Origin of the sequence: Streptomyces sp. NRRL S-31 (assembly GCF_000718775.1) — a bacterium.
Lineage (GTDB): Bacteria > Actinomycetota > Actinomycetes > Streptomycetales > Streptomycetaceae > Streptomyces.
In genome coordinates, this window is sequence record NZ_JOCB01000058.1 from 1 (window position 1) to 53,925 (window position 53,925).

A 53,925-nucleotide genomic window follows, 5' to 3' on the forward strand; every position below is an offset into this window, starting at 1 on the left:
GGGCGGGCGTCTCCCGGGCCGGCCGCGGTGCGGCCGGCGCCCCCGGTGCCGGGACGTCCCCCGACGTTCCCGGCACCGGGGTTTCCCCCGCCCCCGTGTCACCGTGGTCATCGCCGCCGCGCGGGACCGGCCCGTGGAGCCAGCCGCGCAGCGGGCCGTTCTTGCTGGTCAGGGTCACCGGGTGGAAGTCGGCGGCCGGGACGCCGTGGTGGTCGTGGCGCACGATGCCGGTGTGCACGCCCTCCGAGACGCACAGCGCGAAGCCGTTGTCCCGCTCCCGCAGGGCGGCGCGCAGGAGCGGGGCGTCGAGCAGCCGGCAGGCGTGGTTGAGGTCGGACCCGACCCAGCCGCCGTGCTCGTCGACGGCCACGTACCCGGCGGCGACCACGCCGCGCAGCCGGATCTGGGCGGAGCTGGAGGCGAGCCGGTTGTACCCGTGCAGCTGGGCGGGCACCTCGGTGAGCAGGGCGCGCAGGAGGGCGGGGACGGACGCGGCGGCGTCGATCAGCTCCATGACGGAGTCGCCGCGGTCCGCCCGGCGCCGCTGCGTCCCGTCGATGCCGGCGCGGGCCAGGGCGCGGTCGGCGATGTCGTAGAGGACGCGCCGCAGGTACGCCTGCTCCACGTCGTCCCGGTCGCTGTACTTCTCGATGTCGAGCAGGAGCATCGTCCGGCTCACAGGGTCTTTCATGCTCGCCTCTCGGTGGTCACCGTGGGGTCCGTCCGCTGTCAGCAGGGTGGCGCGGGGGGCCTCGGGGGCGTGAGGACGGATGACGCACTCGGACTGTGACCGTGTGCACAGAGGGCGCGCGGGCCCGGCGCGGGCGCCGCGTGCGGGTCTTTCACTCCGTCGTCTCCGCCCGCGCGATCCGGCGCAGCACGTCCGGCCGCACGATCACCAGCTCCCGGCGGCCGGTGCGCACCACGTCGCGTTCGCGCAGGTCCTTCAGGAGTCGCTGCACCGCCTCGCGGGAGGCGCCCACCGAGCCGGCCAGTTCCTGCTTGCTCAGCGGCACGGAGAGTTCGACGCCCTCGCCGGTGGCGCGGCCGTGGGTGCGGGCGAGGTCGAGCAGCAGGGTGGCGAACCGCTCCCGGACGGTCATGGAGGCGAACTCCAGCCGGCGCCGGTCGGCGGCGCGGGTGCGGTCCGAGGTGAGCCCGAGCAGGGCGAAGGAGACGGCGGGGGAGTCGGTCAGGAACGCGGTGAACCGCTCACGGTGGACCGCCACGGCCCGTACGTCCTCCAGCGCGGTCACGGTGGCGGAGCGGGTCCGGCCGGTCAGCGCCGCCGACTCGCCGATGACGTCGCCCGGCCCGCGCAGGGCCAGCAGCGCCTCGTAGCCGTTGGCGGCCGCCGCCGTGACCTTCGTCCAGCCGCGCAGGACGAACAGCACGTGCGAGGAGGGCTCCCGCTGGCGCAGGAGCACCGCGCGGGGCGCGAAGTCCAGCTCGGAGCCGAGCGCGAGCAGCGCGGCCCGGTCCGGCTTCTCCAGCCGGGCCAGGAACGGCACCCGGTCGCCCAGCCCGTCGTCCCCCGGTGTCTCGTCCGGCGTCTGCCGCGGTGACGTGCGCGGTGCGTCCCCCGTCATCCCATCCTCGCCCCCCAAGCGGTACTGCGACCGCTCAACGTACCGACGTGACGGGCCGGATGCGGAGCGTCGGGCGGGATCCGCGCGAAATGGCCACGGACCCGGATCGGGGAACCGGGACAAGTCCGGCGTGTCGGTGCCCGCTCCATTTGTTTTGACCGAAGTCCGTGAGGTAGGTACGCTCAGACCTTGTGCCTGGGGTGTGCCCTGGCTCCTGTGCGTGCCTGTGAACCGCACGGCGAGCCGCGACCGGCCACCGTAATCTGCGCCCTTCCCGCCTCGCGGCGAAGGTTCGCGGGATTCGACACACCCGACCGCGTGGGTCGGAGATGTTCCAGGTTAGCTGTACCTATTCGGCACACAGAAACCGGAGAAGTAGTGCCTACGATCCAGCAGCTGGTCCGCAAGGGCCGGCAGGACAAGGTCGAGAAGAACAAGACGCCCGCACTCGAGGGTTCGCCCCAGCGTCGCGGCGTCTGCACGCGCGTGTTCACGACCACCCCGAAGAAGCCGAACTCGGCCCTGCGTAAGGTCGCGCGTGTGCGTCTGACCAGTGGGATCGAGGTCACCGCTTACATTCCGGGTGAGGGACACAACCTGCAGGAGCACTCCATCGTGCTCGTGCGCGGCGGCCGTGTGAAGGACCTGCCGGGTGTTCGCTACAAGATCATCCGCGGTTCGCTCGACACCCAGGGTGTCAAGAACCGCAAGCAGGCCCGCAGCCGCTACGGCGCCAAGAAGGAGAAGTAAGAATGCCTCGTAAGGGCCCCGCCCCGAAGCGCCCGGTCATCATCGACCCGGTCTACGGTTCTCCTCTGGTGACCTCCCTCATCAACAAGGTGCTGCTGAACGGCAAGCGTTCCACCGCCGAGCGCATCGTCTACGGCGCCATGGAGGGTCTGCGTGAGAAGACGGGCAACGACCCGATCATCACGCTGAAGCGCGCGCTGGAGAACATCAAGCCGACCCTCGAGGTCAAGTCCCGCCGTGTCGGTGGTGCGACGTACCAGGTTCCGATCGAGGTCAAGCCCGGTCGTGCCAACACGCTCGCGCTGCGCTGGCTGGTCGGTTACTCCCGTGCCCGTCGCGAGAAGACCATGACCGAGCGTCTGCTCAACGAGCTCCTCGACGCCTCCAACGGCCTGGGTGCCGCTGTGAAGAAGCGCGAGGACACGCACAAGATGGCCGAGTCCAACAAGGCCTTCGCGCACTACCGCTGGTAGTCGCAGTCCACATCGAGACCGAGAGAAGACTGAAGCCTTATGGCTACCACTTCGCTTGACCTGGCCCGGGTGCGCAACATCGGCATCATGGCCCACATCGACGCGGGCAAGACGACCACCACCGAGCGGATCCTGTTCTACACCGGTGTGTCTTACAAGATCGGTGAGGTCCACGACGGCGCTGCCACCATGGACTGGATGGAGCAGGAGCAGGAGCGTGGCATCACGATCACCTCTGCTGCCACCACCTGTCACTGGTCGCTGGAGGACGTCGACCACACCATCAACATCATCGACACGCCGGGTCACGTCGACTTCACCGTCGAGGTGGAGCGTTCCCTGCGCGTGCTCGACGGTGCCGTGACGGTGTTCGACGGTGTCGCCGGCGTTGAGCCCCAGTCCGAGACCGTGTGGCGTCAGGCGGACCGCTACGGCGTTCCGCGTATCTGCTTCGTCAACAAGCTCGACCGCACCGGTGCCGAGTTCCACCGCTGTGTCGACATGATCGTCGACCGCCTGGGCGCGCAGCCGATCGTCATGCAGCTGCCGATCGGTGCCGAGGCGGACTTCAAGGGCGTCGTCGACCTGGTGACGATGAAGGCCTTCGTGTGGTCCGCCGAGGCCACCAAGGGCGAGATGTACGACATCGTCGACATCCCGGACACCCACACCGAGGCTGCCGAGGAGTACCGCGGCAAGCTGATCGAGGCCGTGGCCGAGAACGACGAAGAGATCATGGAGCTGTACCTGGAGGGCGAGGAGCCTTCCGTGGAGCAGCTGTACGCCGCGATCCGTCGTATCACCATCGCCTCCGGCAAGGGCGACGGCGTCACCGTCACCCCCGTGTTCTGCGGTACCGCGTTCAAGAACAAGGGTGTCCAGCCCCTGCTCGACGCGGTCGTGCGCTACCTGCCCTCCCCGGTCGACATCGAGGCCATCGAAGGCCACGCGGTCAACAACCCGGAGGAGGTCGTCAAGCGCAAGCCGTCCGACGACGAGCCGCTTTCGGCGCTGGCGTTCAAGATCATGAGCGACCCGCACCTGGGCAAGCTCACCTTCGTCCGCGTGTACTCCGGCCGCCTGGAGTCCGGCACCGCCGTGCTGAACTCCGTCAAGGGCCGCAAGGAGCGCATCGGCAAGATCTACCGCATGCACGCCAACAAGCGTGAGGAGATCGAGTCGGTGGGCGCCGGCGACATCGTCGCCGTCATGGGCCTGAAGCAGACCACCACCGGTGAGACGCTCAGCGACGAGAAGAACCCGGTGATCCTGGAGTCCATGGACTTCCCGGCGCCGGTCATCGAGGTCGCGATCGAGCCCAAGTCCAAGGGTGACCAGGAGAAGCTGGGTGTCGCCATCCAGCGTCTCGCGGAGGAGGACCCCTCCTTCCAGGTGCACACCAACGAGGAGACCGGCCAGACCGTCATCGGCGGTATGGGCGAGCTTCACCTCGAGGTGCTGGTCGACCGGATGCGGCGCGAGTTCAAGGTCGAGGCCAACGTCGGCAAGCCGCAGGTGGCCTACCGCGAGACGATCCGCAAGGCCGTCGAGCGCGTCGACTACACGCACAAGAAGCAGACCGGTGGTACCGGTCAGTTCGCGAAGGTGCAGATCGGCATCGAGCCGATCGAGAGTGGCGACACCTCGTACGAGTTCGTGAACAAGGTGACCGGTGGTCGCATCCCGAAGGAGTACATCCCTTCGGTCGACGCCGGTGCGCAGGAGGCCATGCAGTTCGGCATCCTCGCCGGTTACGAGATGACCGGTGTCCGCGTGATCCTGCACGACGGTGCCTACCACGAGGTCGACTCCTCCGAGCTCGCCTTCAAGATCGCCGGTTCGCAGGCCTTCAAGGAGGCCGCGCGCAAGGCTTCGCCCGTACTCCTTGAGCCGATGATGGCCGTCGAGGTCACCACGCCCGAGGACTACATGGGTGAGGTCATCGGCGACATCAACTCCCGCCGTGGCCAGATCCAGGCCATGGAGGAGCGGGCTGGTGCCCGCGTCGTGAAGGGCCTCGTGCCCCTGTCGGAGATGTTCGGCTACGTCGGCGACCTCCGCAGCAAGACGTCGGGTCGCGCAAGCTACTCGATGCAGTTCGACTCCTACGCCGAGGTTCCGCGGAACGTCGCCGAGGAGATCATCGCGAAGGCCAAGGGCGAGTAACGCACCGCGTTCCCACGCTTTAGGCTTGACTCCGGAGCCTCCAGGGGCAAACAGCCGCAAATCCGTCGGATGTCTGCCCCGCCGGTTCCGGGCTTTAACAGCAAAGATCACCTGGCGCCGATGAAGTAAGGCGTACAGAACCACTCCACAGGAGGACCCCAGTGGCGAAGGCGAAGTTCGAGCGGACTAAGCCGCACGTCAACATCGGCACCATCGGTCACATCGACCACGGTAAGACGACCCTCACGGCCGCCATTACCAAGGTGCTGCACGACGCGTACCCGGACCTGAACGAGGCCACCCCGTTCGACAACATCGACAAGGCGCCCGAGGAGCGTCAGCGCGGTATCACCATCTCCATCGCGCACGTCGAGTACCAGACCGAGGCGCGTCACTACGCCCACGTCGACTGCCCGGGTCACGCGGACTACATCAAGAACATGATCACCGGTGCCGCGCAGATGGACGGCGCGATCCTCGTGGTCGCCGCCACCGACGGCCCGATGCCGCAGACCAAGGAGCACGTGCTCCTGGCCCGCCAGGTCGGCGTTCCGTACATCGTCGTCGCCCTGAACAAGGCCGACATGGTGGACGACGAGGAGATCCTGGAGCTCGTCGAGCTCGAGGTCCGTGAGCTCCTCTCCGAGTACGAGTTCCCGGGCGACGACGTCCCGGTCGTCAAGGTTTCCGCTCTGAAGGCCCTCGAGGGCGAGCAGGAGTGGGTGGACTCCGTCCTCAACCTGATGAAGGCCGTCGACGAGTCGATCCCGCAGCCGGAGCGCGACGTCGACAAGCCGTTCCTCATGCCGATCGAGGACGTCTTCACGATCACCGGTCGCGGTACGGTCGTCACCGGCCGTATCGAGCGTGGTGTCCTGAAGGTCAACGAGACCGTCGACATCATCGGCATCAAGACCGAGAAGACCACCACCACGGTCACCGGCATCGAGATGTTCCGCAAGCTGCTCGACGAGGGCCAGGCCGGTGAGAACGTCGGTCTGCTCCTCCGTGGCATCAAGCGCGAGGACGTCGAGCGCGGCCAGGTCATCATCAAGCCGGGCTCGGTCACCCCGCACACCGAGTTCGAGGCCCAGGCCTACATCCTGTCCAAGGACGAGGGTGGCCGCCACACGCCGTTCTTCAACAACTACCGCCCGCAGTTCTACTTCCGTACGACGGACGTGACCGGCGTGGTGACCCTCCCCGAGGGCACCGAGATGGTCATGCCGGGTGACAACACCGAGATGTCGGTGTCGCTCATCCAGCCCGTCGCCATGGAGGAGGGCCTGAAGTTCGCCATCCGTGAGGGTGGCCGCACCGTGGGCGCCGGCCAGGTCACCAAGATCACGAAGTAAGTTCCGCTTGCTTCGAGGTCCTCTGACCTAGGAGAGGCCCGTACGACTCCGGTCGTGCGGGCCTCTTCGGCGTTCCCGGGCCGGGCGCCGGCGACGGCGCGCGACACGGCCGGGACCCGCTGAAGAACGACCCGGACCCGCCGGAAGGCCCGCCGAAAGGGCGGGCGCGGTCACTCTGTCGGGTGGTTTCGGTGGTCCGTCCGGCAGTCGCGGCAGCGGCCCGGCTCCGGCGCGCGGAAGGCGCGCTCGCAGCCCTCACAGGTCCGCAGCGGGTGCCGGACGGCCGGGGGCGCCTCGGGCGCGCGGAAGGGCGGCAGGGGCGGGATCCTGGCCGCCAGGCGGTGGGCCAGCAGGGCGGCCGGCCGGACCAGGGGCTCCGGCGGCAGGTCGCCGGTGAGCGCGTGGCGTATGGCGCCGGGGGTGACCTCCCGCTCCAGCCAGGCCGCGACGCCGGGTGCGAGGTGCTCGGTGTCGGTGGCGGACAGGAGCAGGCGCGGGTCCGTGCGGCGGAGGCCGGCGAGGAGGTCGCCGGCCGCCTGGAGCAGGGCGGGAGCGGGGTACGCGGGCTTCGGCACGGCGGGGAGGGTCGCGCGGCGCGCGGGCCGCGGCTGCGGCGCGGTGGCCGTACGGCGGGCCGGGGGCCCGGACGGCGCCGCTTCGGACGCGCCGGCGCGGCGGCCCGGCTGGTTGCAGGAGATCGTCCGGGTGACGATCCGGCCGTCGGGGATCCGCTGCCGCTCCCGGCGCAGATAGCCGTGGTCCTCCAGCTCGCGCAGGGCGCCCGCGATCCGGGCGGCGCCCTCGGTGAAGCGGGCGGCGAGGGACTTGATGTCGATGCGGGCGCCGGGCGGCAGCGACTGGATGTGGCAGCCCAGGCCGATCGCGAGGAGCGAGAGGTCCGGGTGCTGGGTGAGGTGGTTGCCGATCACCGTGAAGCGGTCGTTGTGGCGGGTGTGCTCGTGGATGAGCCCGCCGGTGTGACGGCCCCGGTTCGGGTGCGTGTTGCCCGTAAAGCGGGACCGGGCGCGCGGGGGCACGCTAGGGTGCTGGGTATCCATCGGGAAGAGTTGCCTTCCTCGGTGGTCAGGCCCTCGCACTGGGATCGCTAGTCCCGGCGAGGGCCGTCGCATGTCTGCCGTGGTGTCGCGCCGAGCGTAGAGCAGGCGACCGGCCCGGAATCCAGTCGCGCCGGTGATGTTCACCCGGGCGAGTGAGCGGGGCGCCACGGGCGGGAGGGGTGGGGCTTGGCGGGGTCCTTTCACCCTTGTTTCCCCCTGGGGGAAGACGGCCCGGGACACCGGAGCACGGTGCGCCGGGTCCCGGTGGGGGAGGGGCCGGGCGGCCGGTGCCGGCGGCGCCCGGGGGTTCCGGAGGCCGGCGTCCGGGTCTTCGGCGGCGCGGGCGGCGAAGGCGGTCCGGGGGCGAGGCGACCCGGGGGCCGCGGCGTCTCCACCGGCCGCGGCTCCGGGTTTGACCTACGTCACTCCCGGGGTAATCTCTTCGGCTCGATTGGCATCGGGCCTGCCCCATATGGCAGACTGTCCGAGTTGCTCGGTCGAGTGTTGATGCTGCGCGCCTCCCGCCGGGAGGACCGGAAGCGAGTCCCACAGTACTCGTCGTCCTAACTGCCTTCGGGCAGCGCTGGGACGGACGTACGGGAATCTTCCGGGAAGCGTGGGCGCGGCACCGGCCAGGCGCCCGGTGGGCCCGAGGTCCCCGGTCCGCGGTTTCCGGAAGGGCCGTGCGTGATCCCGCAGGGATGTTCGGACAAGGGGCATCCGTGTCAGCGGGAGAGCGACACACCCGACCGCGTGGGTCGGAGAGGGAAGGTCCGGGACATCGGGTTCCGGAGCGTTAGAAGAGACAGGACTACTGAGTAGCCATGGCGGGACAGAAGATCCGCATCCGGCTCAAGGCCTACGACCACGAGGTCATCGACTCCTCGGCGAAGAAGATCGTCGAGACGGTGACCCGCACTGGTGCGTCGGTCGCGGGCCCGGTGCCGCTGCCCACTGAGAAGAACGTGTACTGCGTCATCAAGTCGCCGCACAAGTACAAGGACTCGCGCGAGCACTTCGAGATGCGCACGCACAAGCGCCTGATCGACATCCTCGACCCGACCCCCAAGACCGTTGACTCTCTGATGCGACTCGACCTCCCGGCCGGTGTCGACATCGAGATCAAGCTCTGAGGCTGGTGGGCTGAGAATGGCTAAGCAGATCAAGGGCATCCTGGGCGAGAAGCTCGGCATGACGCAGGTGTGGGACGAGAACAACCGTGTTGTTCCGGTCACCGTCGTCAAGGCCGGCCCCAACGTCGTCACCCAGGTCCGTACCAACGACGTCGACGGCTACGAGTCGGTCCAGATCGCCTTCGGCGAGATCGACCCGCGCAAGGTGAACAAGCCCCTCAAGGGCCACTTCGCCAAGGCCGACGTCACCCCGCGCCGTCACCTCGTCGAGATCCGTACCGCTGACGCCAGCGAGTACACCCTCGGCCAGGAGATCACCGCCGAGGTGTTCGAGGCCGGCGTGAAGGTCGACGTCACCGGCAAGAGCAAGGGCAAGGGCTTCGCCGGTGTCATGAAGCGCCACAACTTCCGTGGCCTCGGCGCCGGACACGGCACCCAGCGCAAGCACCGCTCGCCCGGTTCCATCGGTGGCTGCGCCACCCCGGGCCGCGTGTTCAAGGGCCTCCGCATGGCGGGTCGCATGGGCAACGAGCGGGTCACCACCCAGAACCTGACCGTCCACGCCGTTGACGCGGAGAAGGGTCTGCTGCTCATCAAGGGCGCGGTTCCCGGTCCGAACGGCGGCCTCGTCCTGGTCCGCACCGCGGCCAAGGGGGCCTGAGGTAACCGATGAGCACTGTTGACATCCTTTCGCCGGCGGGCGAGAAGGCCGGTTCCGTCGAGCTCCCCGCGGAGATCTTCGACGCCAAGGTCAGCGTTCCGCTGATCCACCAGGTCGTCGTCGCGCAGCTGGCCGCGGCCCGTCAGGGCACGCACAAGACCAAGACCCGCGGTGAAGTCCGTGGTGGTGGCAAGAAGCCGTACCGCCAGAAGGGCACCGGTCGCGCCCGTCAGGGTTCGACCCGCGCGCCGCAGTTCGCCGGTGGTGGCGTCGTGCACGGTCCCGTGCCGCGTGACTACTCGCAGCGCACCCCGAAGAAGATGAAGGCCGCCGCCCTGCGCGGTGCCCTCACCGACCGGGCGCGTCACAACCGCATCCACGTCGTCTCCGGCGTGGTCGAGGGTGCGGTCTCCACGAAGGCCGCGAAGAGCCTGTTCGGCAAGATCAGCGAGCGGAAGAACCTGCTCCTGGTCGTCGAGCGCGCCGACGAGGCCGCGTGGCTGTCCGCCCGCAACCTGCCCCAGGTCCACATCCTGGAGCCGGGCCAGCTGAACACGTACGACGTTCTCGTCTCGGACGACGTGGTCTTCACCCAGTCCGCGTTCGAGTCCTTCGTGTCCGGCCCGAAGGCCAATGACACCGAAGGGAGCGAGGCCTGATGGCTATCCGTCACCCCGCTATCGCCTCGAAGGCCGCCAAGGCCGCCAAGGCCGCGCGCGTCGCCAAGGCGCGTCGCCACGCCACCGAGGGCAAGAACACCGTCGCGACCCCGCTGAGCAAGTCGTACACGGACCCCCGTGACGTCCTGCTGAAGCCGGTCGTCTCGGAGAAGAGCTACGCGCTCATCGACGAGAACAAGTACACGTTCATCGTCGACCCGAACGCCAACAAGACCCAGATCAAGCAGGCCGTCCAGGCGGTCTTCGACGTCAAGGTCACCGGGGTCAACACGATCAACCGCCAGGGCAAGCGCAAGCGCACGAAGACCGGCTTCGGTCAGCGTGCCGGCAGCAAGCGCGCGATCGTGACCCTCGCCGAGGGCGACCGTATCGACATCTTCGGCGGTCCGACCGCGTAAGCGGGTCGGATCGTCCGATATCGGACGAGGACTGAGAAATGGGAATCCGCAAGTACAAGCCGACTACGCCGGGCCGTCGTGGCGCCAGCGTCGCCGACTTCGTCGAGGTCACGCGGTCCACGCCGGAGAAGTCGCTGGTCCGTCCCCTGCACAGCAAGGGCGGCCGTAACAACGCCGGTCGTGTGACCGTTCGCCACCAGGGTGGCGGACACAAGCGCGCCTACCGTGTGATCGACTTCCGTCGTCACGACAAGGACGGCGTGCCGGCGAAGGTCGCGCACATCGAGTACGACCCCAACCGCACCGCGCGCATCGCGCTGCTGCACTACGCCGACGGCGAGAAGCGCTACATCCTCGCCCCGCGCAACCTCCAGCAGGGCGACCGCGTCGAGAACGGTCCCGGGGCCGACATCAAGCCGGGCAACAACCTGGCCCTCCGCAACATCCCGGTCGGTACCACGGTCCACGCGATCGAGCTCCGTCCCGGTGGCGGTGCCAAGTTCGCCCGTTCCGCGGGTGCCTCGGTGCAGCTGCTCGCCCGTGAGGGCGCCATGGCGACCCTCCGTATGCCGTCCGGCGAGATCCGCATGGTGGACGCGCGCTGCCGCGCCACCATCGGCGAGGTCGGCAACGCCGAGCAGAGCAACATCAACTGGGGCAAGGCCGGCCGCAAGCGGTGGCTGGGCGTCCGCCCGACCGTCCGTGGTGTCGTGATGAACCCGGTCGACCACCCGCACGGTGGTGGTGAGGGCCGGACCTCCGGTGGTCGCCACCCTGTGTCCCCGTGGGGCAAGAAGGAAGGCCGTACTCGTTCGCCCAAGAAGGCGTCGAACAAGTACATCGTCCGCCGCCGCAAGACGAACAAGAAGCGCTAAGGACGGGTTGAGATGCCGCGTAGCCTGAAGAAGGGGCCCTTCGTCGACGACCACCTGATCAAGAAGGTGGATGTCCAGAACGAAGCCGGCACCAAGAACGTCATCAAGACCTGGTCCCGTCGCTCGATGATCGTCCCGGCCATGCTGGGCCACACGATCGCGGTGCACAACGGCAAGACCCACATCCCGGTGTTCGTCACCGAGTCGATGGTCGGCCACAAGCTCGGCGAGTTCTCGCCGACCCGCACCTTCCGCGGCCACGTCAAGGACGACCGGAAGTCGAAGCGCCGCTAGTAGCGGATCGCATTCAGACACGTAAGTAACTGAGAGGGACAACCATGGAAGCCAGGGCCCAGGCGCGGTACATCCGCGTCACGCCCATGAAGGCCCGCCGCGTGGTGGACCTTATCCGTGGCATGGACGCCACGGAGGCTCAGGCTGTTCTGCGATTCGCTCCGCAGGCAGCCTCCGTGCCGGTCGGCAAGGTGCTCGACAGCGCCATCGCCAACGCCGCGCACAACTACGACCACACCGACGCCGACAGCCTCTTCATCTCCGAGGCCTACGTCGACGAGGGCCCGACCCTGAAGCGGTTCCGTCCGCGCGCCCAGGGCCGTGCCTACCGGATCCGCAAGCGGACCAGCCACATCACCGTGGTCGTCAGCAGCAAGGAAGGAACCCGGTAATGGGCCAGAAGGTTAACCCGCATGGGTTCCGGCTCGGTGTCACCACGGACTTCAAGTCCCGGTGGTACGCCGACAAGCTGTACAAGGACTACGTCAAGGAAGACGTCGCCATCCGTCGGATGATGACGTCCGGCATGGAGCGCGCCGGCATCTCGAAGGTGGAGATCGAGCGCACCCGTGACCGCGTGCGTGTGGACATCCACACCGCTCGTCCCGGCATCGTGATCGGCCGCCGTGGCGCCGAGGCCGACCGCATCCGCGGTGACCTCGAGAAGCTCACGGGCAAGCAGGTCCAGCTGAACATCCTCGAGGTCAAGAACCCCGAGACCGACGCTCAGCTGGTGGCCCAGGCCGTCGCCGAGCAGCTCTCCTCCCGCGTCTCCTTCCGCCGTGCCATGCGCAAGAGCATGCAGTCGGCGATGAAGGCCGGCGCCAAGGGCATCAAGATCCAGTGCGGTGGCCGCCTCGGTGGCGCCGAGATGTCCCGCTCGGAGTTCTACCGCGAGGGCCGCGTGCCCCTGCACACGCTCCGCGCGAACGTGGACTACGGCTTCTTCGAGGCCAAGACGACCTTCGGCCGCATCGGTGTGAAGGTCTGGATCTACAAGGGCGACGTCAAGAACATCGCCGAGGTCCGCGCCGAGAACGCTGCCGCCCGTGCGGGTAACCGCCCGGCGCGCGGTGGTGCCGACCGCCCGGCCCGTGGTGGCCGCGGTGGCGAGCGGCGCGGTCGCAAGCCGCAGCAGGCTGCCGGTGCCGAGGCCCCCAAGGCCGAGGCCCCCGCCGCCGCTCCGGCTGAGAGCACCGGAACGGAGGCCTGACCGTCATGCTGATCCCCCGTAGGGTCAAGCACCGCAAGCAGCACCACCCGAAGCGCAGCGGTATGTCCAAGGGTGGGACGCAGGTTGCGTTCGGCGAGTACGGCATCCAGGCGCTGACCCCGGCCTACGTCACGAACCGCCAGATCGAGGCGGCTCGTATCGCGATGACCCGTCACATCAAGCGTGGCGGCAAGGTCTGGATCAACATCTACCCGGACCGTCCCCTCACCAAGAAGCCCGCCGAGACCCGCATGGGTTCCGGTAAGGGTTCGCCGGAGTGGTGGATCGCCAACGTCAAGCCCGGACGTGTGATGTTCGAGCTGTCGTACCCCAACGAGAAGATCGCCCGTGAGGCGCTGACCCGTGCGGCCCACAAGCTGCCGATGAAGTGCCGGATCGTCAAGCGCGAGGCAGGTGAAGCGTGATGTCGGCCGGTACCAAGGCGTCCGAGCTGCGCGAGCTGGGCAACGAGGAGCTTCTGAACAAGCTCCGCGAGGCCAAGGAAGAGCTGTTCAACCTCCGCTTCCAGGCGGCGACGGGTCAGCTCGAGAACCACGGCCGGCTGAAGGCCGTCCGTAAGGACATCGCGCGGATCTACACCCTGATGCGTGAGCGCGAGCTGGGCATCGAGACGGTGGAGAGCGCCTGATGAGCGAGAGCAACGTGACTGAGAACACCGAAGCCCGTGGCTTCCGTAAGACCCGTGAGGGTCTGGTCGTCAGCGACAAGATGGACAAGACCGTCGTCGTCGCTGTCGAGGACCGTGTGAAGCACGCGCTGTACGGCAAGGTCATCCGCCGTACGAACAAGCTCAAGGCCCACGACGAGCAGAACGCCGCGGGTGTCGGCGACCGCGTCCTCCTCATGGAGACCCGGCCGCTGTCCGCGACGAAGCGCTGGCGCGTCGTCGAGATCCTCGAGAAGGCCAAGTAATTTCCTGCGGGACCAACCCCGCAGGTCAGTTCCGCCAGGCTCGGCAGGGGTCCTCGCTCTGAGGCCCCTGCCGGGAACCGGCAGACGATCAGGAGATAGACGTGATCCAGCAGGAGTCGCGACTGCGTGTCGCCGACAACACTGGTGCGAAGGAGATCCTTTGCATCCGTGTGCTCGGTGGCTCCGGTCGCCGCTACGCGGGCATCGGTGACGTCATCGTCGCCACCGTCAAGGACGCGATCCCCGGTGGCAACGTGAAGAAGGGTGACGTCGTCAAGGCGGTCATCGTTCGCACCGTCAAGGAGCGCCGCCGTCCGGACGGCTCGTACATCCGCTTCGACGAGAACGCCGCCGTCATTCTGAAGAACGACGGCGACCCTCGCGGCACCCGCATCTTCGGCCCGGTCGGCCGTGAGCTGCGCGAGAAGAAGTTCATGAAGATCATCTCGCTCGCGCCGGAGGTGCTGTAAGCATGAAGATCAAGAAGGGCGACCTGGTCCAGGTCATCACCGGTAAGGACAAGGGCAAGCAGGGCAAGGTCATTGCCGCTTACCCGCGCGAGGAGCGTGTCCTGGTCGAGGGTGTCAACCGGGTCAAGAAGCACACCAAGGCCGGCCCGACCGCCAGCGGTTCCCAGGCCGGCGGCATCGTCACGACCGAGGCGCCGGTCCACGTCTCCAACGTCCAGCTGGTCGTTGAGAAGGACGGTCAGAAGGTCGTCACGCGTGTCGGTTACCGCTTCGACGACGAAGGCAACAAGATCCGCGTTGCCAAGCGGACGGGTGAGGACATCTGATGGCTACCACCACCGCTCCGCGTCTGAAGCAGAAGTACCGCGAGGAGATCGCGGGCAAGCTGCGTGACGAGTTCAAGTACGAGAACGTCATGCAGGTTCCCGGCCTCGTCAAGATCGTGGTCAACATGGGTGTCGGCGACGCCGCCCGTGACTCGAAGCTGATCGAGGGCGCGATCCGCGACCTGACCACCATCACCGGTCAGAAGCCGGCCGTCACCAAGGCCCGCAAGTCCATCGCGCAGTTCAAGCTGCGTGAGGGTCAGCCGATCGGTGCCCACGTCACGCTCCGTGGCGACCGCATGTGGGAGTTCCTGGACCGCACCCTGTCGCTCGCGCTCCCGCGCATCCGCGACTTCCGCGGCCTGTCCCCCAAGCAGTTCGACGGCCGTGGCAACTACACCTTCGGTCTCACGGAGCAGGTCATGTTCCACGAGATCGACCAGGACAAGATCGACCGCGTCCGGGGTATGGACATCACCGTGGTCACCACGGCGACCAACGACGCTGAGGGCCGCGCGCTCCTTCGTCACCTCGGCTTCCCGTTCAAGGAGGCGTGAGCGAGATGGCGAAGAAGGCTCTGATCGCTAAGGCTGCTCGCAAGCCCAAGTTCGGGGTGCGTGGCTACACGCGCTGCCAGCGCTGCGGCCGTCCGCACTCCGTGTACCGCAAGTTCGGCCTGTGCCGCGTGTGCCTTCGTGAGATGGCTCACCGTGGCGAGCTGCCGGGCGTGACCAAGAGCTCCTGGTAATCCCGCACTTCAGGGATTCCGGAAGCTCTCGGTAAGCATCTGGTCGGCAGAGGCCCTCCCTCGCATGCCTTAGGCTTGTGGGGTTGGGCGTCTGCCGCCCGTACGACTTACTACGCCGTAGGTCCACCGCGCCGCACCCGTCCCGTCTCGGATCGGGGAGAGGGATGGCGCACCAGGAAACCCCGGCGAGAGAGGCCGAAGGCCAATTCATGACCATGACTGATCCGATCGCAGACATGCTTACGCGTCTGCGGAACGCGAACTCGGCATACCACGACTCCGTGACGATGCCGGCATCGAAGATCAAGTCGCACATCGCGGAGATCCTCCAGCAGGAGGGCTTCATCACGGGCTGGAAGGTCGAGGACGCCGAGGTCGGCAAGAACCTCGTCCTCGAGCTGAAGTTCGGCCCGAACCGTGAGCGCTCCATCGCGGGCATCAAGCGGATCTCCAAGCCCGGTCTCCGGGTGTACGCGAAGTCCACCAACCTGCCGAAGGTGCTGGGCGGCCTCGGCGTGGCGATCATCTCCACGTCGCACGGGCTCCTCACCGACAAGCAGGCCGGCAAGAAGGGCGTGGGTGGGGAAGTCCTCGCCTACGTCTGGTAGCAGAAGGGAACGGAGGAAACAGCTATGTCGCGTATCGGCAAGCTCCCCATCGCGGTTCCCGCCGGCGTGGACGTCACCATCGACGGCCGTACGGTCTCGGTCAAGGGCCCCAAGGGCTCGTTGACCCACACCGTCGTGGCGCCGATCGAGATCGCCAAGGGTGAGGACGGCGTGCTGAGCGTCACCCGCCCCAACGACGAGCGTCAGAGCAAGGCCCTGCACGGCCTCTCCCGCACGCTGGTGGCGAACATGATCACCGGCGTGACCCAGGGTTACGTGAAGAAGCTCGAGATCAGCGGTGTCGGTTACCGAGTGACCGCCAAGGGCTCGAACCTGGAGTTCGCTCTCGGTTACAGCCACCCGATCCTCGTCGAGGCCCCCGAGGGCATCACCTTCAAGGTGGAGTCCCCGACCCGTTTCTCGGTCGAGGGCATCGACAAGCAGAAGGTCGGCGAGGTTGCGGCCAACATCCGCAAGCTGCGCAAGCCCGACCCGTACAAGGCCAAGGGTGTCAAGTACGAGGGCGAAGTCATCCGCCGCAAGGTCGGAAAGGCGGGTAAGTAAGCCATGGCATACGGGCAGAAGATCCTCAAGGGCGACGCCTACAAGCGCGCCGCGATCAAGCGCCGTCACATCCGGATCCGCAAGAACCTTTCCGGTACGGCGGAGCGCCCCCGTCTGGTCGTGACCCGCTCCAACCGCCACATCGTGGCGCAGGTGATCGACGACCTGAAGGGCCACACCCTGGCGTCGGCGTCCACTCTGGACAGCTCGATCCGCGGTGGCGAGGGCGACAAGTCCGCGCAGGCCAAGCAGGTCGGCGCCCTGGTCGCCGAGCGCGCCAAGGCCGCCGGTGTCGAGGCCGTCGTGTTCGACCGTGGTGGTAACCAGTACGCCGGGCGCATCGCCGCCCTGGCGGACGCCGCCCGCGAGGCCGGGCTCAAGTTCTGAGCCGGTTCCGTAGCTAGCGGAAACAGAGAGAGGTAATTCCAATGGCTGGACCCCAGCGCCGCGGTGGCGGTGCCGGTGGCGGCGAGCGGCGGGACCGGAAGGGCCGTGACGGCGGCGCTGCTGCCGCCGAGAAGACCGCGTACGTTGAGCGCGTTGTCGCGATCAACCGCGTCGCCAAGGTTGTGAAGGGTGGTCGTCGCTTCAGCTTCACCGCGCTGGTCGTGGTGGGCGACGGTGACGGCACCGTGGGTGTCGGTTACGGCAAGGCCAAGGAGGTGCCGGCCGCCATCGCCAAGGGCGTTGAGGAGGCCAAGAAGCACTTCTTCAAGGTCCCCCGTATCCAGGGCACCATCCCGCACCCCATCCAGGGTGAGAAGGCTGCCGGCGTCGTGCTGCTCAAGCCCGCGTCCCCGGGTACCGGTGTTATCGCCGGTGGTCCGGTGCGCGCCGTGCTCGAGTGCGCCGGCATCCACGACGTGCTGTCGAAGTCGCTCGGCTCCGACAACGCGATCAACATCGTGCACGCGACCGTGGAGGCCCTGAAGGGTCTCCAGCGTCCCGAGGAGATCGCGGCCCGCCGTGGTCTGCCGCTCGAGGACGTCGCCCCCGCGGCTCTGCTGCGTGCTCGTGCCGGGGCGGGTGCGTGATGGCTCAGCTGAAGATCACGCAGGTCAAGTCCTACATCGGCAGCAAGCAGAACCACCGTGACACCCTGCGTTCCCTTGGTCTCAAGGGCATCAACACGCAGGTCGTCAAGGAGGACCGCCCCGAGTTCCGCGGAATGGTGCACACCGTCCGCCACCTCGTGACGGTCGAGGAGGTCGACTGATCATGGCGGAGCAGAACCCGCTCAAGATCCACAACCTCCGTCCCGCCCCCGGCGCCAAGACCGCCAAGACCCGTGTCGGTCGTGGTGAGGCGTCGAAGGGTAAGACGGCCGGTCGTGGTACCAAGGGCACGAAGGCCCGTTACCAGGTTCCGGAGCGCTTCGAGGGTGGCCAGATGCCGCTCCACATGCGCCTCCCGAAGCTGAAGGGCTTCAAGAACCCGTTCAAGACCGAGTACCAGGTCGTGAACCTCGACAAGCTGGCCGCGCTCTACCCCGAGGGTGGCGAGGTCACGGTCGAGGGTCTGGTGGCCAAGGGTGCCGTTCGCAAGAACAGCCTCGTCAAGGTCCTCGGCCAGGGCGAGGTCTCCGTGGCGCTCCAGGTGACGGTCGACGCCGTCTCCGGGTCCGCCAAGGAGAAGATCACCGCCGCCGGCGGTACGGTCACCGAGCTCGTCTGAGTCTTTCGGACGAAGCGTCGATGACGTAGACGAACCCGACCGGGGATACCTCACAATGAGGTATCCCCGGTTGGTCGTTCCTAGGGGGGCAGTGTCGCCGGTAAGGTGGCTTGCACTGTTCTTTTCCGTATTCGTCGAACCTCAAGACCGTCACCCTTGACGCAGTTGCGCGGGGGTCGCAGGAGGCACCGTGCTCACCGCGTTCGCCCGGGCGTTCAGGACGCCCGACCTGCGCAAGAAGCTGCTCTTCACGCTGGGCATCATCGTGGTCTACCGGGTCGGTACCCACATCCCGATCCCCGGCGTCAACTACAAGGCCGTCCAGCAGTGTGTGACCGAGGCACAGGGCAACCAGGGCCTCTTCGGCCTCGTGAACATGTTCAGTGGTGGTGCGCTGCTCCAGATCACGGTCTTCGCGCTCGGCATCATGCCGTACATCACGGCCAGCATCATCCTTCAGCTGCTGACCGTGGTGATCCCGCGCCTGGAGGCCCTGAAGAAGGAGGGCCAGGCCGGCACGGCGAAGATCACGCAGTACACCCGGTACCTCACGGTGGCGCTGGCCATCCTCCAGGGCACCGGTCTGGTCGCCACCGCGCGCAGCGGCGCGCTCTTCAACGGCTGCTCGGTCGCCACGAGCATCGTCCCGGACCAGGCGATCTTCACGACCATCACGATGGTCATCTGCATGACGGCGGGTACGGCCGTCGTGATGTGGCTCGGTGAGCTGGTCACCGACCGCGGCATCGGCAACGGCATGTCGATCCTGATGTTCATCTCGATCGCCGCGACCTTCCCGTCCGCGCTGTGGGCGATCAAGAAGCAGGGCACGCTGGCCGGCGGCTGGATCGAGTTCGGCACCGTGATCGCCGTGGGCCTGGTCATGGTCGCGCTCGTCGTCTTCGTGGAGCAGGCCCAGCGCCGCATCCCGGTGCAGTACGCGAAGCGCATGATCGGCCGCCGTTCCTACGGTGGTACGTCCACGTACATCCCGCTCAAGGTGAACCAGGCGGGTGTGATTCCCGTCATCTTCGCCTCCTCGCTGCTCTACATCCCGGCGCTCGTGGCGCAGTTCGCGGGGGGCAAGTCCGGCTGGAAGACCTGGGTCGAGCAGAACCTCACCAAGGGCGACCACCCGATTTACATCGCTACGTACTTCTTGCTCATCGTTTTCTTCGCGTTCTTCTACGTGGCTATCTCCTTCAACCCCGAGGAAGTAGCCGACAACATGAAGAAGTATGGTGGCTTCATCCCGGGCATCCGGGCTGGCCGACCGACCGCTGAGTACCTGAGCTACGTGCTCAACCGGATCACCTGGCCGGGTTCGCTGTATCTGGGTCTGATCGCTCTCGTACCGACAATGGCGTTGGTGGGCTTCAACGCGAGCCAGAACTTCCCGTTCGGCGGGACCAGCATCCTCATCATCGTGGGTGTCGGACTTGAGACGGTGAAGCAGATCGAGAGCCAGCTCCAGCAGCGCAATTACGAAGGGTTCCTCCGCTGATGCGTATCGTCCTCGTCGGGCCGCCGGGTGCCGGTAAGGGAACGCAAGCCGTCCGGCTCGCCGAGAAGCTGGCCGTGCCGCACATCTCCACGGGCGACCTGTTCCGCGCCAACATCAGCCGGCAGACCGAGCTGGGCAAGCTCGCCAAGTCCTACATGGACGCCGGGAACCTCGTCCCCGACGAGGTCACCATCGCGATGGCCAAGGACCGCATGGAGCAGCCGGACGCGGAGAAGGGCTTCCTGCTGGACGGCTTCCCGCGGAACGTCTCGCAGGCCGAGGCGCTGGACGAGCTGCTGCGCGGCGAGGGCATCACGCTGGACGCCGTCCTGGACCTGGAGGTCCCCGAGGACGAGGTCGTCAAGCGCATCGCCGGCCGCCGCATCTGCCGCAACGACTCCTCGCACGTCTTCCACGTGACGTACAGCCCGCCGAAGCAGGAGGGCGTCTGCGACGTCTGCGGCGGCGAGCTGTACCAGCGCGACGACGACTCCGAGGAGACCGTCCGCACGCGGCTGGAGGTCTACCACACGCAGACCGAGCCGATCATCGACTACTACAAGGCGCAGGGCCTGGTCGTGACGATCTCCTCCCTGGGCCCGGTGGACGAGATCACGCAGCGGGCGCTGGAGGCCCTGAAGCGTGAGAAGGCCGAGCACTAGGACCCCGGTCCTCCCGGCCGCGGTGCCCTCCTCCCGGACGTCGGCCGGGAGATGCCGAGGGCGCCGCGGCCGTACTGTTGTGTACGTATCCCAGTCGACGTGAGTGACGGAGAGCGCAGGCCCCCATGGTGCAGATCAAGACCCCCGAGCAGATCGCGAAGATGCGGGCGGCGGGCCTGGTCGTAGCCGCCATCCACGCGGCGACGCGCGAAGCGGCCGTCCCGGGCGCGACCACCAAGGACCTGGACGAGGTGGCCCGCAAGGTCCTCGCCGAGCACGGCGCGAAGTCGAACTTCCTGGGCTACGGCGGCTTCCCCGCCACCATCTGCACCTCCGTGAACGACGTCGTCGTCCACGGCATCCCCTCCGACGAGGTCGTCCTCAAGGACGGCGACATCATCTCCATCGACTGCGGCGCGATCGTCGACGGCTGGCACGGCGACGCCGCCTACACGGCGTTCGTGGGCTCCGGCCACGCCCCGGAGCTGCTCGAGCTCTCCCGGGTGACGGAGGAGTCGATGTGGGCCGGCATCGCGGCGATGAAGCAGGGCAACCGCCTGGTCGACGTCTCCCGGGCGATCGAGACGTACATCCGCCGCCAGCCGAAGCCGGGCGGCGGCCGGTACGGCATCATCGAGGACTACGGCGGCCACGGCATCGGCACCGAGATGCACATGGACCCGCACCTGCTGAACTACGTCGACCGCCGGCGCGGCAAGGGCCCCAAGCTGGTGCCCGGCTTCTGCCTGGCGATCGAGCCGATGGTCTCCCTCGGCACCCCGCGCACCGAGGTCCTTCAGGACGACTGGACGGTCATCACCACCGACGGCACCTGGTCCTCCCACTGGGAGCACTCGGTGGCCCTGACGCCCGAGGGCCCGCTGGTACTGACGGCCCCGGACGGCGGCCGCGCGAAGCTGGCCGAGCACGGGGTCACCGCGGCACCGGACCCGCTGGCATAGGGATCACTCCCATGGGGCAGACTCTCTCGATTCGCCTTTCCGGGTGCGCCGACGTAGACTGACTCGTCGGCTCTTGTGCACCCGCATGCCTGCATGCTTACAAACGGTGCGCGTCAGAGTCGATCAAGGTAGTCGATTCGAAGGGCGAAGCGTGGCCAAGAAGCAAGGTGCCATCGAGATCGAGGGCACTGTCGTCGAGTCTCTGCCGAACGCCATGTTCAGGGTCGAGCTCCAGAACGGCCACCAGGTCCTGGCACACATCAGCGGCAAGATGCGGATGCACTACATCCGTATCCTCCCTGACGACCGGGTCGTGGTGGAGCTGTCTCCTTACGACCTGACGCGTGGCCGGATCGTCTACCGGTACAAGTAGATCTTGCCCGAGCGCCGGGCCCGCCCGGTGCGCTGGCACTGACCCGGAGAACCTCACCCCATGAAGGTCAAGCCGAGCGTCAAGAAGATCTGCGACAAGTGCAGGGTGATCCGCCGTCACGGTCGGGTCATGGTCATTTGCGAGAACCCGCGCCACAAGCAGCGCCAGGGCTGACGCACGACCACCCTCTGCACCGCTATCGCAGAGTTTCGCGCGACGCGAGCTGAATATGTTCATACGCAGAGCCCGGGCCATCCAGCCCGACACCCCCGGTTCGGAGGCCGGGGACCCGGTTCGTACCTAGTACGGCGGCCGGGAGCCGGTTCTGTGGAAGACCTCCGAAGAATCACCAGGAGCCATTGAATGGCACGCGTTTCCGGTGTCGACATCCCGCGCGAAAAGCGTGTGGAGATCGCGCTCACGTACGTGTTCGGCATCGGCCGGACCCTCTCGAAGGAGACGCTGGCTGCGACCGGCGTCGACCCCAACACCCGCGTCCGCGACCTGAGCGAAGAGCAGCTGGTCGCGATCCGCGAGTACGTCGACAACAACATCAAGACCGAGGGTGACCTCCGTCGTGAGATCCAGGCCGACATCCGCCGCAAGGTGGAGATCGGTACCTACCAGGGTCTCCGTCACCGTCGTGGTCTGCCCGTCCGCGGCCAGCGCACCAGCACCAATGCCCGCACCCGCAAGGGCCCGCGTCGCGCCATCGCCGGCAAGAAGAAGCCGGGCAAGAAGTAGTCCGCAGCGGATGCCTGTCCACGGTCTTCGCTGTAGGACCGACCACCTCCCTAGGAGTTTGTAGATGCCCCCCAAGGGTCGTCAGGGCGCTGCCAAGAAGGTGCGCCGCAAGGAAAAGAAGAACGTCGCTCACGGCCACGCGCACATCAAGAGCACGTTCAACAACACGATCGTCTCGATCACGGACCCGTCCGGCAACGTGATCTCCTGGGCCTCCGCCGGCCACGTCGGCTTCAAGGGCTCCCGGAAGTCCACGCCGTTCGCCGCGCAGATGGCCGCCGAGTCGGCTGCCCGCCGCGCCCAGGAGCACGGCATGCGCAAGGTCGACGTGTTCGTCAAGGGTCCGGGCTCCGGTCGTGAGACCGCGATCCGTTCCCTCCAGGCCACGGGCCTCGAGGTCGGCTCCATCCAGGACGTCACCCCGACCCCGCACAACGGCTGCCGCCCGCCGAAGCGCCGCCGCGTCTGACGCACGGCTGCTTCGCCGAGCGGTTCAGGGTCGTGGGGGGATCTCCCCCCGCAGAGAGTGCCGGGCGGTACGGCTCCTTCGGGTCGTGCCGCCCGTACCCTTGCAGTACCCGCGCTTCTCACGAGTGCGGTCTCCGTCGGGCGTCAAATAGCGGGCGTCCACGAAAGAAGGATCTGATCCACACATGCTGATCGCTCAGCGTCCCTCGTTGACCGAAGAGGTCGTCGACGAGTTCCGCTCCCGGTTCGTGATCGAGCCGCTGGAGCCGGGCTTCGGCTACACCCTCGGCAACTCCCTCCGCCGTACCCTCCTGTCCTCGATCCCCGGCGCCGCTGTCACCAGCATCCGGATCGACGGCGTGCTGCACGAGTTCACCACCGTGCCGGGCGTCAAGGAGGACGTCACCGACCTGATCCTCAACATCAAGCAGCTGGTCGTCTCCTCGGAGCACGACGAGCCGGTCGTGATGTACCTGCGCAAGCAGGGCCCGGGTCTGGTCACCGCCGCCGACATCGCGCCCCCGGCCGGTGTCGAGGTGCACAACCCCGACCTCGTCCTCGCCACGCTCAACGGCAAGGGCAAGCTGGAGATGGAGCTGACCGTCGAGCGCGGTCGCGGCTACGTCTCCGCCGTGCAGAACAAGCAGGTGGGCCAGGAGATCGGCCGTATCCCGGTCGACTCGATCTACTCGCCGGTGCTGAAGGTCACGTACAAGGTCGAGGCCACGCGTGTCGAGCAACGCACCGACTTCGACAAGCTGATCGTCGACGTCGAGACCAAGCAGGCGATGCGTCCGCGTGACGCCATGGCCTCCGCGGGCAAGACCCTGGTCGAGCTGTTCGGTCTCGCCCGCGAGCTGAACATCGACGCCGAGGGCATCGACATGGGCCCGTCCCCGACGGACGCCGCCCTGGCCGCCGACCTCGCGCTGCCGATCGAGGAGCTGGAGCTCACCGTCCGCTCCTACAACTGCCTCAAGCGTGAGGGCATCCACTCCGTGGGTGAGCTGGTCGCGCGCTCCGAGGCCGACCTCCTCGACATCCGCAACTTCGGTGCGAAGTCGATCGACGAGGTCAAGGCGAAGCTGGCCGGCATGGGCCTGGCCCTGAAGGACAGCCCGCCCGGATTCGACCCGACCGCCGCCGCCGACGCCTTCGGCGCCGACGACGACGCGGACGCCGGGTTCGTCGAGACCGAGCAGTACTAGGAGCTCGGGACCGACGGTCCTCCGGGCGCCCCCGCGGGGACGCCCGGATCTCCGACAGACAACCGTCTGCTCGGATACTGACTCCGGTACCTGACACGGCCGGGGCAGACACACAGGAGAAGAACCATGCCGAGGCCCACCAAGGGTGCCCGTCTGGGCGGCAGCGCCGCGCACGAGAAGCTCCTCCTCGCGAACCTCGCGAAGAGCCTCTTCGAGCACGGCCGTATCACCACCACCGAGGCGAAGGCCCGCCGCCTGCGCCCGTACGCCGAGCGTCTGATCACCAAGGCGAAGAAGGGCGACCTTCACAACCGCCGCCAGGTGCTCCAGGTCATCACGGACAAGGGCATCGTCCACACGCTCTTCACCGAGATCGGCCCGCGGTACGAGAACCGTCCCGGTGGTTACACCCGCATCACCAAGATCGGTAACCGCCGTGGCGACAACGCGCCCATGGCCGTCATCGAGCTGGTCGAGGCGCTGACCGTCGCGCAGCAGGCGACCAGTGAGGCCGAGGCCGCCACCAAGCGCGCGGTCAAGGAGGCCGAGGAGACCAAGGTCGAGGAGACCGAGGCCGCCGAGGCTCCGGCCGAGGAGTCCAAGGACGCCTGAGGCTCCGCCTGACGCGTAAGCGGGCCCGTCCCTTCCGGGGGCGGGCCCGCTTTCGCGTACCTGAGAGGATTTCCCCGTGAGTGATGAAGTACAGCCCGGGTACGTCCGGGTCCGCCTCGACGTCTCCTACGACGGCACCGACTTCCACGGCTGGGCCAAGCAGGCCGGCGGCCGGCGGACCGTGCAGGGCGAGATCGAGGACGCCCTGCGCACGGTGACCCGGTCGCGGGAGACCTACGAGCTGACCGTCGCCGGGCGGACCGACGCCGGTGTGCACGCGCGCGGTCAGGTGGCGCACGTCGACCTGCCCGAGGGGGTCTGGCGCGAGCACAACCAGAAACTGCTGAAGCGGCTCGCCGGGCGGTTGCCGAAGGACGTGCGGGTGTGGGCGCTGCGACCGGCGCCGTCCGGCTTCAACGCGCGGTTCTCGGCCGTGTGGCGCCGGTACGCCTATCGGGTCACCGACAACCCCGGCGGTGTCGACCCGATCCTCCGCAACCACGTGCTGTGGCACGACTGGCCGCTGGACGTGGACGCGATGAACGAGGCCGCCGGCGCGCTGCTCGGGGAGCACGACTTCGCCGCGTACTGCAAGAAGCGCGAGGGGGCCACGACGATCCGGACGCTCCAGGAGCTGAGCCTGGTGCGGGGCGGGGACGGGATCATCACCGCCACGGTCCGCGCGGACGCCTTCTGCCACAACATGGTGCGGTCGCTGATCGGCGCGCTGTTGTTCGTGGGGGACGGGCACCGGGGTCCCGAGTGGCCCGGGAAGGTGCTCGCCGCCGGGGTGCGGGACTCCGCCGTGCACGTCGTACGGCCGCACGGGCTGACGCTGGAGGAGGTCGGCTATCCGGCCGACGATCTGCTGGCGGCCCGCAACAAGGAGGCGCGGAACAAGCGCTCGCTTCCCGGCTCCCCCGGCTGTGAAACCTGTTAGTTACGTTGCATTTGACGCCCCTCGTGTCGCATGTCACCACTTATAGACCGTAACCGGGCGTAACGACCCTTACGTGTTTCATACGTCTCGGATACAGTTGCGCCTTCCGGCCAGATGTTCGACAGGGGTGGCCGGGATTGGCTGGGGGGTCGACGGGCCGGCACGGCCCGGGGTTGGACAACGCAATGACTTCAGTGGGTCCCGTGCGGACCGGGGGGCGTCGTGCGGCGCGGCAGGGCGGCGGACGACGTCGGGCGGGGCGCGGCGGCGGCGCCGCGCTGGGGCTGTTGCCGCTCCCGCCGACGGACAGGGAGAAGTACTCCTACGCGCGCCGGTACCTGTGGATCCTGACGATCAGCTCGCTGGTCAGTTTCTGCTGCCTGGTGGTGAGCCAGTTCAAGCTGGCGCAGTCCACGCCGGTGCTGTGGATCTACACCCCGCTGCTGGTGTTCACGGTGATCTACTACCTGGTGTCGTTGCGGGTGAACGGCTTCACCCGGGACTTCGACATCGCCCACCACCGGCGGCTGGTGCAGAACTGGCGGCCGGAGGTCTACCCCTCCGTCGACGTCTTCCTGCCGGTGTGCGGCGAGCCCATCGAGGTGCTGCACAACACCTGGCGGCACGTGCGGGCGATGGCCGACCGGTACCCCGGGGTCTGTGTGCCGTTCGTGCTCGACGACGGCGCGAGCCCCGAGCTGGCGGCGATGGCCCGGGACTTCGGCTTCCGCTACGGCACCCGGGAGAACCGGGGCTGGTTCAAGAAGGCCGGCAACCTGCACTTCGGTTTCGGCCAGTCCGACGGCGAGTTCATCCTCATCCTGGACGCCGACTTCACCCCGCGCGCGGACCTGCTGGAGGAGCTGCTGCCGTACATGGCGGCCGACCCGCGGATCGGTATCGTCCAGTCCCCGCAGTACTTCCGGGTGCTCGACTCGCAGAACTGGATCGAGCGCGGCGCGGGCGCGGTGCAGGAGCTGTTCTACCGCTCCGTGCAGGTGTCCCGGCAGGGCAGTGACGGCGCGATCTGCGTCGGTTCCTGCGCGATCTACCGGCGGGCGGCCCTGGACACCAACGGCGGCACCACGCTGATCGAGCACTCCGAGGACGTGCACACCGGGTTCGACCTGCGCGGGCTCGGCTGGGACCTGAGGTACGTGCCGGTCGCGGTGTCCACCGGGGTGTGCCCGGACACCGCGGGCGCCTTCTTCAACCAGCAGTACCGCTGGTGCTCGGGCTCGATGAGCCTGCTCGGCAGCCGCAAGTTCTGGCAGGCGAAGATCAGGATGTCGAGCCGGCTGTGCTACATGTCCGGGTTCTTCTACTACATCCACACCGCGCTGTTCACCTTCGCGGCCCCGGTCATCCCGATCGTGCTGCTGCTGATGATGCCGGAGAAGCTCAAGGTCGAGCACCTGCTCCTGGTGGTGCCCAGCATCCTCTACACCACGATCATCTTCCCGATGTGGCACAAGGCGCCGTACCGGCTGGAGGCGTGGGCGGCCCGGATGATGTACGGCTGGGCGCACGTCTTCGCCATCTGGGACATCCTGCGCAAGAACCGCATGGGCTGGCAGCCGACCGGCTCCTCCGGCGCCAAGAAGAACAAGACCCGGCGCTTCTGGATCGGCATGTGGGCGTGGAGCGGCGGCACGGCGCTGGTGTGGGTCACCGCGGCGGTGTACCGGACGTTCACCATGAACGCCCCCGACTTCGCCCTGATCCTGTCCTCCGGGCTGTTCTACGCGCTGGTCGTCGGCCGCGTCCTGGTGCAGCCGCGGTCCGGGACGGAGGCCGTCTGATGCGATTGAAGGAACGATTCCGCACCGTGCGGGCGTCGCTCGCCGGGGCCCTGGTCGGCGTCCTCGCCCTCAGCGGCTGCTCCCTGCTCGGCGACGACGGCGGCCCGGCGCGGTCCGGCGGCGGCACGGCGGCCCCGCACTCCGAGGCGAGCGCCGACGTCCCCTACGACGTCACCCCCCTGCTGAAGCCGGCGAAGAAGTACTTCGGGGTGGCCGTACCGGGCGCGCCGACCTCCATGAAGAACATCGACGTGTACACCGGGCGCGTCGGCAAGCGGCCGAACCTCGTCGAGTACTACGCGGGCTGGGGCGACGGCTTCGACGCCACCGGGGTGCGCAACGCCTGGGCCGAGGGCGCCCTGACCCTGATGTCCTGGGAGCCCTTCGACACTCCGATCGCCGACATCGCGGCGGGCAAGTCGGACGCGTACGTCAAGGAGTACGCGACCGCCGTCCGGAAGCTGAACCTCCCCGTGGTGATCGACTTCGCGGACGAGTTCAACGGCCACTGGGAGAAGTGGGGCACGAACGCCACCACCCCCGCCCAGTACGTGGCCGCCTGGCGGCGCATCCACCAGACCTTCACCGACGCCGGCGCCACCAACGTCATCTGGGCCTGGTCGCCCAACATCGTCAACCCCGTCCGCGACGTGCGGCTGAAGCCGTACTACCCCGGTGACGCGTACGTCGACTGGATCGGGCTCATCGGCTACTTCACGCTCGGCGAGGACAACGCCTTCGACAGCGTCTTCGGGCCGACCCGCGACCAGATCCGTACCTTCACCAAGAAGCCGATGCTGCTGCTGGAGACCGCGGCCATGCCCGGCGAACGGCGGCGTGCCGACGTGCGCAACCTGTTCGCGGGCGTCGCGGCGGACGACGACATGCTCGGCTTCGTCTGGTTCGACTACAAGAAGCGCGCCGACTGGCGGCTGGAGGCGAGCCCGCTGGCGCTGAAGGAGTTCAAGCGCCTGGCCGCCGACGACCGTTTCGGCTTCGACGTACGGAAGCCGTCATGACCTCTCGACCCGAGTACTACACCCCGCAGCCCTACGACCCCTACGCGGAGGAGGAGCAGCAGGGCGGCTGGTTCAACTCCGACGGCTACGCAACGCGGCAGCCGCAGGACCAGGGGACGGCCGAGGGATACGACCACCAGGGGACGGCCGAGGGGTACGGCCACCAAGGGGTGGCCGAGGGGTACGACCACGACCCGCGGACCTATCCGTACCAGCAGCAGCCGGCCGACCAGCCGACGTACGCCCTGCGGACGGTGCCGGAACCGGCCGCGCCGGCCGAGCCCGAGTACCACGTGCCCGACACGCCCGAGGTCGGCTGGGACATGGCCGCCAGCCGGCGGCGCGCCTGGGTCAGCCGGGCCGTGCTGCTGTGCGTCCTGGCCGTCCAGGCGGTGCTCTCGATGCGCCTGTCCAACACGGCGTTCCAGGACGAGGCCCTGTACCTGGCGGCCGGGCACGCGGAGCTCCGGCACCTGCTGCACGGCACCCCGCTGCCCATCGACTACGGCGCCTACTTCTCGGGCTCGCCCCAGCTGTACCCGGTGCTCGCCGCCGCCGTCGACGGCCGCTTCGGGCTCACCGGGGCCCGGATGCTGAGCCTCGCCTTCATGCTGGGCACCACCGGACTGCTGTACTCGTTCACCCGGCGGCTGTTCAACGAGCGGGCCGCGCTGGCCGGCGCCGCGCTCTTCGCCGTGGTGCAGTCGACCGTCGTCATGGGCTGGTTCGCCACCTACGACGCCGCCGCCGTGTTCCTGCTGGCCCTCGCCACCTGGATCGTCGTGCGCACCGACCGGGCGCCGGTGGCCGCCGTGCTGCTCGCCGCCCCCGTCGCGGCCCTGGCCGTCGGCGTGAAGTACGCGGCCGGCCTGTACCTGCCGACCATCGTGGTGCTCGCGCTGCTCACCGGCTGGCCGCACAAGGGCGGCCGGGCCTTCCTGCGGATGGTGCTGCTCGCGCTCGGCATCGGCGCCCTGCTGGCGGCCGGTGCGTACGCCACCGACCTGCTGGCCGGTGTGCGGCAGACCACCACCAACCGCGACCACGGCTCCGACGGCACCGCCTTCCTGCTCCAGCGGTCGGCCGAGTGGGGCGGGCTGATGTTCCTCACCGCCGTCGGCGGCGCGATCTCCTACGTGCGGCGCAGCCGCATGAACGAGTCGCCCGTCGCCCAGCGGCTCGGCAATCCGGGCCGGCGCTGGCGGGCGCTGCTCGGACTGGTGCTGTGCGGCACCGCCCTGCTCGCGCCCGCCTACCAGGTGCACCTGGGAACCGTGGTCTCGCTGTTCAAGCACGTCGGCTTCGGCCTGCTGTTCGCCGCGCCGATGGCCGGCGTGGGCGTGACCCGGCTGATCGGGGCGCACTTCCGCTACCCCCAGCTCGGCATCATGCTGTGGACGGCGACGCTCTGCCTCGGCATCTCGCAGGCGGACTGGCGCTTCGGCGTCTGGCCCGACTCCTCGAAGATGATCCGGGTCGTCGACTCCCACGTGGACGGCAAGGGCCACTACCTCGCCTCCACGCCCGAGGTGCCCGTCTACTACCTGGGCGACAAGACCAGCCACCGGCAGTGGCAGGGCGTCTTCGCCCTGGAGTACACGGACAGGAAGGGCACGTACCACTCCGGGGACGCGGCCTACCGGGCGGCGCTGCGCGACGGCGAGTTCGACCTGATCGTCCTGGACGGCCTCACCAACCCCCGGGTGGACGACGTCGTCGCGAACGCGGTGAAGGGCAACCCGCACTACCGGCTCCTGGCCGACCTGCCCTTCCGCAACTCCAGCGGCACCGGTCATTACCGCATCTGGATCAAGACCGCCTGAAGCCGCTCCCCGCCGTCCCGTACCCGAAAGGCCGTCCATGCGGCTCACCGTCACCGGCACCGGCCACCCGGGTGCCACGCACGCCGCCTGCACGGCGGAGCCGGGCCACGAGGTGCCCGGCGTCGACACACGAGCAGCGCGTCCGGCGCCGGGCAGGCCGGCGCCCGCAGGGGAGGGAGAGTGATGGCGCACGACGAGGTCCGGGTCACCGTGGTGATGCCGACGTACAACGAGGCGGCGAACCTGCCGGGGATGGCCGAGGCCGTGCTCGGACTGCCGCTCGGCGGACTCCATCTGAAGATCGTCGACGACTCCAGCCCGGACGGCACCGGGGACATCGCCGAGGAACTGGCCGAGAAGCACAACAGCGGCGGCCGGCACCGGATGAGCGTGCTGCACCGCACCGAGAAGGACGGGCTGGGGCGGGCGTACACGGCCGGGATGTCCGCCGCGCTGGAGGAGGGGGCCGCGTACGTCGTCCAGATGGACGCCGACGGCAGCCATCCGGTGGAGGCCGTGCCCCGGATGCTGGAGGCGGCCCTCGGCTCCGGCGCCGGTCTGGTGGTCGGCAGCCGGTACGTCGAGGGCGGCTCGCTGGACGAGGAGTGGGGCGCCCACCGGGTGCTGCTGTCCCGCTTCGCCAACCGGTACGCGCGCGCCATCCTCGGCACCGAGATCCAGGACATCACGGCCGGCTTCAACCTGTGGTCGGCGCCGACCCTCAGGGACGTGGACCTGTCGTCCCTGGACAGCGCCGGCTACAGCTTCCAGGTGGAGCTGAAGTACAAGGCCGTGCGGGCCGGGCACACGGCCGTGGAGATCCCGATCCGCTTCACCGAGCGCACCGAGGGCGTCTCCAAGATGACGCTGCGCACCCAGCTGGAGTCCGCGGTGCTGCCGCTGCGGCTGCGGCTGAAGCGGTAGGGGCGCGGCTACCGGGCGGCGGCGGAGGCCTGTGCCTGGCCGCGGCGGTGGATCTGGTTCACGGTGAACTGGGCGAGGTCGTTGCCGACGCCGAAGACGTCGGTGTTCTTGGCGGTGACGTCCTTGCCGTCGGTGAATCCGGCGATCGTGAAGTAGGCGTAGCGGCCGTAGGAGTTCCGGGTGGAGCGGCAGAACGCGCCGTCGCAGAAGGGCTTGACGCCGCCCTTGCCGAACAGCGAGCGCACGATGCTGCGGTCGTCGGTCCGGGCCTTGGCCGTCGCGGCGTGCGCCGCGTCCTCGAAGACGGCGACGCCGACGGTGACCGCGATGCCTCCGTCGGTGTAGGTGACGCGCATCAGGCGGGTGCAGCCGTTGGCGGTGAGGATGCCCGGCAGGGTGCCGCCGGCCGCGGTGGCGCAGTTCGTGGTGTCGGCCGTGGCGCCCTTCTCGTACACGGTGTCCCCGACGGTCAGCCGCTTGTCCGGGAAGAGGGTGTCGGGGCTGAGCGGGGCGGTGTCCTTCTTCGCGCTGGAGATGAACTCCTTGGGGTCCAGCGGCGGCGGCGCGCTGGTGGGCGCGAAGGACGGCGTCGCGGTGCCGGACCCGGGTATGGAGGCGCTGGCGGGCAGGTCGCCGGGGCCGGCCTGCGGGTCACCGCCGTTCGCGGAGACGACGGCCAGCGCGACCGCGGTGCCTATCGCGGCCGTGGCGAGCACGCCGCCGGCTATGAACAGCAGCTTGCGGCGCTTGTGACGCGTCTCCGACGCCTCGGCGAGCGCGGCCCAGTCCGGCGTGCCGTCGTCCTCGGACGCGCCGTTCCACGGCTGCTGCGATTGCGGTTTCCAGGGATCCCACTGAGACTGGGGTCCCCCCTGCCCGTAACTCATGGGGCGCATCTTAGACGGGGGGCCGGTGGCGCGGGGTCGGTCTCGTGGCCCGCCTCGCGGCCCGCCTCGTTTTGACCCGTCCGGGCCCCGGCAGGTAACCTGCTTCTTCGTTGTGTATTGGCTTGCTCATTCTCACGGGACGGGCCCTTACACCGGTCCACCGGGCCGATGACCAGCGATCCCACGCACGCGGTTTGCGTCGCCGCCGTGGGTCAAGGGCTGTCGTGATCGTTTCGGTGACCTTGTTTAGGACCATTCACTCGAAGCGAAGGCTACGAACCGTGCGTACGTACAGCCCCAAGCCCGGCGATGTGACGCGCCAGTGGCACGTCATCGACGCTCAGGACGTTGTCCTGGGCCGTCTCGCCACCACCGCTGCGACCCTCCTGCGGGGCAAGCACAAGCCGATCTACGCGCCGCACGTCGACGCTGGTGACTTCGTCATCATCATCAACGCCGACAAGGTGCACCTGTCCGGCAACAAGCGGACCCAGAAGATGGCGTACCGCCACTCCGGCTACCCGGGCGGTCTGCGCTCCGTCCGCTACGACGAGCTGCTCGACAAGAACCCCGAGAAGGCCATCGAGAAGGCCGTCAAGGGCATGCTCCCGAAGAACTCCCTGGGCCGTCAGATGCTCTCGAAGCTGAAGGTCTACAAGGGTGACCAGCACCCGCACGGCGCCCAGCAGCCCGTGCCGTTCGAGATCACCCAGGTCGCGCAGTAAGTCCGGCCACCCCCTAAGACTGAACAGAATCTGAGGAGAATCGTGGCCGAGACCACTGCCGAGCAGCCGCTCGAAGAGCTTGACATCGACAGCTACACCACCGAGTCCGAGGTCCCCGTCGAGGGTGAGTACACCTCGGAGTCCCTGGCCTCCCGCTTCGGCGAGCCGCAGCCGGCCGCCGGCCTGGGCCGCCGGAAGAACGCCATCGCCCGCGTCCGGATCGTCCCGGGCACCGGCAAGTGGAAGATCAACGGTCGCACCCTCGAGGACTACTTCCCGAACAAGGTGCACCAGCAGGAAGTCAACGAGCCGTTCAAGGTCCTGGAGCTTGAGGGCCGTTACGACATCATCGCCCGCATCGCGGGTGGCGGTGTCTCCGGCCAGGCCGGTGCCCTGCGCCTCGGTGTCGCCCGTGCGCTGAACGAGGCCGACGTCGACAACAACCGCGGCCCGCTGAAGAAGGCCGGCTTCCTCAAGCGCGACGACCGTGCGGTCGAGCGCAAGAAGGCCGGTCTGAAGAAGGCCCGCAAGGCTCCGCAGTACAGCAAGCGCTAAGCTTCGCTGCCTGCTCGTACGTGGTACGGGCTTCGGCCCCACGTACTCCGAACGCCCCGGCGGCACGCCACATGTGCCTCCGGGGCGTTCGCTTATCCCAGCCAAGGGCGTATAACGGCACAAGACGCTCAAAGGCTTGTGTGATCGGACGCCGGAGCGCTCGCCACCCGACGCGGTGCGGTCCGCTTCCGACTCGATGCTTCCTCAGGAGGACAAGTGGGACGACTCTTCGGCACGGACGGCGTGCGCGGTGTCGCCAACGCGGATCTGACGGCCGAGATGGCGCTCGGCCTCTCCGTGGCCGCGGCGCACGTACTGGCCGAGGCGGGCACCTTCGAGGGCCACAAGCCGAAAGCCGTGGTCGGACGGGACCCGCGGGCGTCCGGGGAGTTCCTGGAGGCGGCGGTCGTCGCCGGTCTGGCCAGTGCGGGCGTGGACGTCCTGCGGGTCGGCGTGCTGCCGACGCCGGCGGTGGCGCACCTGACCGGCGCGCTCGGCGCCGACCTGGGCGTGATGCTCTCCGCCAGCCACAACGCCATGCCGGACAACGGCATCAAGTTCTTCGCCCGCGGCGGCCACAAGCTCGCCGACGAGCTGGAGGGCAGGATCGAGGCGGTGTACGAGTCGCACCGGCACGGCGAGCCGTGGGAGCGGCCGACGGGCGCCGGGGTCGGGCGCGTGCGGTCGTACGACGAGGGTGCCGAGCAGTACATCGGCCATCTGCTGTCGGTGCTGCCCAACCGGCTCGACGGCCTGAAGATCGTCCTGGACGAAGCGCACGGCGCGGCCTCGGGGGTCTCGCCGGAGGCGTTCTCCCGGGCGGGCGCCGAGATCGTCACGATCGGTGCCGAGCCGGACGGGCTCAACATCAACGACGGCTGCGGCTCGACCCACCTGGGGAAGCTGAAGGCCGCCGTCGTCGAGCACGGCGCGGACCTCGGCATCGCGCACGACGGTGACGCCGACCGCTGCCTGGCCGTGGACCACACCGGCGAGGAGGTCGACGGCGACCAGATCCTCTCCGTGCTCGCGCTGGCCATGCGGGAACGTTCCGAGCTGCGCGCCGACACGGTCGTCGCCACGGTGATGTCCAACCTCGGCTTCAAGCTGGCGATGGAGCGCGCGGGCATCCGGCTGGTGCAGACCGCCGTGGGCGACCGGTATGTCCTGGAGGAGATGAAGCGGCACGGGTACGCCCTGGGCGGCGAGCAGTCCGGCCACGTGATCATCCTCGACCACGCCACGACCGGCGACGGCACGCTGACCGGACTGCTGCTGGCGGCCCGGGTCGCGGAGACCGGGAGCACACTGCGGGAGCTGGCGTCCGTGATGGAGCGGCTGCCGCAGGTCCTCATCAACGTGCCGGACGTGGACAAGTCGCGGGTGAACACCTCCGCGGACCTCGCCGCCGCGGTGACCGAGGCGGAGCGGGCGCTGGGCACCACGGGACGGGTCCTGCTGCGGCCCTCCGGTACCGAGCCGCTGGTCCGGGTGATGGTCGAGGCCGCGGACATCGAGCAGGCCCGCGCGGTCGCCGGCCGGCTGGCCGACGCCGTCAAGTCCGCGCTGGGTTAGTACTCCGCCCTCCCGGCCCCGCCGGTGCGGGGAGCGCCGTCCCGGGACACGCGCTCCCTCCGTCCCGTCCACAGCCACTTCTGCGCCAGCAGTGTGAGGACGCCCGCCAGGACGATGCCCAGCAGGTTCAGCAGAAGCTGTTCCGTGGAGCCGATCGTCTGGGAGGTGTCGCCGTAGGCCAGGGCCACGGCGGCGTTCGCGGCGGCCGGGACCGTGGTCACCGAGATCGCCACCCCCACCAGCGCGCCCGACTTCGCCGAGGTCAGGGAGAGGGTGCCGGCGATGCCGGCCAGGACCGCCACGATGAGCGAGAAGGCGTCCGGCGCGTACACGAACGCGGTGTTGGGCCGGTCGCCGTCCAGCTGGGACCGGTGGAACAGCCCGATGGCGTCCATGAACAGGGTGAAGCCGACCGTCACCGCCATCGCCGCCGCGAAGCCCACCAGCAGGGCGGTCAGCGAGCGCCCCGCCAGGCGCGGGGTGCGCCGGACGAGGGCGGTGCAGACCCCGGCCAGCGGACCGAACTCCGGGCCCACGGCCATCGCGCCCACGATCAGGATCGCGTTGTCCAGGACGACGCCGCAGGCGGCGATCATCGTGGCCAGGGTGATGAAGGCGAGGTAGGTGACCGACAGGGTCGACTCCTCGTGCGTGGCCTCGGTGAGGCCCTCCCACAGCACCGCGTCGGCCCCCTCGCCCGGGGCCTCGGCCTCGGCCTCGTCGGCCCGCCGGGACAGCGACAGACCGACGTCCTCCACGGCGATCGAGCCGGTCTCGGCCAGCCCCAGCCGGCGCAGTCCGCCGACGAGTCCGTCACCCGCCTCGCGCGCCACGTCGCACAGCACGACGTCCCCGGCTGGGTCGCGGGCGGCGCCCGGGAGCACCACCAGGTGGGCCGTGCCGACGGTCGTCTCTATCAGCCGGACCACATCGTCGGTGGTGTCCGCGGGGGAGATCAGGCGCAGATGCAGCATGGCGCCTTTCTAACAGGCGGCGGGCCTACAGCTTGCGGAGCCTGAGCCGTTGCACCTTGTGGTCGGGGCCCTTGCGCACGACGAGGGTGGCCCGGCCGCGGGTCGGGGCGATGTTCTCCACCAGGTTGGGCTTGTTGATGGTCCGCCAGAGGGTGCGCGCGTAGTCCAGGGCCTCCTCCTCGGAGACCTGGGTGTACTTGCGGAAGTACGAGGACGGGTTCTGGAAGGCGGTGTGGCGCAGCTTCCGGAAGCGGCTGAGGTACCAGCGCTCGATGTCCTCCGCGCTCGCGTCGACGTACACGCTGAAGTCGAAGTAGTCGGCGAGGCCGACCCTGGTGCGGCCGTCCTTGCCGGGCAGGGCGGGCTGGAGGACGTTCAGGCCCTCCACGATCAGGATGTCCGGGCGGCGGACGGTGAGCCGCTGGTCCGGGACGATGTCGTAGATCAGGTGCGAGTAGACGGGGGCCGTCACCTCGGACTTGCCGGCCTTGATGTCGGCGACGAAACGGGTCAGGGCCCGGCGGTCGTAGGACTCGGGGAACCCCTTGCGCGACATCAGGCCGCGCGCCTGGAGCTCCCGGGTGGGCAGCAGGAAGCCGTCCGTCGTCACCAGCTCCACGCGCGGGTGCTCGGGCCAGCGGGAGAGCAGCGCCTGGAGCAGCCGGGCCACCGTGGACTTGCCCACGGCCACCGAGCCGGCGACCCCTATGACGAACGGGGTGCCGGACTGCGAGCCCTGCTCGCCGAGGAAGGTGTTCAGCGCCCCGCGGAGGCCGTCGGTGGCGCCGACGTAGAGGTTGAGCAGCCGGGAGAGCGGGAGGTAGATGTCCCGCACCTCGTCCAGGTCGATGACGTCGCCGAGGCCGCGGAGCTTCTCCACCTCCTCGGCGGTGAGCGGCAGCGGCGTCTTGTCGCGCAGCGCGCTCCACTCGGCGCGGGTGAGGTCGACGTAGGGAGTCGCCTCCGGCCTGTGCCGGTGGGCGCTCCGGGGCATCGAGGGGACCGGTGAGATCACAGTCCATTGTTAACGGAGTCTGAACGGCCCGGCGGGTGGGGTCCGTCACGCGCGCGGCCGGACCGCCGCGAGGCCGTCGCGAGGCCGTCGTGAAGACCCTGGGGACGGCCGTCGTGAGAGCCTTCGTACGACGGTGGGAATTTCCGATTTCGGGCAGGAAGGAGCCGTTTCCGATCGCTTCCGGCCCGTAGGCTGCCGCCCATGTGCGGAATCGTGGGATACGTGGGGTCGCAGTCGGCGCTCGATGTCGTGATGGCCGGGCTGAAGCGGCTGGAGTACCGGGGCTACGACTCGGCCGGCGTCGCCGTGCCGGCCGACGGCGGGCTGGCCGCCGCGAAGCGGGCCGGCAAGCTGGTCAACCTGGAGAAGGAGCTGCTCGAACGGCCACTGCCGACGGGTTCGACCGGCATCGGCCACACCCGCTGGGCCACCCACGGCGGCCCCACGGACGGCAACGCGCACCCGCACCTGGACAACGCGGGCCGGGTCGCCGTCGTCCACAACGGCATCATCGAGAACTTCGCGGTGCTGCGCGCGGAACTCGCCGGGAGGGGACACGAGTTGACCTCCGAGACGGATACGGAGGTGGTCGCCCACCTGCTCGCCGAGGAGTTCTCCTCCTGCGCGGACCTCGCCGAGTCGATGCGGCTGGTGTGCCGCCGGCTCCAGGGCGCGTTCACCCTGGTCGCGGTGCACGCGGACGAGCCGGACGTGGTGGTCGGCGCCCGCCGGAACTCGCCGCTGGTGGTCGGCGTCGGCGAGGGCGAGGCGTTCCTGGCCTCCGACGTCGCCGCGTTCATCGCCCACACGCGCTCCGCGATCGAGCTGGGCCAGGACCAGGTGGTGGAGCTGCGCCGGGACGGCGTCACGGTGACGGGCTTCGACGGCCGCCCGGCCGAGGTCCGCTCGTACCACGTGGACTGGGACGCCTCGGCGGCCGAGAAGGGCGGCTACGACTACTTCATGCTCAAGGAGATCGCCGAGCAGCCCAGGGCGGTCGCCGACACCCTGCTCGGCCGCATCGACCCGGCCGGCTCGCTGACCCTGGACGAGGTGCGGATCAGCCCCTCCGAACTGCGCGAGATCGACAAGGTCGTGATCGTCGCCTGCGGTACGGCCTTCCACGCCGGCCTGATCGCCAAGTACGCCATCGAGCACTGGACCCGCATCCCCTGCGAGGTGGAGCTGGCCAGCGAGTTCCGCTACCGGGACCCGATCCTGGACGGGCGGTCGCTGGTGATCGCCATCTCCCAGTCCGGCGAGACCATGGACACCCTGATGGCGCTGCGGCACGCCCGCGAGCAGGGCTCCAAGGTGCTGGCGATCTGCAACACCAACGGCTCGACCATCCCCCGCGAGTCCGACGCGGTGCTGTACACGCACGCGGGCCCCGAGGTCGCCGTCGCCTCCACCAAGGCGTTCCTGACCCAGCTGGTCGCCTGCTACCTGGTCGCCCTCTACCTGGGCCAGGTGCGCGGCACCAAGTGGGGCGACGAGATCCAGGCCGTCATCAAGGAGCTGTCCCGGATCTCCCGGGAGGTCGAGCGGGTCCTGGAGACCATGGAGCCGGTACGGGCGCTGGCGCGGACCCTGGCGGAGAAGGACACCGTGCTCTTCCTCGGCCGGCACGTGGGCTACCCCGTGGCCCTGGAGGGCGCGCTCAAGCTGAAGGAACTGGCGTACATGCACGCCGAGGGCTTCGCGGCGGGCGAGCTGAAGCACGGCCCGATCGCGCTGATCGAGGAGGACCTGCCGGTGGTGGTGGTCGTGCCGTCGCCGCGCGGCCGCTCCGTGCTGCACGACAAGATCGTGTCCAACATCCAGGAGATCCGCGCGCGGGGCGCCCGCACGATCGTGATCGCGGAGGAGGGCGACGAGGCCGTGGTCCCCTACGCCGACCACCTGATCCGCATCCCGGCCACGCCCACGCTGCTCCAGCCGCTGGTGGCCACGGTGCCGCTCCAGGTCTTCGCGTGCGAGCTGGCGACGGCGCGCGGCAACGAGGTGGACCAGCCCCGGAACCTGGCGAAGTCCGTGACGGTGGAGTGAGCGCGCGGGGGCGGACGGCCGTGTGCCTCCGCCCCCGCGCCGTGGTCCGTCAGGCGCCGGGCGGTGGTCCGTCAGGCGCCGCCGGAGCGGCGGACGTTCACCAGTTGATGCAGGTCTTCGGCACCCAGCCGGTCTTCTTGTCGCCGCCGTAGTACCACAGGTTGCTCTTCTTGCCGCAGGCCGTGTACGAGCCGCCCTTGTAGGCCTTGCCGTCGTTGCAGACCGTGCCCTTCTTGCCCTTGCCCCAGATGCCGATGGCCGTGGCCGTCGTCTTCGGCGAGGTGCGGACGTTGACGGTCTGCTTGGCCTTGACGTTGATGATCGCCTTGCTGCAATCCTTCGGCGGGGTCGCCGCGGCGGCGGTGCCGGCGGTGGCGACGGTGCCGACGAGGGCCGTGCCGATGAGGGCCGCCGTGGTGAGCGCGGTGCCCAGAGCCTTCAACTTCAAGACTGTGTCCTCCCGTTGTGTGCGAAGGCGCCCGCGGGGCAGCGGACGCCGGTCGCCAGGAAGACTACTGGGCGCGGCAGATTGGCCGATCTTGGGGTTGCGCTCGGCGCGCGAACCCCGGTGGGCGCACCTCAGTGCACGGAGAAGCCGCCGTCCACGTGCAGGGACTGGCCCGTGACGTAGGCCGAGGCGCCGCTCGCCAGGAACACCGCCGCGCCCGCGAAGTCCTCGGCCAGTCCGTTGCGGCCGGTCATCGTGCGGGCGGCGAGGGCCGCCACCCGCTCGGGATCGGCCGACAGCCGTTCGTTGAGCGGGGTCATCACGAATCCCGGCACGAGGGTGTTGCAGGTGACGCCGTACGGCGACCAGGCCTCGGCCTGCGAGCGGGCCAGCGACTCCAGCGCGCCCTTGGAGACGCCGTACGCGCCGCTGTGCACGAACGCCCGGTGCGCCTGCTGGGAGGTGATGTGGATGATCCGGCCGAAGCCCCGCTCGGCCATGCCGGGCCCGAACCGCTGCCCCAGCAGGAACGGCGCCTCCAGGTTCACCGCCATGGTGGTGTCCCACACCTCCTCGCCCAGCTCGGCCAGCGGCGGACGCAGGTTGATCCCGGCGGAGTTGACGAGGATGTCGGGCTCCCCGAAGACGGCCGCGGCCTCCTCGGCCGCCGCGCGCACCCCCTCACGGGTGCCGAGGTCCCCGCTCACCCAGGCCGCCCGGCACCCGTCGGCCGTCAGTTCCCCGACGGCCGCGGCCAGTTCCTCCTCCCGCCGGGCCACGGCCACGACCCGCGCACCGGCCCGGGCCAGCGCCCCCGCGATGGCCCGTCCGATGCCGGAACTCCCCCCGGTGACCACGGCGACACGACCGTCCAGCGAGAAGAGGTCGGAGAGATAAGCGTGTGAGGAGGACATCCCCGCAGCGTAGGCGACGTGGTGTCGCCGGATGCCCGCCCGCCGGAGCCGTAGGGTGCTCGGCATGAGCATCATCGGGGTGGGCATCGATGTGGCCGAGATCGACCGGTTCCGGGCGTCCCTGGAGCGGACACCGGGGCTGGCGGCCCGGCTGTTCGTGGAGCGGGAGCTGCTGCTGCCCAGCGGGGAACGGCGCGGCATCGCCTCGCTGGCGGCCCGGTTCGCAGCCAAGGAGGCACTGGCGAAGGCGCTGGGGGCGCCGCCGGGGCTGCACTGGACCGACGCCGAGGTGTACGTGGAGGACAGCGGGCAGCCCCGGCTCAGGGTGAAGGGCAGCGTGGCCGCGCGCGCCGCCGAGCTGGGCGTCCGGGCCTGGCACGTGTCGCTCAGTCACGACGCGGGCGTGGCCTCGGCGGTGGTGGTCGCCGAGGGCTGACCGGCGCGGTGTCGCGGGTGTGGGGGGCGGGGGTCCCGGGGCAGACTCGGTGCCATGCGTACTGCGTACAGCGTGGAGACGGTAAGGGCGGCCGAGCGGGCGCTGATGGCACGGCTGCCGGAGGGCGCGCTGATGCAGCGGGCCGCCGCCGGACTCGCCGCCGCCTGCGCCGAGCTGCTCGGCCGGGTGTACGGCAGCCGGGTGGTGCTGCTCGTGGGCAGCGGGGACAACGGCGGGGACGCCCTGTACGCGGGGGCCCGGCTGGCCCGGCGCGGCGCGGGTGTGACGGCGGTGCCGACGGCGCCCGGACGGGTCCACGCCGGGGGTCTCGACGCCCTGCGGCGGGCCGGCGGCACGGTCGCCGCCGCGGACGCTGCCGAGGGGCTGATCGCGCGGGCCGACCTGGTGGTGGACGGGATCGTCGGCATCGGGGGCAAGGGCGGGCTGCGGCCGGACGCCGAGCGGCTCGCCGCCGCCGTCGCGCGGTCCCGGGCCGCGGTCGTCGCCGTGGACCTGCCGAGCGGCGTCGACGCGGACACCGGCGAGGTGCGGGGCGCCGCGCTGCGGGCCGACCTGACCGTCACCTTCGGCACGTACAAGCCCGCCCTGCTGGTGGACCCCGCCCGGGAGCTGGCCGGCGTGGTGCGGCTCGTCGACATCGGGCTGGAGCCGCCGCCCGCCGACGCCCGGCTGGAGTCCCCGCAACACGCCGACGTGGCCCGGCTGTTGCCGGCGCCGGCGGCGGAGAGCGACAAGTACCGGCGCGGGGTCGTGGGGATCGCCGCGGGGTCGGCGCGGTACCCGGGCGCGGCCGTGCTGGCCGTGTCCGGCGCGCTGCGGGGCGGGGCCGGCGCCGTGCGGTACGTCGGGCCGGCCGGGGACGCGGTCCTCGCGCGCTTCCCGGAGACCCTCGTCTCCGACGCCGGGCCCGCCCGGGCCGGCCGGGTGCAGGCGTGGGTGACCGGGCCGGGGGCCGGGGACGACGCGGCGAACGTGGCCGAGGTGCTGGCGGCGGACGTGCCGGTGCTGCTGGACGCCGACGGGCTGCGGCTGGCCGACCGGGACGCGGTGCGGCGCCGGGACGCGCCGACGCTGATGACACCGCACGCGGGGGAGGCCGCCGCGCTGCTGGGCGTGCGGCGGGAGGAGGTCGAGGCGTCCCGGCTGGCCGCGGTGCGCGAACTGGCGGCGGTGTACCGGGCGACGGTGCTGCTGAAGGGGTCGACGACGCTGGTCGCCGGCCCCGGTGGCGGACCGGTGCGGATGAATCCCACGGGGACGCCGTGGCTGGCCACGGCGGGCAGCGGCGACGTGCTGTCCGGGCTGGCGGGGTCCCTGCTGGCGGCGGGGCTGGACGCGCTGGACGCGGGGAGCGTGGCCGCGTATCTGCACGGCCTGGCGGGCCGCTTCGCGGCGGGCGGCACGGCGGGGTCGGGCGCGCCGGTGGGGGCGCATGACGTGGCGTCACACATCCCCCGCGCCTGGCGCGACGTACGCGGCGGCACCCGGTAGGGCAGGTGAAACGGCACCCCGCCCACGGCGGACGCGCTCGGGAAGGGGGCGAGGCGTACGTGGGCCGGGGACGGGTGACGTGGTTTCACGCGCCCTCGCGGGTTTGTATGGGCCGTGGGCCGTGGGCCGTGCGCGTCCCGGGGGGCGGGTCGCCCGGGCGTGCGGCGGGCCGGGGCGCGTCGTTCGGGTGTGCCGTGGCCAGGGCGGCGGGGTGCGGGTACGGAGGACGCGCGCCGGGGTGGTGCCCGGTGTCCGCGCGGAGGGCGGGGGCTGTGCCGGGGGGCTTTCGGCGGCCTCTGAGAGACTGGAGGCGCGATGACTGAGACAGCAGCTGTGCCGACCGCCGCCCTGCGCGCCCGCGCCGAGATCGACCTGGGCGCGCTGCGCTCCAACGTGCGGGCCCTGCGCGCCCGCGCCGAGGGCGCCGCCGTGATGGCCGTCGTCAAGTCCGACGCGTACGGCCATGGCGCGGTGCCGTGCGCCCGCGCCGCCCTGGAGGCCGGTGCGACCTGGCTCGGCACGGCCACGCCCGAGGAGGCCCTGGCGCTGCGCGCGGCCGGGCTGTCCGGGCCCATGCTGTGCTGGCTGTGGGTGCCGGGCGGCCCCTGGCGGCAGGCGATCGAGGCCGGCGTCGACGTGTCGCTGAGCGGGATGTGGGCCCTGCGCGAGGTCACCGACGCCGCCCGCGCGGCGGGACGGCCCGCGCGCGTGCAGCTCAAGGCCGACACCGGCCTCGGCCGCAACGGCTGCCAGCCGGGCGCCGACTGGGCCGAGCTGGTCGGCGCCGCGCTGCGCGCCGAGGCCGAGGGGCTGGTCCGGGTCACCGGGCTGTGGTCGCACTTCGCCTGCGCCGACGAGCCGGGGCACCCCTCCATCGCCGCCCAGCTCGCCCGGTTCCGGGAGATGGTGGCGTACGCCGAGGAGCGGGGCGTACGGCCCGAGGTGCGGCACATCGCCAACTCGCCGGCCACCCTCACCCTGCCCGAGACCCACTTCGACCTGGTGCGCACCGGCATCGCCATGTACGGCATCTCGCCGAGCCCGGAGCTGGGCACCCCGGCGGACTTCGGGCTGCGCCCGGTGATGACGCTCAGCGCCTCGCTGGCCCTGGTCAAGCGGGTCCCGGGCGGACAGGGCGTCAGCTACGGCCACCACTACGTCACCCCGGGCGCCACCACCCTCGGCCTGGTGCCGGTCGGCTACGCGGACGGCATCCCGCGGCACGCCTCGGGCACCGGCCCGGTGCTGGTCGACGGCAAGTGGCGGACGGTCGCCGGGCGGGTCGCCATGGACCAGTTCGTGGTGGACCTCGGCGGCGACGAGCCCCCGGTGGGCACCGAGGCGGTGCTGTTCGGGCCGGGCGACCGGGGGGAGCCCACGGCCGAGGACTGGGCGCGGGCCTGCGGCACGATCGCGTACGAGATCGTCACGCGCATCGGCGCCCGCGTGCCGCGCGTCCACGTCGACGGGCCCAGGTGAATGCGTGCGGTCCACCGCGTTCGGGTGACCGCGTCCCGGTGAACGGGCGGGAAGCCGGGTAACCCGTCCGGGAGCGGCTACCCGGACTGTCCGCACCACCGGCCACTCGACAGCACAGCGGTACCACCGGCACCATCCGTAGCACCCGTCCGGGTGAATCCAGGAGTACGGCGAAGAGGAGCGGTACGTGAGCGAGAGCAGCGCGGAGGCCGTGGCGGACGTCGTCGCCTCGGCGGCCGTCGCCTCCGCCGCGGGGGCGGCCGCGAGCTGGCGCCGGGCGACCGGTATCGCCGGCGCCGCGATAGGCGTGCTCGCCGCGGGCGCGGCGGCGGGCGTCGCCCTCGAGCGGATGACGGTCGGGCGCGGGATGCGCCGCAAGGCCCGGCTGGCGCTGGACTCGGCGGGCCCGTACGGCACCCTGCGCGGCACCCCCGGCAAGGCGTACGCCGACGACGGCACCGAGCTGTACTACGAGGTCGACGAGGCCGAGCCCGACCCGGGTCCGGACGTCTCGCCCCGCCGGCGCCGGCTCTTCGGCCGCAAGGCCCCCGCCCCGGTCACCGTCGTCTTCTGCCACGGTTACTGCCTCAGCCAGGACTCCTGGCACTTCCAGCGGGCGGCCCTGCGCGGGGTGGTGCGGACCGTGTACTGGGACCAGCGCAGCCACGGGCGGTCCGGGCGGGGCGTGGCGCAGACCCGGGACCGGGTGCCGGTCTCCATCGACCAGCTCGGCCGGGACCTGAAGGCGGTGCTCGACGCCGCCGCGCCGGAGGGGCCGCTGGTGCTGGTCGGCCACTCGATGGGGGGAATGACGGTGATGGCGCTCGCCGCCCAGTACCCCGAACTGATCCGGGACCGGGTGGTCGCCACGGCCTTCGTGGGCACCTCGTCCGGACGGCTCGGCGAGGTCAACTTCGGGCTCCCGGTGGCCGGCGTCAACGCGGTGCGCCGCATCCTCCCCGGGGTGCTCAGGGCGCTCGGGCAGCAGGCGGAGCTGGTGGAGAAGGGGCGCCGGGCCACCGCCGACCTGTTCGCCGGGATCATCAAGCGGTACTCGTTCGCGGGGCGGGACGTCGACCCGGCGGTGGAGCGGTTCGCCGAGCGGATGATCGAGTCCACGCCGATCGACGTGGTCGCCGAGTTCTACCCGGCCTTCACCGACCACGACAAGACCGGGGCGCTCGTCTGCTTCCGGGACATGCCGGTGCTGGTGCTGGCCGGCGTGCAGGACCTGGTCACGCCCAGCGAGCACAGCGAGGCCATCGCCGACCTGCTGCCCGACGCCGAGCTGGTGCTGGTGCCGGACGCCGGGCACCTGGTGATGCTGGAGCGCCCGGAAGTGGTCACCGACCGCCTCGCCGACCTGCTCACCCGCGCCGGTGCGGTGCCCGCAGGAGCTACCGTAAGTGGCTATGGAACGACCAGCAGCACCAGCACTGCCCCAGGCCGCTGAGACCCGGCTGACGATCACCTCGCCCGAGCGGATGCGGGAGCTGGGCCGCCGGCTGGCCGGGCTGCTGCGCGCGGGCGACCTGGTGATGCTCAGCGGAGAGCTGGGCGCGGGCAAGACCACCCTGACCCGCGGGCTCGGCGAGGGGCTCGGCGTGCGCGGCGCGGTCACCTCGCCGACCTTCGTGATCGCCCGGGTCCACCCGTCCCTCGGCGACGGCCCGCCCCTGGTGCACGTCGACGCCTACCGGCTGGCCGGCGGTCTGGACGAGATGGAGGACCTGGACCTCGACGTCTCGCTGCCCGAATCGGTGATCGTCGTGGAGTGGGGCGAGGGCAAGGTCGAGGAGCTGACCGAGGAGCGGCTCCAGGTCGTCATCCACCGCGCCGTCGGGGACACCACCGACGAGGTGCGGCACGTGACCGTGGCCGGACTGGGCGAGCGGTGGGCCGGCGCCGGCCTGGAGACGCTGGCCGGCTGAGCCCCGTACCGACAAGCCGTCGGCAACATATTGCGCGGGACGCCCCGGGCGTGGTGACATGGGAGCCAGCCCGTGGTTAGGCATACCTAACCACACCCGCCCCCGCACCTCAGGAGGCGTCCATGACCGCACCGCGACCCGCCGGGCCGCCCCGGCCCGTCGAGCCGTCCATGCGTGACCTGCTGGCGTCCTGCGCGGCGGCGGACGCGGTCTCCCGGCCGCCCCGGGACCCCGAGCCCGCGCGGCCGGCCGCCGAGCCCGCCCGCGTGCGGCCGCGCGCCGCCTGACGGAGCCGTCAACGGATCACGACCACCGGTACGCCGATCGTCGCGAACCGCCACAGCGCGTCCCCGTCCGGCCGGGCCTCCCGGATGCCGCCCGTCTTCACGCTCGGATCGGCCATCGCGCCCGAGTCGCCGTGCACCGCCGCGCTGAAGCCGATCACCACCCCGTCCACGCTGGTGAACCGCACCACGTGCTCGATGGGCAGACCGTCGGTGCCGGTGGCCGCGTTCGAGCGGGACGTCACCCAGTACGTGCCCGGCAGCGGGTCGACGCCGCCCGGGCGCACCCGGAAGGTGTGCCGCACCCGGTTCCCGGCGGCGACCAGCCAGACCCGGTCGTCGTCCACCGAGTACACGACCCGTTCACCCGTTCCGGAGTTGCCGGGCAGGGCGGCCGGGTTCCGGCGGTCCCGGGGCGCCTTCGCCGCCGCGGCGGCGGACGCGCTGGCCGCCGGACCGCCGGGCAGGCCCGCCGGGACGGTCGCCTGGGCGCGGAGGGCGAGGAAACCGGTCGTGCCCAGCGCCACCGCGGTGAGGCCGGCCACGATCGCCGAGCTGGTCCCTGCCACCTGCGCTCACCTCTGTTTCGCGCCATATGTCGCACTTCATGCAGACCGTAGCAGCCGGTGACCCTCCGTCCCGTACGGCCGTGCGCGAGCCGCGGGCGCCGTAGGCTGTTCGCGTGCTCTTGCTCGCTCTGGATACCGCCACACCCGCCGTCACCGTCGCGCTGCACGACGGCACGGACGTCATCGCCTCGTCGAGCCAGGTGGACGCGCGCCGGCACGGAGAGCTGCTGCTGCCGGCCGTCGACCGGATCCTCGCCGAGGCGGGGCTGAAGCTGGAGGCCGTCACCGGCGTCGTCGTCGGCACCGGCCCCGGCCCCTACACCGGCCTGCGCGTCGGTCTGATGACCGCCGACACCTTCGGCCTCGCGCTCGGCGTCCCCGTGTACGGCGTGTGCACGCTGGACGGCCTCGCCTACGCCGCCGACATCGAGAAGGGCCCCTTCGTCGTGGCGACCGACGCCCGGCGCAAGGAGGTCTACTGGGCGCGGTACGCCGACTCCCGGACCCGGCTCACCGATCCGGCCGTCGACCGCCCCGCCGACATCGCCGAGCGGGTCGCTGGACTGCCCGCGGTCGGCGCGGGCGCGCTGCTCTACCCCGACACGTTCCCGAGCGCCCACGAGCCCGAGCACGTGTCCGCCGCCGCCCTCGCCTCGCTCGCGGCCGAGAAGCTGGCGGCGGGCGAGGAGCTGCCCGCGCCCCGGCCGCTCTACCTGCGCCGGCCGGATGCCCAGGTCCCCAAGAACTACAAGGTGGTCACCCCCAAGTGACACAGCCGGCACCCCCCGAGATGCGCGAGATGCGCTGGTGGGACATCGACCCGGTCCTGGAGCTGGAGAAGGACCTGTTCCCCGAGGACGCCTGGTCCCGGGGCATGTTCTGGTCCGAGCTGGCCCACGCCCGGGGCTCCGCGGCCACCCGGCGCTACCTCGTCGCCCAGACCGCCGAGGGCCGGATCGTCGGGTACGCGGGCCTGGCCGCGGCCGGTGAGCTGGCCGACGTCCAGACCATCGCCGTCGCCCGTGACCACCAGGGCACCGGGCTCGGCGCCCGGCTGCTGGCCGAGCTGCTGCGCGCGGCGACCGCGTTCGAGTGCCACGAGGTGATGCTCGAGTGCCGGGTCGACAACGTCCGCGCGCAGAAGCTCTACGAGCGCTTCGGCTTCGCCCCCATCGGCTTCCGGCGCGGCTACTACCAGCCCGGCAACGTGGACGCCCTGGTGATGCGCCTGACCACCGGACCCGGCGACGGCCCCGCCGCGGGGCCCGCCCCAGTACAAGGAACCGAGAGCAATGACTGACGAACCCCTCGTCCTCGGCATCGAGACCTCCTGCGACGAGACCGGCGTCGGCATCGTCCGCGGCACCACCCTGCTGGCGGACGCCGTCGCCTCCAGCGTCGACGAGCACGCCCGCTTCGGCGGCGTGGTGCCGGAGGTGGCCTCCCGGGCCCACCTGGAGGCGATGGTCCCGACCATCGACCGCGCGCTGAAGGAGGCGGGGATCGCCGCCAGGGACCTGGACGGCATCGCGGTCACCGCGGGCCCCGGTCTCGCGGGCGCCCTGCTGGTCGGCGTCTCGGCGGCCAAGGCGTACGCCTACGCGCTCGGCAAGCCCCTGTACGGCGTCAACCACCTCGCCTCCCACATCTGCGTGGACCAGCTGGAGCACGGGCCGCTGCCCGAGCCGACGATGGCCCTGCTGGTGTCGGGCGGCCACTCCTCCCTGCTGCTCTCCTCCGACATCACCTCCGACGTCCGGCCGATGGGCGCGACCATCGACGACGCGGCCGGCGAGGCCTTCGACAAGATCGCCCGCGTGCTGAACCTGGGCTTCCCCGGCGGCCCGGTCATCGACCGGTACGCCAAGGAGGGCGACCCGCGGGCCATCGCCTTCCCGCGCGGCCTGACCGGCCCGCGCGACCCGGCGTACGACTTCTCCTTCTCCGGCCTGAAGACCGCCGTGGCCCGCTGGATCGAGGCCCGGCGCGCGGCCGGCGAGGAGGTCCCGGTCCGGGACGTGGCCGCCTCCTTCCAGGAGGCCGTGGTCGACGTGCTGACCCGCAAGGCCGTCCGCGCCTGCAAGGACGAGGGTGTGGACCACCTGATGATCGGCGGCGGGGTGGCGGCCAACTCCCGGCTGCGCGCCCTCGCCCAGGAGCGCTGCGAGGCGGCCGGCATCCGCCTGCGCGTGCCGCGCCCCAAGCTGTGCACGGACAACGGCGCGATGGTGGCCGCGCTGGGCGCCGAGATGGTCGCCCGCAACCGGGCCGCCTCCGACTGGGACCTGTCGGCCGACTCCTCCCTGCCGGTGACCGACCCGCACGTCCCGGGGCACGACCACGACCACGTGCACGAGGTCAGCAAGGAGAACCTGTACTCGTGACCGTCGCGCTGATGTGGGAGGCCCGGGCGGTCCCGGGGCGGGGCGCCGAGCTGCTCGCCTGGGTGGGCGGACAGCGCCTGCCCGAGGAGCCGTCGCGGCGGGAGACCTTCCGCGCGCCGCAGGACCGGGTGCTGGTCGTCACCTGGTGGGACGCGCCGTACGACGCCCCGCTGCCCGAGCTGCCCGAGCCGGACGCCGATCTGGTGACCCGTCCGGTGCACCGGTGGCGCTTCGAGCAGGTGCCCGGCGCCTGAGCTTGGCGCCTCCGACCGGGGTGCGCTATGATCATCACACAGCGAACGGCCGGAACACCGGCCCGGACGCAGTGCGTTGGTGGTCCAAGGAAAGACGCCCCGCTTCCTGCGGGGAAATGCACTGTCTGCTCGAATGTACCGTCGTCCGTGCGGCGTCCGCGTCCCTTCGCCACCGGGACCGCCGGGGTTACGATCGCGGGCATGAAGCCTTCGAAGCCCGCCCACAAGCAGACGGCGACCCTCGCCGAGATCGCCCGTGAGGCCGGGGTCTCCGCTCCGACTGTTTCGAAGGTCCTCAACGGCCGGGCCGACGTCGCCCCCGCGACCCGCGCCCGGGTCGAGGAACTGCTGCGCGGCCACGGCTACCGGCGCCGCCGCGCCGAGGCGTCCCGGTCGCCGCTGATCGACCTGGTCTTCCACGAACTGGAGAGCGCCTGGGCGCTGGAGGTCATCCGCGGCGTGGAGAACGTGGCCAGGGACGCCGGGCTGAGCGTGGTGCTGTCCGAGTCGGCCGGCCGGCTCACCCCCGGCCGGACCTGGGCCGACCAGGTCGCCGCCCGCCGCCCGCACGGCGTCGTCCTGGTGCTGTCCGATCTCGACGAGTCCCAGCGGGCCCTGCTGGCCAGCCGCTCCATCCCGTTCGTGGTGATGGACCCGGCCGGCGACCCGGGTCCGGACGTGCCGTCCATCGGCGCCACCAACTGGCAGGGCGGTCTCGCCGCCACCCGGCACCTGGTGGAACTCGGCCACACCCGGATCGGCGCGATCAGCGGCCCGTCCCGGATGATGGGCAGCCGGGCCCGGACCGACGGCTACCGGGCGGCCCTGGAGACGGCCGGGCTGCCCGTCGACCCCTCGCTCCTCGTCGTCGGCGACTTCCACCACGACGCCGGCTACCGCCTGGGCCTGGAGCTGCTGCGCCGCCCGGACCGGCCCACCGCCGTCTTCGCGGGCAACGACCTCCAGGCGCTCGGCCTGTACGAGGCCGCCCGCGAACTGGGCCTGCGCGTCCCGGAGGACGTCAGCGTGGTCGGCTTCGACGATCTGCCGGTGGCCCGCTGGGTGGGCCCGCCGCTGACCACCGTGCGGCAGCCGCTCACCGAGATGGCCGAGGCCGCCGCCCGGCTGGTGCTGGAGCTGGGGCGGGCCGAGGACGAGCGGACCGCGACCCGGGTGGAGCTGGCGACGAGCCTGGTGGTGCGGTCCAGCACGGCCGCGCCCCCGCGATGAGATCCCTGCCGGCGGTGCCGTCGGGGTGAACCGCGGGGGAGCGGAAGATGAGAATTCCCCAAGAAACCGAATCATGGGGTATCCGCTAACAGTCCGCTAATAATTCGGACTTACGTTCCTGTCGTGACGCGACACGAGGAGCAAGGCGGCGCGGCCGGACGGGCGCGGCGGCGACCGCGAGCGCTGCGGATCGCCGGTCTCACCCTGGCGGGCGCCCTGGTGCTGGGCGTGGCGGCGGCCGGCTGGGCGTACCGGCACCTGAGCGGCAACATCACGAGCGTCGACATCGACAGCGCGCTCGGCGACGACCGGCCCGCCCCGGCCGTGCTCACCCCCGCCGCCACCGTGTCGGCCGACGCCTCCCCGCTGCCCACGGGCTCCTTGAACATCCTGGTCCTCGGCTCGGACTCGCGCAGCGGCGCGGCCAACCGGGAACTGGGCGGCGGGGACAGCGGCGAGGCCCGGTCCGACACGGCGATGGTCGCGCATCTCGACGCGGGCCGGACGAGGGCGACCGTGGTCAGCATCCCGCGCGACACGCTCGTCACCCGCCCGTCCTGCCCGCTCGCCTCCGGCGGGAGCACGGCGGTGGCGCACGGCGCCATGTTCAACAGCGCCTACGCGGTGGGCGGTCCGGTGTGCGCGGTGAAGACCGCCGAGTCCCTCACCGGCATCCGGATGGACCACTACCTGGAGATCGACTTCTCCGGCTTCGCCCGGCTGGTCGACGCGCTCGGCGGGGTCGACGTCACCACCGGCGAGGACATCGACGACGACCAGAGCCACCTCCACCTCAAGGCCGGCACCCACCACCTCGACGGCAAGCGGGCCCTGGCCCTCGCCCGCACCCGGCACGGCATAGGCGACGGCAGCGACCTGGGCCGCATAGGACTCCAGCAGAACCTGGTCAAGGCCCTGCTGGAACAGATCGCCTCCGCCGGGCTGCTCACCGATCCCGCCCGGCTCTACCGGATCGCCGACGCCGCCACCGCCGGCCTCACCGCCGACACCGGCCTGGACTCCCTGGGCGAGCTGACGAGCCTCGGCCGGAGCCTGGAGGGCCTGGCCGCCGACCGGGTGCGGACGGTGACCATGCCGGTCGTCACGGCGCCCTCCGACCCCAACCGGGTGGTCCCGGAGGAACCCGAGGCGAGCCGGCTCTGGGCGTCCCTGCGCTGAGCCAGGGGGCACGGGAGCCGGGGCGGCGGACGCGGGGCGGCGGACGCGGGAAAAAACTTCCGGGTTTTTTCCGCGAGCGTGTCGATCCCGGCGTCTCCCGTTCGACGCAGGGGTGAGCGGCGGGGAACGGCCCCGCCGCTCCGACCGGAGGAGACACCATGCCCCGCTACCTGTCGCTCGTGCGCGTCGACGAGTCCGCCGCCCCCGCCGGGGGCCCCAGCGCGGAGCTGATGCGGCGGATGGGCGAGCTGATCGAGGAGATGACCAAGGCCGGCGTGCTGCTCGACACCGCCGGGCTCACCCCGTCCGCCGAGGCCGTGCGGGTGGACTGGGACGGTGAGCGGGCCGCCGTCACCGACGGGCCGTTCACCGAGGCCAAGGAGGTCGTCGGCGGCTACGCCCTCATGCAGTGCAAGGACCGGGCCGAGGCGGTGGAGTGGACCCGGCGCTTCCTGCACGTCCACGGCCCGGAGTGGCGGATCGCCTGCGAACTGCGGGAGATCGCCGAGGGCTGAACCCATTTGGCCGAAAGGCCGCGGGCGGTGTTGCATGTGGCCTGTGGAATCCCAGCCCACGACAGCCCGGCCCGCGGCGGCCCAGCCGTCGGCGGCGCAGCCTGCGGCGACGCAGCCCGCGGCAGCCCGGCCCACGGCAGCGCAGCCCATGGCGGCCCGGCCTGAGGTGGCCCGGCCTGAGGCGGTTCAGTCGGCGGCGGCGCAGCCCGCGGCGACGCAGCCCGCTGCGGCCTGGCCCATGGCGGCCTGGCCCGCGGCGGCTCAGCCCATGGCGGCCCGGCCTGAGGTGGCCCGGCCTGAGGTGGCCCGGCCTGAGGTGGCCCGGCCCACGTCAGCCCGGCCCGCAGCGGCCCAGCCGGCGGTGGCCCGGCCGGCGGCAGCGCAGCCCATGGCGGCCCAGCAGTCGGCGACGCAGCCCGCAGCGGCCCAGCAGTCGGCAGCGCAGCCCGCGGCGGCTCAGTCCATGGCGGTTCAGTCGGCAGCGGCCCGGCCCACTGCGACGCAGCCCGCTGTGACACGACCGTCCTCCGCGGCGCACGCGATCGAGACCGTCTTCCGGCTGGAGTCGCCTCGCGTCATCGCCGGCGTCGCCCGGATCGTCCGGGATGTCGGCATCGCCGAGGAGCTGGCGCAGGACGCGCTGGTCGCCGCCCTGGAGCGGTGGCCCCGCGAGGGCGTGCCCGACAACCCCGGCGCCTGGCTGATGGCCACCGCCCGGCACCGGGCCGTCGACCTGATCCGGCGCCGTGAGACCTACGCCCGCAAACTCGCCGAGATCGGCCGGGACCTGGAGACCACCGCCCCGCCGGAGGAGCCCGCCGACCCGGACGGCATCGACGACGACCTGCTCCGGCTGGTCTTCACCGCCTGCCACCCGGTGCTGTCCGCACAGGCCCGCACCGCGCTCACCCTGCGCCTGCTCGGCGGCCTGAGCACGGCCGAGATCGCCCGCGCACACCTGGTGCCCGAGGCGACGGTCGCCCAGCGGATCGTCCGCGCCAAACGCACCCTGGCGGCGCGGAACGTCGCCTTCGAGGTGCCGTACGGACCCGACCGGGAGGCCCGCCTCGGCTCCGTCCTGGACGTGATCTACCTGATCTTCAACGAGGGCTACGCGGCCACCGCCGGTGACGACTGGCTGCGCCCCGGCCTGTGCGAGGACGCGCTGCGGCTGGCCCGCGTGCTGTCCGGGCTGATGCCCGGCGAGCCCGAGGTGCACGGTCTGACCGCGCTGCTGGAGTTCCAGACCTCCCGCGCCGCCGCCCGCACCGCCCCCGACGGCACCCCGGTGCTGCTGAGGGACCAGGACCGGGGCCGCTGGAACCGCCTGCTCATCGCGCGCGGGGTCGAGGCCCTGGACCGCGCCGGGGCCACCGCGAGCGGCCCCCCGGGCCCGTACCGGCTCCAGGCGGCCATCGCCGCCTGCCACGCGCGCGCGTCCACGTACGAGGAGACCGACTGGCGGGCCATCGCCACCCTGTACGGCCTGCTGGCCGTGCGCGCGCCGTCCCCGGTGGTCGAGCTGAACCGCGCGGTCGCCGTGTCGATGGCCGACGGCCCGGCGGCGGGCCTGGAACTGGTGGACGCGCTGGCCGCCGCGCCCGCGCTGCGCGACTACCACCTGCTGCCCAGCGTCCGCGGCGACCTGCTGGCCCGGCTCGGGCGCACCGCCCAGGCCCGGGCGGAGTTCGTCCGGGCGGCGGGGCTGGCGCGCAACGAACGGGAGCGCACGCTGCTGCTGCGCAGGGCGGGGGAGTGCCCGGACGTCACCCCAGCGGACGGCCGATCAGCATCGTCGGTGCCCCCGCCACCCGGGTGAGGAAGACGGTGGCCGCGTTCGGCCCCTCCGGCCGGACCTTGCGGCGCAGTTCCTCCGGCTCGACGGCCGAGCCGCGCTTCTTCACGGTCAGCGTGCCGACCCCGCGTTCGCGCAGCAGGGCCTTGAGCTTCTTGACGTTGAAGGGCAGCCGGTCGGTGATCTCGTAGCCGGTGGCGTACGGC

General features: G+C 70.7%; 67 protein-coding genes (1 of these 67 only partly in view). 57 read left to right on the forward strand and 10 right to left on the reverse strand.

Annotated features, from left to right (window positions below):
- Both IF37_RS0122280 and IF37_RS0122285 read right to left on the reverse strand, forming a co-directional pair.
- On the reverse strand, positions 1–691 hold a 691-nt coding region (locus IF37_RS0122280; protein ID WP_030745228.1), incomplete at its 3' end, for a hypothetical protein.
- A 151-nt stretch (positions 692–842) separates the two neighbouring features.
- Complete coding sequence (locus IF37_RS0122285; protein WP_037856892.1) at positions 843–1,589, reverse strand: Crp/Fnr family transcriptional regulator; 747 nt, start codon at positions 1,587–1,589, stop codon at positions 843–845.
- A 378-nt stretch (positions 1,590–1,967) separates the two neighbouring features.
- Here IF37_RS0122285 and rpsL point away from each other — a divergent pair, with 378 nt between their 5' ends.
- From rpsL to tuf, 4 genes are all read left to right on the forward strand, one after another.
- The gene (rpsL, locus tag IF37_RS0122290) at positions 1,968–2,339 is read left to right on the forward strand and encodes a 30S ribosomal protein S12 (RefSeq protein ID WP_003948652.1); all 372 of its coding nucleotides are present in this window, start codon (positions 1,968–1,970) and stop codon (positions 2,337–2,339) included.
- Positions 2,340–2,341: 2 nt separating this feature from the next.
- A complete protein-coding gene (gene rpsG / locus IF37_RS0122295) occupies positions 2,342–2,812 on the forward strand; it encodes a 30S ribosomal protein S7 (RefSeq protein ID WP_003992340.1) in 471 nt (156 codons plus the stop codon).
- 39 nt (positions 2,813–2,851) lie between these two features.
- Positions 2,852–4,978 (forward strand): elongation factor G, encoded by a 2,127-nt coding sequence (fusA, locus tag IF37_RS0122300; protein WP_030745232.1) that lies wholly within the window; start codon positions 2,852–2,854, stop codon positions 4,976–4,978.
- Positions 4,979–5,139: 161 nt separating this feature from the next.
- The gene (gene tuf / locus IF37_RS0122305; protein ID WP_030745234.1) at positions 5,140–6,333 is read left to right on the forward strand and encodes an elongation factor Tu; all 1,194 of its coding nucleotides are present in this window, start codon (positions 5,140–5,142) and stop codon (positions 6,331–6,333) included.
- A gap of 170 nt (positions 6,334–6,503) precedes the next feature.
- Here the strand turns inward: tuf and IF37_RS0122310 are convergent, their stop codons facing one another.
- Complete coding sequence (locus IF37_RS0122310; RefSeq protein ID WP_030745236.1) at positions 6,504–7,391, reverse strand: DNA-binding protein; 888 nt, start codon at positions 7,389–7,391, stop codon at positions 6,504–6,506.
- Between the two features lie 824 nt (positions 7,392–8,215).
- Between IF37_RS0122310 and rpsJ the strand changes: the two genes are divergently transcribed.
- The 35 genes from rpsJ (at position 8,216) to IF37_RS0122490 (ending at position 31,009) form a co-directional block, all read left to right on the forward strand.
- Positions 8,216–8,524, forward strand: coding sequence for a 30S ribosomal protein S10 (rpsJ, locus tag IF37_RS0122320; RefSeq protein WP_003948644.1), 309 nt, complete (start codon positions 8,216–8,218; stop codon positions 8,522–8,524).
- Between the two features lie 16 nt (positions 8,525–8,540).
- A complete protein-coding gene (gene rplC, locus IF37_RS0122325; protein WP_014674369.1) occupies positions 8,541–9,185 on the forward strand; it encodes a 50S ribosomal protein L3 in 645 nt (214 codons plus the stop codon).
- An 8-nt stretch (positions 9,186–9,193) separates the two neighbouring features.
- Positions 9,194–9,844, forward strand: a complete 651-nt coding sequence (gene rplD / locus IF37_RS0122330; RefSeq protein ID WP_030745239.1) for a 50S ribosomal protein L4 — start codon at positions 9,194–9,196, stop codon at positions 9,842–9,844.
- Positions 9,844–10,263, forward strand: a complete 420-nt coding sequence (gene rplW / locus IF37_RS0122335) for a 50S ribosomal protein L23 (protein ID WP_030745241.1) — start codon at positions 9,844–9,846, stop codon at positions 10,261–10,263. The genes rplD and rplW overlap by 1 nt, the downstream gene beginning before the upstream one ends.
- Positions 10,264–10,301: 38 nt before the next feature.
- On the forward strand, positions 10,302–11,138 hold the full coding sequence (gene rplB, locus IF37_RS0122340) for a 50S ribosomal protein L2 (protein WP_030745243.1): 837 nt from the start codon (positions 10,302–10,304) through the stop codon (positions 11,136–11,138).
- 12 nt (positions 11,139–11,150) lie between these two features.
- Entirely contained in the window at positions 11,151–11,432 is a 282-nt protein-coding gene (gene rpsS / locus IF37_RS0122345; protein WP_003948639.1) for a 30S ribosomal protein S19, read from the forward strand.
- A gap of 44 nt (positions 11,433–11,476) precedes the next feature.
- The gene (gene rplV / locus IF37_RS0122350; RefSeq protein WP_003974262.1) at positions 11,477–11,824 is read left to right on the forward strand and encodes a 50S ribosomal protein L22; all 348 of its coding nucleotides are present in this window, start codon (positions 11,477–11,479) and stop codon (positions 11,822–11,824) included.
- Positions 11,824–12,645, forward strand: a complete 822-nt coding sequence (gene rpsC / locus IF37_RS0122355) for a 30S ribosomal protein S3 (RefSeq protein ID WP_014674374.1) — start codon at positions 11,824–11,826, stop codon at positions 12,643–12,645. The genes rplV and rpsC overlap by 1 nt, the downstream gene beginning before the upstream one ends.
- 5 nt (positions 12,646–12,650) lie before the next feature.
- Positions 12,651–13,070 (forward strand): 50S ribosomal protein L16, encoded by a 420-nt coding sequence (gene rplP / locus IF37_RS0122360; protein WP_030745246.1) that lies wholly within the window; start codon positions 12,651–12,653, stop codon positions 13,068–13,070.
- Positions 13,070–13,294 (forward strand): 50S ribosomal protein L29, encoded by a 225-nt coding sequence (gene rpmC, locus IF37_RS0122365; protein ID WP_010036720.1) that lies wholly within the window; start codon positions 13,070–13,072, stop codon positions 13,292–13,294. Before rplP ends, rpmC begins: the two co-directional genes overlap by 1 nt.
- Positions 13,294–13,578: a 30S ribosomal protein S17 gene (gene rpsQ, locus IF37_RS0122370; protein WP_014674375.1), complete on the forward strand. Its 285-nt coding sequence runs from the start codon at positions 13,294–13,296 to the stop codon at positions 13,576–13,578. The genes rpmC and rpsQ overlap by 1 nt, the downstream gene beginning before the upstream one ends.
- Before the next feature lie 101 nt (positions 13,579–13,679).
- On the forward strand, positions 13,680–14,048 hold the full coding sequence (rplN, locus tag IF37_RS0122375) for a 50S ribosomal protein L14 (protein ID WP_003998823.1): 369 nt from the start codon (positions 13,680–13,682) through the stop codon (positions 14,046–14,048).
- Between the two features lie 2 nt (positions 14,049–14,050).
- Positions 14,051–14,374, forward strand: a complete 324-nt coding sequence (gene rplX, locus IF37_RS0122380) for a 50S ribosomal protein L24 (protein WP_030745250.1) — start codon at positions 14,051–14,053, stop codon at positions 14,372–14,374.
- Positions 14,374–14,931, forward strand: a complete 558-nt coding sequence (gene rplE, locus IF37_RS0122385) for a 50S ribosomal protein L5 (RefSeq protein WP_030745251.1) — start codon at positions 14,374–14,376, stop codon at positions 14,929–14,931. Before rplX ends, rplE begins: the two co-directional genes overlap by 1 nt.
- Before the next feature lie 5 nt (positions 14,932–14,936).
- Positions 14,937–15,122: a type Z 30S ribosomal protein S14 gene (locus tag IF37_RS0122390; RefSeq protein ID WP_003948630.1), complete on the forward strand. Its 186-nt coding sequence runs from the start codon at positions 14,937–14,939 to the stop codon at positions 15,120–15,122.
- Positions 15,123–15,331: 209 nt separating this feature from the next.
- Positions 15,332–15,730 (forward strand): 30S ribosomal protein S8, encoded by a 399-nt coding sequence (gene rpsH / locus IF37_RS0122395; RefSeq protein ID WP_007384075.1) that lies wholly within the window; start codon positions 15,332–15,334, stop codon positions 15,728–15,730.
- A 24-nt stretch (positions 15,731–15,754) separates the two neighbouring features.
- Positions 15,755–16,294, forward strand: coding sequence for a 50S ribosomal protein L6 (rplF, locus tag IF37_RS0122400; RefSeq protein WP_030745252.1), 540 nt, complete (start codon positions 15,755–15,757; stop codon positions 16,292–16,294).
- Positions 16,295–16,297: 3 nt separating this feature from the next.
- Positions 16,298–16,681, forward strand: a complete 384-nt coding sequence (gene rplR / locus IF37_RS0122405; protein WP_030745253.1) for a 50S ribosomal protein L18 — start codon at positions 16,298–16,300, stop codon at positions 16,679–16,681.
- A 41-nt stretch (positions 16,682–16,722) separates the two neighbouring features.
- Entirely contained in the window at positions 16,723–17,328 is a 606-nt protein-coding gene (gene rpsE, locus IF37_RS0122410; protein ID WP_009190144.1) for a 30S ribosomal protein S5, read from the forward strand.
- Positions 17,328–17,510, forward strand: coding sequence for a 50S ribosomal protein L30 (rpmD, locus tag IF37_RS0122415; RefSeq protein ID WP_003974250.1), 183 nt, complete (start codon positions 17,328–17,330; stop codon positions 17,508–17,510). Before rpsE ends, rpmD begins: the two co-directional genes overlap by 1 nt.
- A gap of 2 nt (positions 17,511–17,512) precedes the next feature.
- Positions 17,513–17,968 (forward strand): 50S ribosomal protein L15, encoded by a 456-nt coding sequence (gene rplO / locus IF37_RS0122420; RefSeq protein WP_030745257.1) that lies wholly within the window; start codon positions 17,513–17,515, stop codon positions 17,966–17,968.
- Between the two features lie 190 nt (positions 17,969–18,158).
- On the forward strand, positions 18,159–19,472 hold the full coding sequence (gene secY / locus IF37_RS0122425; RefSeq protein WP_030745259.1) for a preprotein translocase subunit SecY: 1,314 nt from the start codon (positions 18,159–18,161) through the stop codon (positions 19,470–19,472).
- Positions 19,472–20,134, forward strand: coding sequence for an adenylate kinase (locus IF37_RS0122430; protein ID WP_030745261.1), 663 nt, complete (start codon positions 19,472–19,474; stop codon positions 20,132–20,134). Before secY ends, IF37_RS0122430 begins: the two co-directional genes overlap by 1 nt.
- 125 nt (positions 20,135–20,259) lie before the next feature.
- A complete protein-coding gene (gene map / locus IF37_RS0122435; protein ID WP_030745263.1) occupies positions 20,260–21,096 on the forward strand; it encodes a type I methionyl aminopeptidase in 837 nt (278 codons plus the stop codon).
- Between the two features lie 151 nt (positions 21,097–21,247).
- The gene (infA, locus tag IF37_RS0122440; RefSeq protein ID WP_004927214.1) at positions 21,248–21,469 is read left to right on the forward strand and encodes a translation initiation factor IF-1; all 222 of its coding nucleotides are present in this window, start codon (positions 21,248–21,250) and stop codon (positions 21,467–21,469) included.
- A gap of 60 nt (positions 21,470–21,529) precedes the next feature.
- Complete coding sequence (gene rpmJ, locus IF37_RS0122445; protein WP_003998809.1) at positions 21,530–21,643, forward strand: 50S ribosomal protein L36; 114 nt, start codon at positions 21,530–21,532, stop codon at positions 21,641–21,643.
- 189 nt (positions 21,644–21,832) lie between these two features.
- Complete coding sequence (gene rpsM / locus IF37_RS0122450) at positions 21,833–22,213, forward strand: 30S ribosomal protein S13 (RefSeq protein WP_030745266.1); 381 nt, start codon at positions 21,833–21,835, stop codon at positions 22,211–22,213.
- A 64-nt stretch (positions 22,214–22,277) separates the two neighbouring features.
- The gene (gene rpsK, locus IF37_RS0122455; protein ID WP_003956432.1) at positions 22,278–22,682 is read left to right on the forward strand and encodes a 30S ribosomal protein S11; all 405 of its coding nucleotides are present in this window, start codon (positions 22,278–22,280) and stop codon (positions 22,680–22,682) included.
- Between the two features lie 184 nt (positions 22,683–22,866).
- Complete coding sequence (locus IF37_RS0122460; RefSeq protein WP_003966937.1) at positions 22,867–23,889, forward strand: DNA-directed RNA polymerase subunit alpha; 1,023 nt, start codon at positions 22,867–22,869, stop codon at positions 23,887–23,889.
- 126 nt (positions 23,890–24,015) lie between these two features.
- Complete coding sequence (gene rplQ / locus IF37_RS0122465) at positions 24,016–24,501, forward strand: 50S ribosomal protein L17 (RefSeq protein WP_030745270.1); 486 nt, start codon at positions 24,016–24,018, stop codon at positions 24,499–24,501.
- 76 nt (positions 24,502–24,577) lie between these two features.
- Positions 24,578–25,441, forward strand: coding sequence for a tRNA pseudouridine(38-40) synthase TruA (gene truA / locus IF37_RS0122470; RefSeq protein WP_030745272.1), 864 nt, complete (start codon positions 24,578–24,580; stop codon positions 25,439–25,441).
- A 383-nt stretch (positions 25,442–25,824) separates the two neighbouring features.
- A complete protein-coding gene (locus IF37_RS0122475) occupies positions 25,825–27,243 on the forward strand; it encodes a glycosyltransferase family 2 protein (protein WP_030745273.1) in 1,419 nt (472 codons plus the stop codon).
- The gene (locus tag IF37_RS0122480) at positions 27,243–28,262 is read left to right on the forward strand and encodes a glycoside hydrolase family 26 protein (protein WP_030745274.1); all 1,020 of its coding nucleotides are present in this window, start codon (positions 27,243–27,245) and stop codon (positions 28,260–28,262) included. The genes IF37_RS0122475 and IF37_RS0122480 overlap by 1 nt, the downstream gene beginning before the upstream one ends.
- On the forward strand, positions 28,259–30,085 hold the full coding sequence (locus tag IF37_RS0122485) for a glycosyltransferase family 39 protein (protein WP_030745275.1): 1,827 nt from the start codon (positions 28,259–28,261) through the stop codon (positions 30,083–30,085). The genes IF37_RS0122480 and IF37_RS0122485 overlap by 4 nt, the downstream gene beginning before the upstream one ends.
- A gap of 183 nt (positions 30,086–30,268) precedes the next feature.
- Positions 30,269–31,009 (forward strand): polyprenol monophosphomannose synthase, encoded by a 741-nt coding sequence (locus tag IF37_RS0122490; protein ID WP_030745276.1) that lies wholly within the window; start codon positions 30,269–30,271, stop codon positions 31,007–31,009.
- Between the two features lie 8 nt (positions 31,010–31,017).
- Here the strand turns inward: IF37_RS0122490 and IF37_RS0122495 are convergent, their stop codons facing one another.
- Positions 31,018–31,896 (reverse strand): membrane protein, encoded by an 879-nt coding sequence (locus IF37_RS0122495; protein WP_030745277.1) that lies wholly within the window; start codon positions 31,894–31,896, stop codon positions 31,018–31,020.
- A gap of 281 nt (positions 31,897–32,177) precedes the next feature.
- On the opposite strand from IF37_RS0122495, the gene rplM reads away from it, so the two are divergent.
- The 3 genes from rplM (at position 32,178) to glmM (ending at position 34,751) form a co-directional block, all read left to right on the forward strand.
- Positions 32,178–32,621 carry a 50S ribosomal protein L13 gene (rplM, locus tag IF37_RS0122500; RefSeq protein ID WP_030745278.1) on the forward strand — a complete coding sequence of 148 codons (444 nt, stop codon included), beginning with the start codon at positions 32,178–32,180 and terminating at the stop codon, positions 32,619–32,621.
- A gap of 42 nt (positions 32,622–32,663) precedes the next feature.
- Complete coding sequence (rpsI, locus tag IF37_RS0122505; RefSeq protein ID WP_030745279.1) at positions 32,664–33,176, forward strand: 30S ribosomal protein S9; 513 nt, start codon at positions 32,664–32,666, stop codon at positions 33,174–33,176.
- A 216-nt stretch (positions 33,177–33,392) separates the two neighbouring features.
- The gene (glmM, locus tag IF37_RS0122510) at positions 33,393–34,751 is read left to right on the forward strand and encodes a phosphoglucosamine mutase (protein WP_030745281.1); all 1,359 of its coding nucleotides are present in this window, start codon (positions 33,393–33,395) and stop codon (positions 34,749–34,751) included.
- Here the strand turns inward: glmM and IF37_RS0122515 are convergent.
- Positions 34,748–35,725 carry a DUF389 domain-containing protein gene (locus IF37_RS0122515; RefSeq protein ID WP_030745284.1) on the reverse strand — a complete coding sequence of 326 codons (978 nt, stop codon included), beginning with the start codon at positions 35,723–35,725 and terminating at the stop codon, positions 34,748–34,750. The genes glmM and IF37_RS0122515 overlap by 4 nt on opposite strands.
- Before the next feature lie 25 nt (positions 35,726–35,750).
- Positions 35,751–36,719 (reverse strand): type I pantothenate kinase, encoded by a 969-nt coding sequence (coaA, locus tag IF37_RS0122520; RefSeq protein ID WP_037856894.1) that lies wholly within the window; start codon positions 36,717–36,719, stop codon positions 35,751–35,753.
- A 222-nt stretch (positions 36,720–36,941) separates the two neighbouring features.
- On the opposite strand from coaA, the gene glmS reads away from it, so the two are divergent.
- Complete coding sequence (glmS, locus tag IF37_RS0122525; RefSeq protein WP_030745288.1) at positions 36,942–38,789, forward strand: glutamine--fructose-6-phosphate transaminase (isomerizing); 1,848 nt, start codon at positions 36,942–36,944, stop codon at positions 38,787–38,789.
- Positions 38,790–38,886: 97 nt separating this feature from the next.
- On the opposite strand, the gene IF37_RS0122530 is transcribed toward glmS, so the two are convergent.
- Together IF37_RS0122530 and IF37_RS0122535 are read right to left on the reverse strand one after the other, a co-directional pair.
- Positions 38,887–39,237: a hypothetical protein gene (locus IF37_RS0122530; protein ID WP_030745291.1), complete on the reverse strand. Its 351-nt coding sequence runs from the start codon at positions 39,235–39,237 to the stop codon at positions 38,887–38,889.
- 131 nt (positions 39,238–39,368) lie between these two features.
- Positions 39,369–40,151 (reverse strand): SDR family NAD(P)-dependent oxidoreductase, encoded by a 783-nt coding sequence (locus IF37_RS0122535; protein WP_030745293.1) that lies wholly within the window; start codon positions 40,149–40,151, stop codon positions 39,369–39,371.
- A gap of 64 nt (positions 40,152–40,215) precedes the next feature.
- On the opposite strand from IF37_RS0122535, the gene IF37_RS0122540 reads away from it, so the two are divergent.
- The 6 genes from IF37_RS0122540 to IF37_RS44995 all read left to right on the forward strand — a co-directional run bounded on the left by IF37_RS0122540 (position 40,216) and on the right by IF37_RS44995 (position 45,796).
- Entirely contained in the window at positions 40,216–40,587 is a 372-nt protein-coding gene (locus IF37_RS0122540; RefSeq protein WP_030745295.1) for a holo-ACP synthase, read from the forward strand.
- A gap of 54 nt (positions 40,588–40,641) precedes the next feature.
- Positions 40,642–42,099: a bifunctional ADP-dependent NAD(P)H-hydrate dehydratase/NAD(P)H-hydrate epimerase gene (locus IF37_RS0122545; RefSeq protein ID WP_030745297.1), complete on the forward strand. Its 1,458-nt coding sequence runs from the start codon at positions 40,642–40,644 to the stop codon at positions 42,097–42,099.
- A 315-nt stretch (positions 42,100–42,414) separates the two neighbouring features.
- Positions 42,415–43,578: an alanine racemase gene (gene alr / locus IF37_RS0122550; RefSeq protein WP_030745298.1), complete on the forward strand. Its 1,164-nt coding sequence runs from the start codon at positions 42,415–42,417 to the stop codon at positions 43,576–43,578.
- A 187-nt stretch (positions 43,579–43,765) separates the two neighbouring features.
- Positions 43,766–45,031 (forward strand): alpha/beta fold hydrolase, encoded by a 1,266-nt coding sequence (locus IF37_RS0122555; RefSeq protein WP_030745300.1) that lies wholly within the window; start codon positions 43,766–43,768, stop codon positions 45,029–45,031.
- Complete coding sequence (tsaE, locus tag IF37_RS0122560; RefSeq protein ID WP_030745303.1) at positions 44,991–45,509, forward strand: tRNA (adenosine(37)-N6)-threonylcarbamoyltransferase complex ATPase subunit type 1 TsaE; 519 nt, start codon at positions 44,991–44,993, stop codon at positions 45,507–45,509. Before IF37_RS0122555 ends, tsaE begins: the two co-directional genes overlap by 41 nt.
- 122 nt (positions 45,510–45,631) lie before the next feature.
- The gene (locus IF37_RS44995) at positions 45,632–45,796 is read left to right on the forward strand and encodes a hypothetical protein (protein ID WP_173456956.1); all 165 of its coding nucleotides are present in this window, start codon (positions 45,632–45,634) and stop codon (positions 45,794–45,796) included.
- Positions 45,797–45,804: 8 nt separating this feature from the next.
- On the opposite strand, the gene IF37_RS0122570 is transcribed toward IF37_RS44995, so the two are convergent.
- The gene (locus IF37_RS0122570; RefSeq protein WP_030745304.1) at positions 45,805–46,362 is read right to left on the reverse strand and encodes a hypothetical protein; all 558 of its coding nucleotides are present in this window, start codon (positions 46,360–46,362) and stop codon (positions 45,805–45,807) included.
- A gap of 113 nt (positions 46,363–46,475) precedes the next feature.
- Between IF37_RS0122570 and tsaB the strand changes: the two genes are divergently transcribed.
- The 8 genes from tsaB (at position 46,476) to IF37_RS0122610 (ending at position 53,743) form a co-directional block, all read left to right on the forward strand.
- Positions 46,476–47,132 carry a tRNA (adenosine(37)-N6)-threonylcarbamoyltransferase complex dimerization subunit type 1 TsaB gene (gene tsaB / locus IF37_RS0122575; RefSeq protein WP_030745306.1) on the forward strand — a complete coding sequence of 219 codons (657 nt, stop codon included), beginning with the start codon at positions 46,476–46,478 and terminating at the stop codon, positions 47,130–47,132.
- A gap of 29 nt (positions 47,133–47,161) precedes the next feature.
- Entirely contained in the window at positions 47,162–47,662 is a 501-nt protein-coding gene (gene rimI, locus IF37_RS0122580; protein WP_030745308.1) for a ribosomal protein S18-alanine N-acetyltransferase, read from the forward strand.
- A complete protein-coding gene (gene tsaD / locus IF37_RS0122585; protein WP_030745310.1) occupies positions 47,655–48,746 on the forward strand; it encodes a tRNA (adenosine(37)-N6)-threonylcarbamoyltransferase complex transferase subunit TsaD in 1,092 nt (363 codons plus the stop codon). Before rimI ends, tsaD begins: the two co-directional genes overlap by 8 nt.
- Positions 48,743–49,000, forward strand: coding sequence for a hypothetical protein (locus IF37_RS0122590; protein WP_030745312.1), 258 nt, complete (start codon positions 48,743–48,745; stop codon positions 48,998–49,000). Before tsaD ends, IF37_RS0122590 begins: the two co-directional genes overlap by 4 nt.
- 201 nt (positions 49,001–49,201) lie before the next feature.
- Positions 49,202–50,230, forward strand: a complete 1,029-nt coding sequence (locus IF37_RS0122595; RefSeq protein ID WP_030745314.1) for a LacI family DNA-binding transcriptional regulator — start codon at positions 49,202–49,204, stop codon at positions 50,228–50,230.
- Between the two features lie 123 nt (positions 50,231–50,353).
- Entirely contained in the window at positions 50,354–51,409 is a 1,056-nt protein-coding gene (locus IF37_RS0122600) for an LCP family protein (protein WP_030745316.1), read from the forward strand.
- A gap of 158 nt (positions 51,410–51,567) precedes the next feature.
- Complete coding sequence (locus tag IF37_RS0122605; protein WP_030745318.1) at positions 51,568–51,924, forward strand: YciI family protein; 357 nt, start codon at positions 51,568–51,570, stop codon at positions 51,922–51,924.
- Between the two features lie 463 nt (positions 51,925–52,387).
- On the forward strand, positions 52,388–53,743 hold the full coding sequence (locus IF37_RS0122610) for an RNA polymerase sigma factor (protein ID WP_052845302.1): 1,356 nt from the start codon (positions 52,388–52,390) through the stop codon (positions 53,741–53,743).
- Here the strand turns inward: IF37_RS0122610 and IF37_RS0122615 are convergent.
- Positions 53,691–53,925, reverse strand: partial view of a class I SAM-dependent methyltransferase gene (locus IF37_RS0122615; protein ID WP_030745323.1) — the 3' end only. The gene runs 932 nt beyond the window's last position; 235 of the gene's 1,167 nt are visible here — the last part of the coding sequence; the start codon falls outside the window, past its right edge; its stop codon occupies positions 53,691–53,693. The two genes, IF37_RS0122610 and IF37_RS0122615, sit on opposite strands and share 53 nt — an antisense overlap.

Excerpts from the sequence above, each read along its gene's own strand:
- rpsS (WP_003948639.1), top strand. The coding sequence starts at position 11,151 with ATGCCGCGTAGCCTGAAGAAGGGGCCCTTCGTCGACGACCACCTGATC.
- coaA (WP_037856894.1), bottom strand. The coding sequence starts at position 36,719 with ATGCCCCGGAGCGCCCACCGGCACAGGCCGGAGGCGACTCCCTACGTC.
- IF37_RS0122595 (WP_030745314.1), top strand. The coding sequence starts at position 49,202 with ATGAAGCCTTCGAAGCCCGCCCACAAGCAGACGGCGACCCTCGCCGAG.
- rpsE (WP_009190144.1), top strand. The coding sequence starts at position 16,723 with ATGGCTGGACCCCAGCGCCGCGGTGGCGGTGCCGGTGGCGGCGAGCGG.
- IF37_RS0122495 (WP_030745277.1), bottom strand. The coding sequence starts at position 31,896 with ATGAGTTACGGGCAGGGGGGACCCCAGTCTCAGTGGGATCCCTGGAAA.
- rplV (WP_003974262.1), top strand. The coding sequence starts at position 11,477 with ATGGAAGCCAGGGCCCAGGCGCGGTACATCCGCGTCACGCCCATGAAG.
- rplB (WP_030745243.1), top strand. The coding sequence starts at position 10,302 with ATGGGAATCCGCAAGTACAAGCCGACTACGCCGGGCCGTCGTGGCGCC.
- alr (WP_030745298.1), top strand. The coding sequence starts at position 42,415 with ATGACTGAGACAGCAGCTGTGCCGACCGCCGCCCTGCGCGCCCGCGCC.
- IF37_RS0122485 (WP_030745275.1), top strand. The coding sequence starts at position 28,259 with ATGACCTCTCGACCCGAGTACTACACCCCGCAGCCCTACGACCCCTAC.
- IF37_RS0122430 (WP_030745261.1), top strand. The coding sequence starts at position 19,472 with ATGCGTATCGTCCTCGTCGGGCCGCCGGGTGCCGGTAAGGGAACGCAA.
- rplF (WP_030745252.1), top strand. The coding sequence starts at position 15,755 with ATGTCGCGTATCGGCAAGCTCCCCATCGCGGTTCCCGCCGGCGTGGAC.
- IF37_RS0122610 (WP_052845302.1), top strand. The coding sequence starts at position 52,388 with ATGGCGGTTCAGTCGGCAGCGGCCCGGCCCACTGCGACGCAGCCCGCT.
- rpsK (WP_003956432.1), top strand. The coding sequence starts at position 22,278 with ATGCCCCCCAAGGGTCGTCAGGGCGCTGCCAAGAAGGTGCGCCGCAAG.
- rpsJ (WP_003948644.1), top strand. The coding sequence starts at position 8,216 with ATGGCGGGACAGAAGATCCGCATCCGGCTCAAGGCCTACGACCACGAG.
- rplW (WP_030745241.1), top strand. The coding sequence starts at position 9,844 with ATGGCTATCCGTCACCCCGCTATCGCCTCGAAGGCCGCCAAGGCCGCC.
- IF37_RS0122515 (WP_030745284.1), bottom strand. The coding sequence starts at position 35,725 with ATGCTGCATCTGCGCCTGATCTCCCCCGCGGACACCACCGACGATGTG.
- rplO (WP_030745257.1), top strand. The coding sequence starts at position 17,513 with ATGGCGGAGCAGAACCCGCTCAAGATCCACAACCTCCGTCCCGCCCCC.
- rpmD (WP_003974250.1), top strand. The coding sequence starts at position 17,328 with ATGGCTCAGCTGAAGATCACGCAGGTCAAGTCCTACATCGGCAGCAAG.
- rplD (WP_030745239.1), top strand. The coding sequence starts at position 9,194 with ATGAGCACTGTTGACATCCTTTCGCCGGCGGGCGAGAAGGCCGGTTCC.
- IF37_RS0122480 (WP_030745274.1), top strand. The coding sequence starts at position 27,243 with ATGCGATTGAAGGAACGATTCCGCACCGTGCGGGCGTCGCTCGCCGGG.
- rpsG (WP_003992340.1), top strand. The coding sequence starts at position 2,342 with ATGCCTCGTAAGGGCCCCGCCCCGAAGCGCCCGGTCATCATCGACCCG.
- rpsQ (WP_014674375.1), top strand. The coding sequence starts at position 13,294 with ATGAGCGAGAGCAACGTGACTGAGAACACCGAAGCCCGTGGCTTCCGT.
- IF37_RS0122545 (WP_030745297.1), top strand. The coding sequence starts at position 40,642 with ATGCGTACTGCGTACAGCGTGGAGACGGTAAGGGCGGCCGAGCGGGCG.
- rpmJ (WP_003998809.1), top strand. The coding sequence starts at position 21,530 with ATGAAGGTCAAGCCGAGCGTCAAGAAGATCTGCGACAAGTGCAGGGTG.
- rplP (WP_030745246.1), top strand. The coding sequence starts at position 12,651 with ATGCTGATCCCCCGTAGGGTCAAGCACCGCAAGCAGCACCACCCGAAG.
- rplX (WP_030745250.1), top strand. The coding sequence starts at position 14,051 with ATGAAGATCAAGAAGGGCGACCTGGTCCAGGTCATCACCGGTAAGGAC.
- rplQ (WP_030745270.1), top strand. The coding sequence starts at position 24,016 with ATGCCGAGGCCCACCAAGGGTGCCCGTCTGGGCGGCAGCGCCGCGCAC.
- IF37_RS0122490 (WP_030745276.1), top strand. The coding sequence starts at position 30,269 with ATGGCGCACGACGAGGTCCGGGTCACCGTGGTGATGCCGACGTACAAC.
- IF37_RS0122605 (WP_030745318.1), top strand. The coding sequence starts at position 51,568 with ATGCCCCGCTACCTGTCGCTCGTGCGCGTCGACGAGTCCGCCGCCCCC.
- glmS (WP_030745288.1), top strand. The coding sequence starts at position 36,942 with ATGTGCGGAATCGTGGGATACGTGGGGTCGCAGTCGGCGCTCGATGTC.
- rpsH (WP_007384075.1), top strand. The coding sequence starts at position 15,332 with ATGACCATGACTGATCCGATCGCAGACATGCTTACGCGTCTGCGGAAC.
- fusA (WP_030745232.1), top strand. The coding sequence starts at position 2,852 with ATGGCTACCACTTCGCTTGACCTGGCCCGGGTGCGCAACATCGGCATC.
- rplE (WP_030745251.1), top strand. The coding sequence starts at position 14,374 with ATGGCTACCACCACCGCTCCGCGTCTGAAGCAGAAGTACCGCGAGGAG.
- rpsM (WP_030745266.1), top strand. The coding sequence starts at position 21,833 with ATGGCACGCGTTTCCGGTGTCGACATCCCGCGCGAAAAGCGTGTGGAG.
- map (WP_030745263.1), top strand. The coding sequence starts at position 20,260 with ATGGTGCAGATCAAGACCCCCGAGCAGATCGCGAAGATGCGGGCGGCG.
- tsaD (WP_030745310.1), top strand. The coding sequence starts at position 47,655 with ATGACTGACGAACCCCTCGTCCTCGGCATCGAGACCTCCTGCGACGAG.
- rpsC (WP_014674374.1), top strand. The coding sequence starts at position 11,824 with ATGGGCCAGAAGGTTAACCCGCATGGGTTCCGGCTCGGTGTCACCACG.
- IF37_RS0122310 (WP_030745236.1), bottom strand. The coding sequence starts at position 7,391 with ATGGATACCCAGCACCCTAGCGTGCCCCCGCGCGCCCGGTCCCGCTTT.
- rplR (WP_030745253.1), top strand. The coding sequence starts at position 16,298 with ATGGCATACGGGCAGAAGATCCTCAAGGGCGACGCCTACAAGCGCGCC.
- IF37_RS44995 (WP_173456956.1), top strand. The coding sequence starts at position 45,632 with ATGACCGCACCGCGACCCGCCGGGCCGCCCCGGCCCGTCGAGCCGTCC.
- IF37_RS0122540 (WP_030745295.1), top strand. The coding sequence starts at position 40,216 with ATGAGCATCATCGGGGTGGGCATCGATGTGGCCGAGATCGACCGGTTC.
- IF37_RS0122390 (WP_003948630.1), top strand. The coding sequence starts at position 14,937 with ATGGCGAAGAAGGCTCTGATCGCTAAGGCTGCTCGCAAGCCCAAGTTC.
- IF37_RS0122535 (WP_030745293.1), bottom strand. The coding sequence starts at position 40,151 with ATGTCCTCCTCACACGCTTATCTCTCCGACCTCTTCTCGCTGGACGGT.
- IF37_RS0122285 (WP_037856892.1), bottom strand. The coding sequence starts at position 1,589 with ATGACGGGGGACGCACCGCGCACGTCACCGCGGCAGACGCCGGACGAG.
- IF37_RS0122460 (WP_003966937.1), top strand. The coding sequence starts at position 22,867 with ATGCTGATCGCTCAGCGTCCCTCGTTGACCGAAGAGGTCGTCGACGAG.
- rimI (WP_030745308.1), top strand. The coding sequence starts at position 47,162 with ATGCGCTGGTGGGACATCGACCCGGTCCTGGAGCTGGAGAAGGACCTG.
- rpmC (WP_010036720.1), top strand. The coding sequence starts at position 13,070 with ATGTCGGCCGGTACCAAGGCGTCCGAGCTGCGCGAGCTGGGCAACGAG.
- rplC (WP_014674369.1), top strand. The coding sequence starts at position 8,541 with ATGGCTAAGCAGATCAAGGGCATCCTGGGCGAGAAGCTCGGCATGACG.
- tsaE (WP_030745303.1), top strand. The coding sequence starts at position 44,991 with ATGGAACGACCAGCAGCACCAGCACTGCCCCAGGCCGCTGAGACCCGG.